Consider the following 57,671-nt stretch of genomic DNA (forward strand, 5'->3'; position numbering starts at 1 on the left):
ATTGTTCTGTCTGGAATTTGTGGCACGGATTTAGCTGTTTTATCCGGGCGCGAAGAGGGGCTGCCTGGGATTATTCGCGGGCATGAGGCTGTGGGCGTCGTATTATATGTGGGTAAACAGGTGTCGGATTTACGGCCAGGTATGCGAGTCGTTATCGATCCGAATGAATATTGCGGCAGCTGTATGCCTTGTCGCGCATCGCAAACGCATTTATGTACCGGCGGGAAAAACCATAGTCTGAATATCGCGGGGGTGAATAAACATGGCGTGTTTGCTGAACGATTCATTACGCGCGCGCAGTTTGTTTACCCTCTACCGGAAGGGATGTGCTGGGAAACGGGCGTCGCCATTGAACCGGTTGCCTGCATTTTAAATAATATTGAACAGGCTGCGATTAAAACCGGAGAAGAGGTATTAATTATCGGCGCGGGCCCCATGAGCCTGGTGGCGCAACTGTTATTACGCAGGATGGGCGTGCATGTTATCGCAACTGAGTTGAACCCTAACCGTGCGCAATTCGGCCAGTCGCTGGGGCTGGATATTGTGTCTCCTGAAGAACTGGCAATGGAGAGGCAATGTCACGCCGGGTTTGATGTGATTATCGATACCGTGGGTAACCAACTGGGCACTGCCACGCAGTATATTCGTAAGGGCGGCAGGATCCTGCTGTTTGGTTTTAATAGCCAGTACATTTACCCACTACCGGTAAAACACTTTCTTGTGAATAGCATCCGCCTGATTGGCGCAGGCGAATATAACCAGCATTTCCCCCGTGCTTTGCAAATAGCCGACACGATCCCGGACCTTGGCAAGCTGGTAACCCACTATTACGCGCTGGAGGATTATTCTCAGGCATTCTCGCGTCTGCTCAACGATCCCGCAGCCGATATTGTGAAAGGTGTTTTTATGCCGAATCCGAAATATCTCTGAACCTTATCATTCTCTGAAAAACAGGAGAGGTTTCATGATTATTACTGTTTTTAGCCAAATATCTATCGACGGAAAAATGACCCTTGGGCAGGGTGGTTCAAGTAAGGGATTATTTGAGCGTTTCAACGATGATGATATGCAGTTTATCCATCATTTTCGTGGCAAAGTGGACGCCATAATGGTGGGTCGAAATACCATTGCGACAGATAATCCTCAGTTAACCAATCGCTATGAAGGGCCCAGCCCGGTGCGGATTATTCCCACGGCTTCGCTGGATATTCCTCTATCTGCCAAAATTTTATCATCCCCGGAAGAAACCATTATTGTCACGACTGAGCAGGCCCGAGGGCATGAAAGGGTGCAACAGATCAAAGACCATGGCAAAGAAGTGCTCTTTTCTGGCATCGATCAGGTGGATTTTAATTTGCTGTTTAATCAGCTGGAACAGCGAGGGATTCATCACATCATGGTGGAGGGCGGCGGCAATTTAAACTGGCAAATGTTTAATCTCGATCTGGTCGATGAAATCATTTTAATGCAGCTGCCCATTATCATTGGCGGCGTAGCGACCACCACGCTTGCCGATGGCGAAGGTTATAACGATATGGCCATGATCAAGTCCTTTAATCTGCATGCTTTTGAAGCCCGACCAAATTACAACCTGCTGCATTTTAAACGTATTACCGTAGGGCAGCCCGAAGCGTTCTATGCCTGAGTCCGGTCCGCCGATGCGAAAGATTCAGGAAAGAGGTGCAGCGTGTTACGTCATGGATAACAGGAATAGGCACATGGAAAAATTTACCCCGGCAGAGTTAACCTGGCTCAACACCGCTGAACAATGCGTTATCAGCGACAATGAGATTATTATTCAGACCTCGCCAGATACCGACTACTGGCGAGGCACCTATTACGGCCTTGAATATGATAACGCTCCGGCTGCGGTGATTTGCCGGGAAGCCCCGTTCTGGACGCTCAAAGCGAAGGTTTCCTTTACGGCGAAGGCGTGGTTCGATCAGTGCGGGTTGTTTATTTACCAGGATGCAGATCACTGGATGAAAAGCGGCATTGAATACCAGAGCAAAGGTTGCCAGCAGCTTTTCTCGGTGGTGACGAATGCCGGCTTCTCCGACTGGTCGATGGCGGATCTGGCGCAGCAGGTACCAACCATGTATTACCGTCTCAGCCGCAGAGGGAGCGACTTTTTGCTGGAAAACTCGGCCGATGGTGAGCAGTTCAATATGATGCGCATGTTTCATCTCTTTCATGCTCAGGGCAGTGTCCAGTTTGGTTTCTTCGCCAGCAGCCCGGGTGATTCCTCATTTGCCGCCCGCTTTTCTGACATTGCATTGCTGGACTGCCAGTGGCCCGCGCACACCGCCGACAGATTTTAACTGAGCAGGGGAGAAACATCGCTAACAATGACAAAAGGCATGACGTCATGCATTATCAGCATCGCTGATTTAATGCAGTTACTTGATCCGCAACGTTTATCTGTAAGGTTGGCATATTTAAAATGAAAAAATATTTTTTACTTATCCTTTTGTTTTTTATTGGAAATTACGCTTTTGCCGCAGCGGATAACATGACCCATAATCAGGACGTTGCACAATGCATAAAAAAATATGCCGATAATGATGATGAATGTCTCGGTGGTCTTAGTGACACGTCAGAAAGCGATTTGACTGCAATTTATCATCTTAAATTAAAAGAAATTTCTGAATTTGATTACACCCGCTGGTGGCGAGGTACGCCGGAGCAAAAAGCGCGCATGCTGACAACGTTTAAACAAAACCAGCAGGATTGGATCCAGTACAGAAATAATTATTGCGAATTGGCTTCCACACAAGCGCAAGGCACGCATGCTTTTACCGAAAATATGCTCAGTTGTGTCCTTAATATGAACACGATAAGGGCACAACAGCTCAGGATGATCACCCCCTGAGCTATTTTATTGAGCCTGTGATCATTCATACATAAGAGAATCGCGTACGGGTGCCCTGATTTGAATGCCTGTTTCGAAAGGTCTGGAGCGGGCAGTATGACTCATGATGTACCTGAGTCAGGGCAGCAGTCTGCCTGCGCCACGGATGCCAGGTAGAGGGGGGGCTTCGGGTTATCGCCGGCTGCTTCCAGAGGGGTAAATGCGCACTGAACGGTGAACATCACGTAATATGCGACATATTGGTGGGGTTATCATGTTACTCCACGGCTGATTAATTCATTGTCGATGTTAAATATTCCACTAACGTTATTTCATAATTAAGTTTTGCTTTTCTTCTTATTGCGGTAATTATTGTGATCGTAATGAAAGTTTATGCATTATGTATCCGTTAAAATGCTTCGAAATTAACTTGTTATTAATAAAGGACGAGGTATATGAAAAATATATTATTGGTTTGCGCCGCCGGTATGTCGACCAGCATGCTGGTGAAAAAAATGTGTGAACATGCCGAAAGTATTAATATTCCGGTCACGATTAACGCAATGGCGATCTCTGAAGCCAAAGAAACGTTAAAGCGGGATGGCGTGGATATGGTATTGCTCGGGCCGCAGGTACGTTATCAGAAGCGTGAAATCGAAGAGGTGGTGCAGGGACGGGTACCTGTGGCGGTGATCGACATGGCGCTGTACGGGCAAATGAATGGAAAAGCGGTGTTAGAGCACGCGCTGGCGTTACTGGCTGAATAAATCATTTTAAAAAATTATTCATATTTATATATGTGGAAAATACTCTCGCACAGAATGTTTGCGCATGCCTGTTAACAAGCGGCATGAAAAGCACAAGGAATTAATATGAGTTTTATGGAATCATTCGAGCGTGGCATGGAAAAAGTCCTTGTCCCGATTGCCATCAAATTAAATTCTCAGATCCATGTATCCGCCATTCGGGATGCTTTTATATTGTCGTTCCCGATTGTAATGGCCAGTTCGCTGATTATTTTAATTAATTTCGCCATCTTGTCCCCGGATGGGTTTATCGCCAGTATTTTGCATTTGGATGCGTTGTTCCCTAATCTCGCGGCTGCGCAACAAATCTTCACGCCGGTGATGAACGGATCGGTGAATATTATGGCGATATTGATCGCCTTCCTCGTGGCGCGAAACATTGCCATCAGCTATCAACAAGATGATTTGCTTTGTGGCTTAACAGCGTTAGGGGCTTTTTTTGTCGTCTATACCCCTTATTCCGTTATCGACGGTCAGGCCTATCTCACCACTAAATACCTGGGGCCGCAGGGGCTTTTTGTCGCGATAATAGTGGCGCTGCTGTCCAGCGAAGTGTTCTGCCGTCTGGCGCGTAACCCCCGGGTCACAATAACCATGCCCGCAGCAGTCCCGCCGGCAGTTTCCCGTTCATTCAAGGTATTACTGCCGATTTTCTTTGTCATGATCCTGTTTTCCGTGATCAACTTTCTGCTGGCAAAGCTCTCGCCGGAAGGGCTTAACGACCTGGTGTATACCCTCATTCAGGCACCGCTCAAAGATATGGGCACCAACATTGTGGCGGTACTGGTGCTGGGGTTGGTGGCAAACTTCCTGTGGGTGCTGGGGATCCACGGGCCGAACACCGTGGCGGCGATCCGCGAGGCGATTTTCACGGAAGCGAACCTGGAAAACTTGTCTTATACCGCTTCGCACGGCACGACCTGGGGGGCGCCGTATCCGATCACCTGGGGCGGCATTAATGATGCGTTCGCCAACTACGGCGGCTCCGGTATGACGCTGGGCTTACTGCTGGCGATTTTTATTGCTTCGCGGCGTAAAGATTACCGGGAAATGGCAAAAATGGCCTTTGTACCTGGTCTGTTCAATATTAACGAACCTGTTATTTTTGGTCTGCCAATTGTACTGAACCCCATTCTGGTGGTGCCGTTTGTGCTGACGCCGTTCGTAAACTCCTTAATCGGTTACTTCTTTATCAGCATGGAGATCATTCCGCCTATCGCCTATGCCGTTCCCTGGACAACGCCCGGGCCGTTAATCGCTTTTCTTGGCACCGGCGGTAACTGGATCGCGCTGTTTGTTGGCCTGCTGTGCCTGGCGGTGTCGACGCTGATCTATCTGCCGTTCGTTATTGCCGCCAATAAGGTCAATCTCTCTGCGGCAACCCGATAATATACCCGCCAGCAATCCCCCTGCCTTTGCCATACCTCTTCCTGGCAATGGCAGGGTAACGGTGAAGACCGCATTCTAATCATCCCTCACACCAAAGTGTGCTGCAGCGAGCAAGGCCAATAGCGTACTGACACTTCCTGTCAGGGAAATAGTTTATCTTCCCTTTAGCGAAATAAAGGGATGGTCAGGATCTGCGTCGGGCAGAAATTTCATTTTAGTTTTTCCGCTCGCTGCCGTTAACCCCTAAGCACAATCAATATATTACCTATAAAACAGGGCCATGGCGCGGTGGTCAGGCCATATTCGTTTAATGTCTTCCGAGACTTTTTATTCCGGAACCGGGGGAAAATGAAGGCAAGTCACGATAGAAAACATGACCCGCTGATTGAGCGGCTCTGTGAAATTTTCGGTGCGCTGTATCAGGGGCGGACTATCGATAAAGCGTGGCTATGCGATAAGTTCGGCATCACGGAGCGCACGGCTTACCGGGATCTGGCGCGACTGGGGCATATTCTCGATCAGGTTGCACCAGGACGTTATAAACTGAGCACCCATCTTCTTCCTTCTTTGCACAATGGCCATCTGGCCGAGTTCGCTGATTTTACTGGCGTGGCGAATCTGTTCCCGCGTCATGACGGTCAGTCTCTTCGCAACAGCATGAAAAACAGCAGCAATATTTCATTTCAGGCTCCCAGCAGCCGGGAAAATCTTTTGCTTGAGGATCTCCTTAATCAGTTGAATCTGGCTATCAGTGCACGTTGCGAAGTGGAATATCATTACCGTGATAAGGCCCGGCGGGCGCAGCCCTACCGGCTAATAAATCAGGCTGGCTTGTGGTATCTCGCCGCGGTAGAAAAAGGACGCCTGAAAGCATTTGAACTGGCGCGCATTGAGGGGCTTGTTCGTACCGCGATGCGCTTTACACCGCAAGAGGATGTGCTGGCCGAACTCGACAGTGGGGTGGGGATTCGCTTTGGTTCACGTGTCGAAACGCGGCTGCGCGTTTCCGCCCACGCGGCGGAATATGTTACCCGGCGGGCCCTGTTTCCCGCACAGCGGATCCTCGAACAGCACGACGATGGCAGTGTCACCCTTTCAACAGCGATCAGCGATCCGCACACGCTGTTCCGCTGGCTGCGCTACTGGCTGCCGGATATCGGCATCCTCTCGCCGCAGTCACTTCGCGAACAGTTTGAACAGGATCTGCACTCGCGTTATACCCACGGAATGAGGGTGATGGCGCAGCGATAACACCGCGCCGGAGAGTGGTAATTTCGGGGGGTGGCATTATCGGCCTCTTACGGCTTGCCGGAATATTGCGCATCGGTGACATGCTCCAGCCAGGTGACCGGGCTGCCATTCAGCGATTCGGCAATGGCAATATGCGTCATTGCGGTCGTGGCGGTTGCGCCATGCCAGTGTTTCACCGCTTCGGGGATCCAGACGATATCCCCCTGGTTCATCTCCTGAATGGCTTCTCCTTCGCACTGGATCCAGCCTTTCCCGTGCGTGATGATCAGCGTCTGGCCCAGCGGATGGGTATGCCATGCAGTGCGCGCGCCGGGCTCAAAGGTAACTGCTGCTCCACTAACGCGGGCGGGTTCATCAGCTTTAAACGGGGCATCAAGACGCACACGCCCCGTGAAATACTCTTGCGGGCCTTGCGCTGACGGCGTTGAGCCATTACGGATAATTTTCATCTTCTTCTCCTGTGTCCGGTCATACCGGTAAAGCGTAGCTGGCGGATCATCTGCCTGGCGGGAAATCGGACCTGGCCGTCATCAGGAATGGCGTTCACTTACTGCAGGACAGTAAGCTCAACCACTTAATCTGCTTGTGGAAGCTGCACCGGAGGTAAACTCGCAGGCGGGTAAAGGTGCTGGTTAAACGTGCCCTGTGTGATGGCATGGTACCGGCAATTGACGCGATGGTGGATCTCTATAATGCCCTTAGTCTGCGTTACGCTATTCTGGCTGGCGCGAGAATATTGCTGCGTATGTTGGTGCGCCGCGCCAGATATACCAAAGGCAGCATTATGTGAGGCGAGCGATGAACTGGCGGCGGGGTTACAACGTATGATGCCGGGCTGCAAGATACAAAAATCGCTACTCGGGTTTGATCTCTGAAAAGGAGAGAAGGATGCATTTCACAGGGTTGAGCGCTTTTCCACTGACGCCGCTGGTCGATGAAAAACTGGATGAAGCTGCCTACGTGCGGTTAATCGAACGGCTTCGCACTGCCGGGGTGGATTCCATCGGTGCGCTTGGATCGACGGGTTGTTATCCCTATTTCAGCCGTAATGAACGTGCCAGCGCGTTGCGACTGGCAACCGAATACTCTGGCGCAGTACCGGTGATTGCCGGCATCGGCGCGTTGCGTACCCGCGACGTGTTATGGCTGGCGGAAGACGCACAGAAAGCGGGTGTTAGCGCGGTGCTGCTGGCGCCGGTTTCTTATCACGCGCTAACGGAAGACGAGGTATTCGATCTGTATGCGGCGGTGACTCGCGAGCTTTCCGTACCGTTGTGCGTGTACGACAACCCCGGCGCCACGCACTTCACCTTTAGCGATGGCTTGCTGGCGCGCATTGCACAATTGCCCAATATTGGCTCCATCAAAATCCCGCCAGTGTCGGCGCTGGAACGCATTGCCAGCCTGCGCCCGCAGATCCCGGAAACGGTCACACTGGGCATCAGCGGAGATGCGATTGCGGTAGACGGACTTAATGCCGGTTGCGGCATCTGGTATTCGGTCATGGGAGGACTGTTCCCCGAAGCGGCACTGACGATCGCTCGCGCCGCGCTTGCCGGGGATACGGCACAGGCGCGCGAGCGCTCTGCCGCGCTGGCTCCGCTGTGGGATCTGTTCCGGCGTTACGGCGGTAGCCTGCGGGTGATTGCCACTGCGGCGGAACTGCTCGGCGCGGTCACTGCGCCTTGCCTGCCCGAGCCGCTGCGCACGCTAACGGGCGACGCCCGACGGCAGGTGGCGGAAGTGATTGAGACGCTGCGGCTGGCGAAGTGAGGGTTGCCGTCATGTGGAGGCCCGTTAGCCGGAATTAAAAGGCCGGATAAGCTTTAGCGCTGTCCGGTCTAAAGTCGGCAATGAGGGAAATCAACATTCATCACTATTACGCTTTTCATCTCACCATATTGGCTCATGATGATTCGGTAACGTTATTAAAGGAATGGTGAGGGATCTCAATGAAGCTTAAGACATTACTCATTATTTCGGTGAGTTGTGCTCCGTTATCTCTCTACGCTCAGACACAACTGACGCAAGGAAATGAAGTGAAAAAATGTTATTCCGTCGGACAGTATGCGGATGTCTCGCCTGCTGAATGTATTGAGCAGGCGGCGAGAGAGAGTAACAAAACGCTCAAGCAGGCGGTTGATGACAAAATGCGTAAGATAAACACCTACGAACCTTACGCTGAGCCTTACTCGATGGAGCAGGGCGGTGAAAGTATCAAGAATGTTTATGGGAAAGCATTCCGTGAATCACAGCAGCTGTGGGAGCAGTCGCGTGATCGCCTCTGTACAGCCATAGCCACTCCCTCGGGCAATGCAACGGACAGTTATAACGCGGGTTATATGCAGTGCATAATCAACATGGACCGTCGGCGTCTGGAAGAACTCAATATGCTGCCTCCTTTTGCGAATCACTGAACTTAAGTGCGCCTTCTTATTACTTAAATATATAAAACGACAGAGGTTAGAGGCTATGTCCCCAGCCGTTTTGCGACAAAACGTGAGATCGCAGGCCCGGTGATCAGCACCAGAATGAAGCGCCCGGTCTGCATGGCCATTACAAACGAAATATCCACATGGCTTGATGAGGCGATAATGGCCACTGTATCCGCTCCACCGGGGCTGGTAGCCAGGTAAGCGGTCAACGGGTCGATACCGGCAAAATGCACCAATAAAAAAGCAAAGCCGCAACATACGGCAACCAGTGTCAGTACCGACAGCAACACACGCGGTAGTGCCCGTGCAGCATAACCGACAATCTCGCGCGTAAAGCGCAGGCCAATGCTCCAGCCAATAATGGCGTAAGAAATCGCCAGTAGCCACGGCGGTAATTCCAGCCGCAGCAGGCCGGTATCTTCCACTATTGTTCCCAGAACCAGCGTTATCAGCATTGGCCCCGACGGCATTTTCACTTTGCGGGCAATCAGGTAGCCTGCGGCGATAATCAGTAACGTCCCGGCAAAGGCCAACCCGCGCAGCGGGCCAAACAGGGTAAAGGCCGCGACGGCGTGATCCGGGTTATCTGTGCCCATCCACATCCCCGTGACCAGCACGGCGACCAGTGCAACGATCATCACCCGCAAATACTGCATAAAAGCGACCAGGCGAACATCCGCACCAAAACTTTCGGCCATAATGGTCATCGCTGCTGCTGCACCTGGCGACGAGCCCCAGATGGCAGTAGAGCCGGGGAAGACCTGTAACCTGGCCATGATCCAGCCGAGGATGGCGCTGGCGAAAATCACCGCCACAATGCAGCTAATAAAAATCGGCCAGTCGGCCGCGATACGGCCAAATACAGACGGCGGGATCGCATGGGCGATCATCGCCCCGACGACCGCCTGCGCTGCGCCAAAGCTTTTTTTACTGATAGTGACCGGATGGTGAGTCATGGCGAGAACAATACCGGAAATCATCGGGCCTAATAGCAGTGCGGCGGGCAGGTGTATCAGTTCCATCAGCGCCACAAGAGGGACTGAAAGGGCAAGCAGTCGTAGCCAGTTGCGCAAAACCGGAGAAAAGATAGCCATTAACCCTTCCTTCTCAGTTCCGCCGCTGCGGTCGTATAAGCACTGTCAGGCATAACGGTTCCCGTAAAAAAGTAATTGTATGATAATAAAAGCTTATTGCTGACTGTATAAGGTATTCGCCCCCGCTGCAATCTATCAGGCCAGATAAGCAAATTATTTCCTCTGGCTAATAAAATAATAAGTACCACTAACCTTATATCCCTGGCCGGCCTGGCTCGCTTCAATTTGTGGTCTTGATTATAGGGAAAAGTATGTGTTTGTTTTTTTATAAATATATCCTTCTCTACAGAGAATAAAGAATTCTTTATTATTTTATAAATCACATTTTATCAGCACCTTAACGTTATTTTGAAAAAATATTTCAAAAGTTCTGATATTGCTATTTTGATGTTTTGTCGAAAACATGAAAAGTCCGAATCTCCTTAAGGTAAACTTGCCTTTTCAAAGGGCTCTATCTAATTTTTTATTAATTATTTCTCCAGCGTCGCGTATCTTTCATTTAGAGATGAGTAATTAACGCATTCTTTTTTGCGTTTTGCTTTTTAATAATATCAATCGCTTGTATTGAACGGCTAAATTGTATGCGCTTTTATTAGCGTGTCTTTTTGTCTTTATTTTTTAAGATCGATATTTTTTTTGATAATTAAAAGTGCCTGTCGAATCTCTCTTTGACACGAGTGATGGGCGGTAGCGTGCCTTTTTTAATTACCGGCTATATCGCTCGCCAGGAGATAGATTCGACGTCCACTTTTACATGAAGGTTGTGCAGTATAGTCCATGCATATAGCTGCATTGTCCATGCCTGCACATATTGTCGCAACGATGTGTTACCCTAGAAGGATATATCCATGGCTACTACAGCTGATGAAATTGCCAGCCTCTATCCCATTCCTACCTACCGTTTTATCGTGACGCTTGGCGATGAACAAATGCCATTTTCCAGCGCATCGGGACTGGATATTAATTACGATACGATCGAGTACCGTGATGGCACAGGAAACTGGTTTAAAATGCCCGGCCAGCGCCAGGCTATTAATATCACTCTTTCTCAGGGAATATTCCCCGGACAGAATGGTCTTTACGACTGGATTAACTCTATTCAATACAATCGGGTGGAAAAGAAAGACATTCTGATCAGTCTGACTAACGACACGGGTACTGAGGTCTTATTGAGCTGGAGCGTGTCAAATGCCTTCCCCACTGCACTCTCCTCGCCTTCGTTCGATGCAACCAGCAATGAAGTCGCTGTCCAGCAACTGACGCTCATGGCAGACAGAGTGACAGTACAGGCAAGTAGCTAAGACAGGAGCTGAGCAATGGCGATTACCACCACCTGGCCCGGCGTCTATTTGGGTGAAGATACGACGGCTAATTTTGTCGTCTCATCTTCCGCAACCGCCGTACCTGCCTTTGCCTTTCGCAAAATAGCCGGGCAACCTCATATTGATAATATTTATATTTTCAATAACTGGGCGGAGTTTGTAAAAAGCCAACAAGGGAATGACAATGAGTATGCTTATGTTATTGCCATTAAATTGTGGTTTATGAACGGTGGAGGTAAATGTTATCTGTTCCAAAAAAGCTATCTGGATTACATGTTAAATCAATACGACGATATTACTCTGGTTGTCGCTGCGGGTACAGGGAGCGATCTGTTTAATCAAATTACTGACTTTTCAAATCGTAGTGGTCATCAGGTCTTTATGCTACTGGATTCCGCGGACGCGAAAATTAGCGCCACAGATACTTCGGCCACCCTTATGGCGGGTTATCCGACATTGGCAAATGCTGCAGTATTTTATCCGTGGGGCATTTCGCAGCGCGGCAGTAATATTCCCCCCAGTGCAATGGCCGCAGCAGCAATAGCACAGTCAGATAGCTTACTCGGCGTCTGGAAAGCCCCAGCTAACCTTATTATTAGTGGCGTCGCGTCACTAAAATATCCCGTCAGTGACGATTTACAGGGACGATTTAACCAAGGGAAGGCAATGAATATGTTTCGCGAATATCCTGGTTCTGGAACTTTATTATGGGGGGCGAGAACGTTGGAAGACAGTGATAACTGGCGTTATATCCCGGTACGCCGCCTGTTTAATATGGTTGAAAAGGATATCCGGCTTTCGCTCAATAAAGTGGCGTTCGAAACGAATAATCACCCAACGTGGCAACGTGTTAAAGCCGCGGTGGATAATTATCTCTATGGCTTGTGGCAACAAGGGGCTTTGGTGGGCAATAACCCAAAAGAAGCCTGGTTTGTTGAGGTGGGTAAAGGTGTCACGATGACGGAGGAAGATATTGACCAGGGCAGGCTTATTATCAACCTTGGTCTGGCCGCCGTTCGTCCCGCTGAATTTATCCTACTGCAATTCTCCCAAGATATTGCTCAATAATTTACAGGAATAAAATTATGTCAATCGAAACCATTGTCCCCGGTGTTTATATTGAAGAAGACGCCACCCCGGCAATATCCGTGAGCCAGGGGGCGACGGCAGTACCGCTATTTATCGGTGCCTTTGCGGCACTGGAAGATAAATACAAAGGTAAAATTGTCAGAATCAGCGGGTGGCTAGATTTTGTACAGATGTTTACTGCGAGCAGTGCAGGTTATTCCGCCTCAGTGACGATTACCTCAACAGAATCGACAGCCCCTGAGGAGCCTGACGATGGGTCATCTGAGGAACCTGATGATGGGTCATCTGAGGAGCCTGATGATGGATCATCAGGAACAGGCTCAACCACCACTGACACTAATGCCACGGCAGCTGCGGTTACATATACCTACACTCCTGGCGTGCCCAGTGTGACTGAAGCGACCGCCACATTAGCGTTGCAGCTCTATTTTCAGAATGGCGGTAACCCTTGCTATGTCTTTGCGCTGGAAGACACTACCGATACCGCGGTATTGGCAAGCATAGCGACGCAGATGGCCGAGTATGACGACATTACGATTCTGGCGGTGCTTGATGGAGAAAGTACTTACCGCGATGAAATTTACCGCGTACTGGCCGGTGCTCTGGATCAGAGCAAAGGATATTTCCTGATCGCTGATGGTGAATCTGCGGCTGCGCCGGATGCGGTAAAAGGGTTTGATCACGCGGCGGTTTACTACCCCGAGTTGTCCGTGAAAGCAGGAAAAATCAGTGATAGCGATGTAAAGATCACCGGTTATCAGGATGCCGTAAGTACTAATGTCGCCACGCTGGCGGATTTGAAGAAAGTCAATCCAGACCTGGCCGCCCAGGTCTCGAGTTCGCTCAGCAAGAATGTGCCTGCGCTGACGGTTCCTGCTTCCGGTGCGATAGCTGGCGTGTATTGTAAAACTGACCGTGAACGCGGCGTGTGGAAAGCACCCGCGAATGTGGTTCTCAGCGGTGTGACCGATGTCAGCGTGCGCGTGTCGGATGATGCACAAGGGCCAATGAATGAAGCTGGCATAAATGTGCTCCGCTACTTTAGCGATCGCGGCGTGGTGGTCTGGGGCGCCAGAACACAGCAAAATGACGATAACTGGCGCTATATCTCCGTGCGTCGGTTATTTGACAGCGCAGAACGCGACGTCAAAAAAGCCATGCGCCCAATGGTGTTTGAACCTAATAATCAGCCGACCTGGACACGCGTCTGGGCCGCCATTGATACCTATCTCTATGGCCTGTGGCAAAAAGGCGGCCTGGCAGGAAACAGCGCGGAAGAAGCCTATTTTGTGCGGATTGGTAAAGGGGTCACCATGACCGAAGAAGACATCAATCAGGGCAAGATGATTGTGCAGATCGGGATGGCAGCCGTGCGGCCTGCGGAATTTATTATTCTGCAGTTTACGCAAAATATGGCGCAGTAAGCTTTTCACTGACGTTCTTTTTCCCGCGCAAAAGGATCTATTCCGATGGCTATGGTGCTTCCAAGGGTATCGGTCGGCGATACCCTTTTAACTGCTGAATCAACTGATGATCCGGTGACAATACCGCTGTTCATTGGCTACACCGCACAGGTGGAGGAGAGCGGTGCCCCGGTGGCGCTCGCTTCGCTTGCCGAAGCAAGCGCGCACTTTGGTGAGACGGGAAGCCTGGCATGGGCACTACGCCATTTTTTCGAGAATGACGGGCGCATTTGCTATGTCTATTCGCTTGGCGATACGGCGCAATGGAGCAGCGATGCCGATAGACTGGATGCTCTGGTCGCGGCATTGCAAACTCCGGAATTAATGGCGGCGATCCTGGACGATACTCACAGCGGGCTCCTGCTGGTACCTGAGTTAAGTGAACTTAATGACCAGACCACGGACACGCTGGATCTCTGGGTTCAGGGGTGGCAAGCCTTACTGGAACTGGCTCAGTATGAACGCCGCTTCGCCTTGCTGGAACTGCCTGAAATGCCGGAAACGGCAAGTGCGCTGGCGCTTAAAACCTTTTCTCCGGAATACTGCCGTAACGCCGCCGCCTGGTGGCCCCGCCTTGAAACCAGCTATGCCGACGAGGTTGATAGCGCCATCAGTTACCGGCGCCTTTCCCCGTTGCCCGCGGTGGCGGCAGCGATTCAGCGCAGTGCAAAAACCTATGGCGTCTGGAAAGCGCCCGCCAATATCGCCTTAATGAAAACCATCCGTCCGACGTATGACAGTGCCTTAGCGCAAAGTCTGTTCACCCAAACGGGAGTGTACGCCAACCCTATTCGCAGCTTTCCGGGCAAAGGCGTCTTTCTGTGGGGCTGCCGGACATTACTCAATGATGAAAGCTCTCCGTGGCGCTATATCCAGACCCGATTGTTGATGAATAGCATCGAAAATCGCCTGAAAAATATCGCCCGTTCATTTGTGTTTGAACCCAATAACGCATTGACGTGGATGAAGCTGAAAGGGCAATTGTGGTCATGGCTGCGGCAACAATGGCTGGCGGGGGCCTTTTATGGCACCCAGGAAGAAGAGGCCTTCAGTATTGCCGTCGGGCTGGATGAAACAATGACGACAGCCGATCTCAGCGCGGGAAGAATGATTGTGAATATTCAACTGGCGCTGTTAGCACCCGCTGAATTTATTGATCTGACCATCACCCTCGATGCCCGCGCCAGCACCACGCAATTCGAGGAGAGCGCATAATGGAAAATCTGCCTGCTGTGTCGCACCGATTCCTGGTGAATTTCCTGTTTAACTATATTCCCAGCCCGCTGGATATCGCATTTCAGCGCGTTTCCGGGCTGGGCCGTGAGCTTTCTGTTACCCAACATCGTGAAGGGGGCGAAAACGCCCAAAATATCTGGCTGGCGGAGAAGGTCGAACACGGTTCGCTGGTACTTGAGCGCGGCGTCATGCGCCTGTCGCCGCTGACGCTGCAATTTGATCGCGTGTTGCGCCGGGAAAGCACAATGATGGCAAACGTCGTCATTATGCTACTGGATCACAACATGCTGTTGCCCGTCACCGTCTGGACCATCAGTAATGCCCTTCCGGTAAGCTGGCGCGTTGGCGATCTGGATGCCGCCAGTAATACCGTGTTGATCAATACGCTAGAGCTTCGCTACCAGGACATGCGCGTGCTGGGGACAAAATTATGACGATTGAAATTAATGAACTCATTATTGAGGTCCAGGTGACGGACAACACGTTATCTGACGGGCAACAGACCGTAAATAGCGCGCAGCGATTAGATGAGGAGTATCTGATTGAAAAACTCAAACAGGAGATTGTGACTTACCTGATTGAACGGGAGTTACTATGAGCATACTTGACCGAAGCCTGGCGAAACTGACCATTTCCGCGTGGAAAGACCGTGAGGGTAAAATTCCCGCCGGGAAAATGCAGGTCATGTATAACCCCGAAACCATCCAGCTTGATTATCAAACGCGCTACAGCACGGAAGAGACGATAAACCAATCCGTGCAGAGCAATCGCTATGTGATTTCTGAACCTTCCGGTCTCGGGCTGAACCTCTTATTTGATGCCGACATGCCCGGTAATAGCACCTCCATTGAAAGTCAGATGGAGATGTTGAAATTTCTCTGCGCGGTAGATGCATCAACCGATACGCCCCATTTTTTACAAATCACCTGGGGAAATATGCGCTGGGAAAATAAGGGCTATTTTGCCGGGCGCGCGAGCGAATTATCGATTCATTACACGTTATTTGATCGTAACGCGACGCCACTGCGCGCGACTGCGCACCTGCAACTGGTGGCAGACTCCAGCATCGTTATTCAGAACGCAGAAAAACAACTGCTTTCCCCTGGCAATACGCTGGTCAACATTACCGACCGGGCGACGCTGGCGCTACTGGCGGCGAGTGCAGCCGCCTCGCTTGCCGCCAGTGTTGATTACCTTTCTCTCGCCTGGCAAAACGATATGGATAACCTGGACGATTTCACGGTAGGCGGCGACTTGCTGGTGCAAAAAGGGGCAGGCGATGAATGAGATCACCCTGAAAATCGGCGGTCAGAACAGCGCACTGGGCATTCGTAAGCTGCGGGTGCTGCAGAAAATTAATGAGATCCCTGTGGCCCGGCTGGAGTTGATATTGCCAACGGATAATAACAACACCAGTGATACGCTGCTCGCAAACGAAATTGCACGGCTTACACCTGGCATCAGCCTGGCGATAGCCCTGGATAATGTGGCGCTGTTTTCAGGTGTATTAACGCAGAAGAAGGTTCAGCTTCAGGGCGCGCAGCGGGTAATAAAAATTGAAGCCCGCCATGCCTTACAAAAGCTGGCCTGGCCGCCACGCAGTGATCTTTATCGTCAGCAGGCAGACCGGGCTATCCTGACCACACTGTTTAATAAAGCCTCGGTGAAAGCCACCGTAAAAGCTGATGCACAACTAAATGCTGTGCATGAACAGATGGTGCAATATCGCATCAGTGACTGGACGTTTATCTGCCGTCGCTTAAAGGCAATGAACTGCTGGCTCTTACCGGATGCCGCCAGCGATGCCGTGACAGTCGGCGCACTGAATATGCCCGCTTCGGCGAAACATACATTTAAGCAGTACGATAAAAACGAAAAATACGCGCTGTATGAGCTGGATATCAACTTCGATAACCGCTTTATTCTCGACAGTCTGGCCCTACAGGGCTGGGATGTGAACGAGCAAGCGCTGAACTCCCCGCAACTGGTGAAAAATGATGCATTTGACCCCTGGCACCCCTCCGCGGCGGCATCTTCTGTAGCGGGTGGGGCGGAACACAACTACAAACTGGCCTTCAGTTATTTTCCGGAAACCGATCTGGGTAAATTATCCCGCTCCTGGGTTAATTATCACCAAATGAGTGAGGCCCAGGGTTTTTTGGTCATGGAAGGTGTGCGCGACATTGCGCCGGGCGACAGCATTGCGCTGGCGGAGTTTGGTGCCGGGCTGGACGGCACGCTGTTAGTTTCCGGAATTGAACAGACGATTGACCCGGAGCGCGGCTGGCGCACAAAACTGCTGATTGGCATGCCTGTCAGCCAGATGGATGCAGATGTTACCGCCACATTGCATATTGGAACCGTCGCGGACTTTAACCCTGATCCGCAAAATATCGAGCGTATTCCGGTGGAGATCCCGGCACTGAATGTTGCAGGCGAATATGTATTTGCGCGCTTAGGTAAACCCTATGCCAGCAAAGCGAGTGGTTTTTGTTTTTACCCGGAACCGGGAGACGAAGTGGTGTTAGGATTTATTGAAGGTGCATACAGTTATCCGGTCATTCTTGGATCGATGCATAACCCGAAAAATAAATCGCCATTCCCACCGGATAAAAAGAATAATCAAAAAGGCGTGGTGGTGCATAAGCAGGATATTACTCAGCAGTTACTTATAGACCTGGATGCGAAAGCATTAACGTTGTCCGCTGATAATGGCAGCAAAGTCATTATAGATGCGAACAACCAGATGCAAATCCATGGCAGCGAAATTGCTGTCGATGTTGATAAACAAGTGCAAATTAATGCCAGCGATGTGACCTGGCAGGCAGATAATAAATTCTCTATTAATGGTAAGGAGCAGGTCGAAATCGTTAGCCCGAGCATTAATATGAAAAATTGACCCACCCGGCTTTCGGAGGAACTATGAGTAGCGATAAATACAGTGAATCGCTGGGGCGCAGTTGGGCTTTTCCGCCGCAATTTAGCGTAGCGGAAGGGGTTAAAATGGCGGAAGGTGTTGATTCGGTATTACAAAGTTTGTTGGTTTTGTTTATGACGGAACCCGGCGAGCGAATAATGCGTGAAACTTACGGCGGCGGGCTTAATGAATTCCTGTTTGAAAACATTACCGATGAGCTATTAGCCAGTATTCGCAACCATATAGAAGATGCTGTACTGCTGAATGAGCAACGTGCGGAAGTAAAAGAGATCCTGATAAAACAACAGACCAACGATGTCAGCCGGTTGTTGGTGCAAATTACGCTGAAATTGCTCGGTAGCGATATTAGCGAAACGCTGTCAGGCACGCTGGCGGTCAACGAAGGTTATGTCTTGAGGTTGCTATGAGTAATTTTGTGATTGTCGACAATGATACGCTGCAATTTGGCGTCACCTTTGGCATGTATACGGTCACGCCAACCGAGCCCTGCATGATAAAAGCCTCGGGGATTGCGCAAATAATGAATAAAAAAGTGTGCGTATCCGGTGATGAAAAAAAGGTATCGATCAAAGCAACCTATATGAATGCGACGTATCCCACGCCTGGCATGGGGAGCATCACCATTTCCAGCCTGGCACCGGATCAGCTGGCGAATTTTGCCACTTCGACGATGCCGTTGATTGTCACCGGGAGTCAGTTTTCTGCGCTTTTTACTCCGCAGTCGCCGGCCAGCAATCCTCAGGGGCCTGAAGCCGGGCCATCACCACAACCGGGTAATGGGAAATTCATCAACTCTCAAACGTTTGTGACAACGGGATAACGCAACGCTTATATCACACGCTACACGCCATTTTATTCTCCTGTTTTTTTATCAACTGCAGAGCGGATAATGCCATGTCTGACTTAGATGAACTCAAAGCGAAACTGGCCGACGTTGTTGTGGAAAATAACTTTTCGCTGGAAGAGAGAACGCCTGCGCAACTGCTTGATTTTTTGCAGCGATATACGGAAGTCATTCCCTTCGCCAGCGATAACAATTCTCTTTGGGTCGATTTTTGGTTTAACGGTATTACACCAAAGGAACTCAGTGATATTTATCAGGGCATTACGCCCGCGGATAAAACCTTGCCGGTTCAGCATACTTTTTTGTTGTTATTATTAGGGTTGCTGGAAACGCCCTCGCTTCTGTTAAATACCGTGCCTGACCGTCATCGCGCCCTTTATTATCAGGATCTATTAGGCTTTGCGCATGGCGCGATAACACCCGATACGGTGGCGGTGAGTTTTAATCTTAAAAGCAATAGTAAAGCGTATTTGTTGCCCGCCGGTACGTTATTAGATGCGGGGCAGGATGCCGCCGGGAACACCATTACCTACCTGACGGACAGCGACATACTGCTTAACCACCAGCAACTCATTAAATTGTGCTGGACGAAACAAGATGCCAGCGGAAATTGGTTGCTGATGACCGCGCTCGATACCGACAACAATATCGAGCTTCCGGATGGCGGTATTCGCCTGTTCAGCGATACCCAAAACGTTGAGGGGTTGCAGCGTGAGCTGGTGCTGGATTCGACGCTGGCAAGCCTCAGTGGCGACATCAGTGTGACAGTATCTTCGGCCATTGACGCGGTGCGCAGCGCCAGCGAAGCAACCCCCACGATCTCACTGCTGGGGCAGGAACAGACTCCACTCGTTTTCCGCGCCACTCGTGCCAGTGACAGTGAGGTGCTTTATCGCTTGCCCTCCAGCCTGCAGATAAAAGACTGGCATCAGGATGCCTCCGCCAGGGAGGGTTCCTCCCTGGTTCTGCAATACCCAGCAGGAAAACTCACGGCATTACCCGCCTCGTATCAGATTGCTATCAGCCAGGTACAGGAATTGGGTTATCTTCCGCAAAGTGGGCGGGGTTATCTCGACAGCTTTAGCTACCCCTTTGGTAGCCAGCCGGTAGTGGGCGATGGTTTTGAACTCACCCTGCCGCCCGCGTTTGTTGAAAGTGGCGGCACGCTGACAATTTCTCCCCAGTGGCAGAATCTGCCCACGGAAAATTTCTCGCTCTGGTATTTCCGTTACACCAACCCGCCGACGGACAACAGTGTGTTCCGGGCAAGCATTTATCTGGTGCTGCCTTATGGCGAGCGCTCTTTGCTTGCAGAGCAGGCGCTGTTTTATGGTGATGGCGCCCCGCAAATGCAACCGCTGATCGTAACACTCCCGGAAGATCTGGACGCATCGGCAGGGGGGTATAGCATCCGGGTTGAGTTAAGCGGCTCCGATTTTCATCATCAGGAATGGGCCGCCGACCCCACGGGAAAAAATGCGCCATGGACACCGCAAGTGAGCCGTATTGACACCCAGTTCGCCCGAACCATTTCACTTGAGCAGATTGTTGATCGCGCCTCATTGCTGCGCGCTGGTGAGATCTCCGGCCCAACCATTTATGTTGGTCTGAGCGGAGTGGTTGCCGGAGATAGCGTCTCAATCTATTGGGCTATGCAGTCGCTTTCGGCTCTGACGTTGAGCTGGTATTGCTACACCAGTGAGGGAGTCTGGCAGGCGCTGGACGCCACATTAAACGACGCGACACAGGGGTTGCTATTCAGTGGGCTGTGGCAGGCGATCCTGCCTGATGACGTGACAACAGGCGGTGACGGGTTATCTGAAGAATATCATTGGCTTAAAGCCGTCGTTACCAGTGGCATTGGTGATGCTGTTCCAAAAGTACGCAGCCTGTTTACCAATGCGGTGACCGCTACACTGAACCTGAGCGGTGATATCGATAGCAGTCATTTCGCGCAACCTCTCCCGGCAGGCACCATTAGCCAGTTGTCGACGCCGGTTGTACAAATCAGTGCCGTCAGCCAGTTGCTGCCATCAGAAGGGGGCAAGGCACGGGAAACCACTTCACAACTTTTTGAACGCGCGGCGCTGCGCATCGCTACTCGCCACCGGGCCATTACCTGGCAGGATATGCGCCATATGCTGCTGGAGCAGTACCCGCAGATTTATGACATCCATTTTCTGGACGTGAGCAAACTGCTGACTATTCCTGCGCTGACGGTGCAGGAGTTGGTCATTATTCCTGGCAGCAGTGCCAGTGATAATGACGACACGCTGCGCCCGGCATTCAGCCAGGGGCGGCTGGATGAAATGGCCAAATGGCTGGAGTCGTTTACCTGCCCATGGGCGAACCCCAAACTCATTAACCCGGTTTATGTCGACATTGCTGCCCGTTACCAGGTGACGTTCCTGGATGGGGTAAACCCTACCTATGGTTACCAGCAATTATCCGCGTGGTTGCAGCAACGCTATATGCCCTGGGGTACTGACCTGCAACAAGCTGTAGTCCCGGGTAACCAGATTGATTACTACCAGCTCCTGGCCACCATTCAACAGCACCCGCTGGTGCAAAACGTCCTGCTGCTGGAACTGGTCGATTCAGAGGGAAACACCCATGAGGAAACCATCGTGGCAAAGGAAAACCAGGTTTTAATTTTAACTCCACAAACAACGTCCTGAGACTAAAGGGAGCCGCTTATGTCTAAAGAAAATGCCCTGTTCCCGGTCGTCAAAACGGACATCGATTTCGCAACGTTGTGGGCGCAGGCGACCGGAAGCCTGAGCGCATTATGTGGTGATATCTGGACAGATACCACGGAACACGATCCCGGCGTGACCTTATTACAAGCCGCGACCTGGAATGATTCTGATCTCGGGTATCGTCTGTCATTATCCCTTAACGATCTGCTTACTGACGCCGGAAAAACCACCCTTTTCCCGCCCGAGTTTGGGCCACAGGGCGTGTTGTGTTGCAACACGGTGACCGCCGAAGATTACCGCCGCGCGATACTCGATATCCACAGTAGTGACATTGGCATAAGCGGTGTTGACCAGGGGTTTATTTTTGACGATTGCGCACTGGTGAAAGAACCCGAAGACAGCAGCAATACCTTTCGCTGGTGGTATGACAAAGTTAACCGTAACTACACTTTTACCAAGCCGACCGACTCGGTTGATAACGAGTGGCAGGAATTAACGCTGCGCGGTAACAATTGGCTCTATCTGGTGCCTTCACGGTATACGCAGAACCTTTCCAGCGAAGATAATGCGATGGTTCAAACCTACCTGGCTGATTTTCTTGCCAGCCACCGCAATCTGGGCGAGTTTTTCGCGCGGGTTATCTGGCTTCAGCCGGTGGACTTTAACCTCAATCTGGAAATTAGTCTGAGCAGTGATGTCGAAAATATGGCGGCGGTGGTGGCCAGTATCTTTGAGACTACCAGCGCGCAACTCATCGGTTCTGTTGCGCGTTTCACTACGGCGCAGATGCACGAAAAAGGCTACACAGATGAGGAAATTTTTGAGGGACCCTTTCTTAAACATGGCTGGCAGATTGTTGAACCGACACCACTCTCGGTAAACGGAATGACCATCAGTCTGGGGGCGCTGGCTAACCGGCTGTTAGCCATTGCGGGGGTGGAAAGTGTGAATGCTGTCTCGCTGGCTTCTCCTCCACAGCAGATACACAGCGTCGCGTCGGATAAATGGTCATGGCAAATTGATGCGGGGTACTACCCCAGACTCTGGGGAGCTGACCCGTTTACCTTGCTGGCCAGCACTGACAGCCCACTGACGTTAGTGATCAAGGGAGGGATATATGAAAAACCGGATGCGGCAGCAATCAGCCAATATCTCAGCCACCCGGCATTGATCAATACCCCGCCTGTGGTGCTTCCTGCTGGCACACTGCGTGATTTCAATACCTATGTGCCTGTAGGCAACCGGCTACCAAGTTGTTACCAGCTTCAAACACCGCTAGAACAAGTGGAACAAAACATCCGTGAGTTACACCAGTTCCTGCTGCCGGTCGACCAGCTGCTGGCCAATATGTGCGCTGAAATTGCGTTAATACCGCAGCTGCTGGCATTTGAGGATCGCGCAGATGTGATTCGCGGCACCCGCTGGCCTTATGACGACGGCACGGTAAATGATGATGTGCACAGTGCCTATGCGTACGCTCTGAAGCAACTTTTTCAGCGAGATGCGGCCATTTTTCAGGACGACAAGGTGACGCCTCATCCCTTGAACTTTTCACGCGAACTGGCGTTTTTGCAGTATCTGCTGGGCTATTTTGGCGCATCGCGCGCGGCGCGCCCGCTCACCCTCGATTTGGCCGATTTTTTGCTGACTCAACGAGCTTATCTGGCTCAGCAACCGCAGCTGGGTTATGACCGGATCAATATCCAGATTAATAAAGTCTCTGCGCTGCAAAAACGTATTACCGCCATCATCGGGCTGAACAGCGAGTGTTTTAAAGACAACCCCGACCTCAGTAATTTGCCGTTTTACCTGATTGAGCATCGTCAATTGTTGCCGCTGGTGCCTGCAACGGGATATGCCGCCGACCAGACGCCGCAAAACGTCACCATCAGCGGCACACAGGTGAGCATTACCCAGTCGGGCATTGCGGGGAAAATCGAAGTCGGTCAGTTAGTCGATATCATCGCGATTGAAGGTGACAGCCGCCTGGTGGTGGGCCAACAGATGGTGACCAGTGTCAGTGGTGATACCTTTACTGTTAATGCCACAAATAGCCAGCAACTGACCAACGATCTGAGCCGTTTACAAACAGCCTGGTCGGGAGGGAATCTGCGCTGGCAGAGCAGTAATCTCTGGCTGCAGGATATGGACTTCCGGCTGAATTATGCGAATGCCGCGCTCCAGCCTGCAAGCAGCACACAAAAATTACTCAGCAGCAACGATCAAAGCCCGTTCCCGGCCATGGTTTCCGTAGGGGATAAAATTGTCATTCGGGGAGCATCGTTATCCACATCTGCGGCAAGCGAAGTGGCGAGTGTAAGCATTGAAGCTGCCGATGCCGATGCCGATGACTGGCTGATCAATGCCACCATTCTTGAGGTAAATCCTCTTGCGGGCACCCTGTTGGTGGAAAAAGCCGCCGACAGTCAATACGACTTCCCGGCGGAGGCCGATGCCTGGCGTTACGTATGGAATTTTAGCGAGTCTGCCTATGCAACCACCGACCGCTTTTCATTTGTGATCAGTCTGGTGCTAAACCGCGCGATTATCGCCAGCCAGAATATCGTGCCGGATAAGCTGATCAGCTGGCTATTACAGGTGGTGATGGAGCAGTTTCCGGCGCACGTATCGCTGATCAATCACTGGCTCAGCGACTCCGCGTTTAAAAACTTTGCCCAGACCTATGCCCGCTGGCAGAACAACGGTAACCCGCTGGGGGACGATGCCTGGAGCATTCTGCAAATGTTGACACTGGGTCACCTGCCGGTGACTGAACTGGGGATTGGCTTAATGCGTGTCGCTACCGATGCACAGCAAACCGCTGTTATCGGGGCCGATGGTAGCCAATGGAACACCAGCATTATTGTGCAGGAACAGTTGTTCTATGTTCCGCAAGAATTGCCCACCGCTTAATCACTGAGTTCTGGAGATAATTATGGCCGATACCAAACAATTACAATCGCCCGATACCCTGAAAGCACGTTTTAAGGCGGGCAGTATTCCACTGCAGAGTGATTTTGCCGATCTGATTGATTTGGCAAATGCGGGCGCTGTCGCTGCTGGCCAGGCTGCCGGTCAAATCAATAGTGCCGGTGTTGGGATGAGATATGGGACTACCGGGAAACTGGAACTGAATATTACAAGTTCGTTTAACTTCAACAGTGACAACGATCTGGGTTCCTGTATGCCACTGTCGATTGATTCTTCGAATAATAAACCGGTCGTCGATCTGGCGTATGGACTGACGGGAGCGTCGGATGGTTTAAGCGTCAAAGCCTCCACGGGTATTGTTGTTAATAGTTATGGCGTGAGTGTCGACGCAGGCATTATTGCTAATGCACAAGCAGGTGCTAAAGCGGTGGGGCAGTTTACTGGCCAGGATGGTAAACCCGGTGTGGGAATGCGCATTACCGCGGCGGGCAAACTGGAGCCGGATATCGATGCTTCTAACTTTTCTCAGGCTACCGATAATCAAGGGGTTTCCCCCATAAAAGTGGATACCTCAACCAATAAACTGGTGGTGGATTACGGCAATGGGTTGATACAAAGCACGTCCGGGCTTGGCGTTAAAGCCTATACAGGCGTTGTCGTTGATACGAATGGCGTGAGCGTTAATGCGAGCATTATTGCTAATGCGCAAGCGGGCGCCAAAGCAGTGGGGCAGTTTACCGGTCAGGATGGTAAACCCGGTCTGGGCATGCGAATCACCTCGGCAGGCAAGCTGGAACCGGATTTGGATCCGTTTGATTTCTCTTCCGTGAGCGATGGTCAGGGCGTTTCCCCAATCAGAATCGATACGTCAACCAATAAAATGGTTGTAGATATTAATCAGGGGTTATCGGCAAGTATAAACGGACTCAGCGTGAAACCTTCCACCGGCATCGTCGTGAATGCGAATGGCGTCAGCGTCAGCCCGGATACAATGGCGTATGTGGAAGCGGCCGCGAGAGGTGTCGGCAAGTTTAACGGCCAGGACGGTAAGCCTGGCGTAGGTATGCGGTACAGTTCTAATGGAAAGCTGGAACTTAATATTGATCATACGAGCTTTAACTATTCCACGGAAACAGATGGCTCGGTATTTATTGCGATAGACAAGGGTACCAATAAACCGGTACTGGATTTAGGCCCTGGCCTGACGAGCGGAACCAGTGATGTTGAAGTGCGTGTTAAAGCCTCGACCGGAATCAAAGTCGACACAAATGGTGTGAGCGTCGATATGGCCTATGTGGTGCCGCGCGGCGTTATTGTGATGTTTAGCGGCAGTGCCGCGCCATCCGGCTGGGCATTCTGTAATGGCCAAAACGGTACCCCGGATTTACGCGACAGGTTTGTTAAAGGCTCGCAAGATTTTAAAACAGGGACGGGGGGTACGAAACAAAATACCTATACGCCAACGGGGACAATCACGATAAATGCACATACCTTAACTGTTGCTGAAATGCCCTCTCATAGTCATTCTCTTGTGAAGATGAACGGTGCCCAAAAAGCTGGATACCATTATCCGGAAGCATATAATACCAGCCTGGGCGTTAATATTACTGCCGGGATACCTGGTGATTTTATATCCGCTACAGGCGGCAGTCAGGCGCACTCTCATACCGGTACATTTAATGGCGCTATTTATTATCAGAATAACGAGCCACAATACTTTGCGCTGGCTTTTATTATGAAATTATAAAATTCCATTTGTCGCTGAAGATATTCTGGATACTCTCTATGACTAAATCTGATGTGTGTATTACTACACTGCGGGTTACGTTATTTATTGATCCCGTGTTAAACCAGCAAAGAAAAACCGGATATCACAGTATTAATAAAGAACAGTTACGCTCCGTTTTGCAAACGGCAAAAAATAACGTTGCGATAAACAGCAATATTATGGTTGATAAAGTGGTGTTGAATTTAGGAACCATTCCGCTTCAGCACTGTTCACTCTATTTTTATCAACGTTTGCATACAGCACTGGTGCAACTGTTTAGGCAGTTAGCCAGCCATGCGCGTAGCGCGTCGTTATCAATGGGTGAAAAGGGGATCGCAACGGCTCCGGCACGACAAGGGTCTCTTGTGACTCAGGCTATCGCCTGCCTGCAAAGCGGTGGAGCAAAAACGGACTTCTGGCGGTCAGAACCTGAGGCAGTCATATTGCGGGCGCAGGATCCCTCCCGGCGTGAAGCGCTCGTTGGTGCGCGTAATGGCCGGCACGCCAGGCGTCGGGCAACGTCTGCCCACACGACGGCGCGCTTCCCGGGCGGCGGGCAGGGAAATGCCTCTGCTACAGCGTCAACGCGCCTGACGCCGTTACGGCTGGCGCACCAGGCACTGAGCTATTTGCTCACTATCCCGGAAGGTCGCCACTGGTTAAGCCAGCACAGCATGACGCATGAACAACGCGATGCCTGGGCGGCGGCAATAGTGCAGCAGGAGCTCCCGACCGTAGCGTTCCTGCGCCTGGTGGCGCTGCTTGAACCTTTGCCGGTTGCGCAGGCACGGGCCATTGCCGGACGTTGGGTGATACCGTTATGGCGTTATGCCGGGGTGGCAAAAACCGTACAGCAGCAGGCCGGAAAAGCGGCACAGCAACAGATTGAAGATTACCTGACTTCGCTGTTGCCGGAAGCCGTTACTCCAGCGCGGAGTCAAAGGGAGGTTCTGCCCGTCAGGCCCGGTGGAGGCTTGCCAGCGTACGAGCAGGAGCGGCAGAACAGAAAATTATTCACCACCCGGCAGAGCGCGGATGCATTTCCAGGCCTGCAGGCGTCTGGCCCAGAAGCATTTCCTGTTATCCGGACGCAGCAAGGTGCCGAATCTCACATTTCGCCGCAGACGCAGCAGAGCAAAGCTGCATTCCCGGCCTGGAAGACGCCGCAGCGTAGCGGCGTCGTCACTCGCCAACAGAGGCAACCGAACAAAGACGCCGCCATACCCCGGAGGCCACGCGCCCGTCGCGCTAATGAAGAAACCCCTGAAGCGGGGCTTTCTGTCAGCAATGCTGGCGTGGTATTGCTCTGGCCGCTGCTGCCGCAGTGGTTTACTGCGCTGGGGCTGATGGCGGAAAAACAGTTTATCAGCGACGACGCGCGCTGGCAGGCGGTGGTCGCGCTGGACTGGCTAATCTGGGAAGTGGAGCAACCTGAGGCACCGCGTTGCGTGGTTAATCAGTTTCTTTGTGGTATTGCGCTGAATGAACCGCCGCCGATACTGGCCCCGTTTAACGCGGAACAACAGCAGCTCACTGCTGCGTGGGCCGCCAGCGTTTTATCGCAGATCGCCACCTTTGAAAAAATGGGGCTGACCGATGTACGCCAGCTCTTTTTGCAACGCCCAGGCGAACTGTTTGCCGATCTCTCTCCTGCGGTGCTGCATATTGCGCCGGAGCCGTTTGATATTCTGCTGGCAAAATGGCCCTGGCCGCTGAACCTGGCATTTTTCCCCTGGTTCGATGCACCCTTGCTGATCGAATGGGCGACGACAGGCCCGGAGGGTTTACTGCGATGACGGTGTTTGCCTTCCTGCCGCTGTCTCTTTGTTTTCAGAGCGGCATTTCCCTCTGCTGGCGCGGCGTGCGCAAGCGATGGGTGCTAAAATTCGTTATGCCTCACTCCTTGCCTGCCGGTGAGCGGCAGAAGAAGAGGGCTATCATGTACAACTTCATTACCCTGAATGTGCGATAAGCGTGAGCTGGTGAAGACGAACAGCGTATTGAGATTTTATTCGCCGGGAAAAGCACATCAGCGTTTTTTATTTCTATTTTCAATACTGAGCAACAGAGCGATTATCAAGTTAAGGGCTTGTTCACACATATGAAATAATATTTTCCGGAGGTCAGGCATGTATATTATCTCTCAGGATAACTATTTTATTAGTGGAATGGATAGACTACTCAAAAACATTAATCCGTATGCTACTCATACTCTTGTTGTCTTTGATCGTGGAGATGGGAAGATAGTATTTTTCAGTATGCATTCATTGCGGCATATACTTGCTGAGAAAAAAGATTTTCACACATTTATCTGTTCGAAGTTTATTAAGCTGGATAAATGCATTCCGATGAGCTTTATGGAAAATGAGGTGCGCAAAATATTAACCTTCCTTAAAGGGAAGGATCAAGGGGATCGCATTCGTGAAGTACACCTGAGCGTGGTGGAATACAATGTCATGACAATGGTGCTAGATGGCAGGCCAAACAGCTACATTATTGAAGCGCTGAATCTCGACAGAAAAATTGTCAGTAATTATAAGAACGCACTTCTGCGTAAGTTAGGTTTAAAAAGCATGGCGGAGCTGGTTCTTATTTATAAGAACTGGAATGCCTGTTTTTACTGCACCGATGGTCATGTTACATCCGATATTAAGTTGATTCCACATGCGGAGACAAATGAATTAAAAATGATCAGGCAGATAGCACTGGAGCAGGATGATGATTTTTATTTGTCGGTGGTTTGAAAATGATCTGCAGGCTATTATCAGCGCTGTTGTCGATAATTCTGGTGATTGTTTTTTTAGTGTCTGTAGAAGGGAGCGAAAGCTCCCTTTTTGCACAATCAATACATCATCTCAGAAATCATAAGCATTAATAATCTTCATTAACGCTGCGTCATTCTTGTACTTCGCCCGTAACGTTTTTAACTGTTTGACGGCTTTGCCGCAGGTTGCTTCCAGGCTGGCATCCAGCTCTTTCTGGCGTTGTTCGTCCAGATCAGAATCTTGCTCACCGGCAAAGTGTTCACACTCGTCGGCGAGGTCGCGAAAAGTCTGCACGTCTTTCGGCAAGGGGTCTGCGGCGTAGCTGGTGGTGTTAAAAAGCAAAGCTGTGGTGAAAATGAAAAAAGCGCGCTTCATGTGTGGTTGTCTGTCAGTTTTTAAAAACCTGTAAGGTAGACTTACAGGTTCGGTTTGTACAGACAGACTTTATGTTATGTGCGCTTATGCCACAGGCGCCGACAGTAAATACTGCTCGGCTTCGCCGGACCAGAGGCCCTGGTGGCGTTGCAGGATCTGCTGAAGCTGTGGATCGTTGAACCCGGCCAGGGCGGTCAGCGGCAACGTTTTACCGGTATAAAGCAGCTTTTTCCCGCCGCCGACGTCTGGCAACCTGAGGGTCGTTTCCGCTGCGGCATCCAGCCCCAGAATATGCGTAACCACTTTGGCTGGCTGGACTCGCTTCTCTTCAATCAGTTTCACCGCTGCGCGCATGTCATCGGTGTTGCCGCCGGAGGTACCGACATAGTGCGTAAAAGCGTAATGCACGTCGTAAAAGTTAACCGCTGCGCTGAACTGCTTATTCTGCGGGCCGGCAAAAAAGTTCATGCAGCCATCGGGTGCAAGCAGTGAAGACGCCATTGTCACCAGTTGCTCATTAGCCACAAAAACGAAGATATCGTCAAAGCCATGCCCTTCGCTCAGCGCCATTAATGCTTGCTGGCTGGCATCCTGCGTGTGGAGATAGTGGGTCTGCGTTTGCGCCTCTGAAGGGTAATGTTGGCGGGCATAACGCAGTTTCTCTTCGTTGATATCGGTGACTACCAGCAATGACGGGTTCACCGGACCATGCAGCGCGTAATCAATGGCCAGCAGCCCCATTGGTCCGGTGCCGCCAAGAATCAAAGTGCGCCCCTGCGGGCGGATGCCCATCTCGTGCCGGTAAGTTCCCGTCTGCAAATGGTAGTTGGCATTAAATGCGCCAATGACGCAGGAAAGCGGCTCAACCAGCGACCCTTCAAAGTAAGTCTCCCCTTCATAACTCAACAGGCAGTCCTGCTCCATCACCTCTCTCGGGATCAGCACATGGGTCGCGCCGCCGCCTACCCAGGGGAAAGAGTAACCGGGGCAATCCGGGCGATCCGGCAGTTGCAGGTTCGCCTGGATAACATAGCGCTGACCGGGCTTAAACTTGTGCTGCCACTTTTTACCGACGGCGAGGATATCGCCGCAAAATTCATGACCGATGATGATCGGGTTCGTCGCCACATCATCAGGCACCTTCTTATGATCTTCCCCCTGATTGGCTTCTTTCCAGGAAGAGAGGCACAGACTGTCTGTGACAACCGTTGCCAGAATTTCATCGTCCTGCATCGCCGGAAGTTCAAACGTTTCCAGGCGTAAATCGCGTTTTCCATAAAGCCGTAAAGCGGTGGTTTGCATGCTCAATACCTCACACGTTGACAGGTGCCCCGCCCGTACTAGCGGGGCGAGAGATCAGGACAGGAAGCCCAGTTCGTTGCCGATAATGCCCAGGCCGAAAAGGGCGAAAATCAGCCAGACCGGGTTCACTTTCTTATTCAGCAGATGCACCATCAGCAACGTCAGCCCCAACGCCAGCAAGCCGGGGCAAAGCTGATCAAGAATGTCCTGCACCGTCATGGTCACTGTGCTGCCATCGGCGGCGGGCGTTTGAGAAACCACCAGCGGCACGCTGATATGCGTCCATTTCGTTACCAGTACCCCCATCACAAACAGGCCGAGTATCGATGCGCCTTCCGTCAGTTTTTGCAGCAGGTTGCCGCCCATGTCGCTGACGATACGCACCCCTTTGCGAAAACCGTAATGCAGGCCGTACCATTTCAGCGCCAGGCGTATTGCGTTGAAAATAAAGAAGAACAACAGCGGGCCAAGAAGATTGCCCGACAGGGCCAAAGACGCGCCCAGCGCGGCAGTGATCGGTCGCAGCGTGCCCCAAACCAGCGGATCACCAACGCCCGCCAGCGGCCCCATTAGCCCCACTTTGATGCCGTTGATAGCGCCATCGTCGATTTCTGCCCCGTTCGCGCGCGCTTCTTCCATGGCGGCTGTCACGCCAATGACCGGGCCGCAGACGGCCGGCGTGGTGTTGAAGAACACCAGATGACGCTTCAGTGCCGCGACCTGATCCTCTTTTAAGGGGTACAACCGTTTGATGGCGGGGATCATGTCGTAACAAAAGCCCAGCCCGTGTATGCGTTCAAAGTTGAACGAGGCCTGTTGTAGGTTGGAGCGAACAAACATGCTAAACAGGTCAGATTTGGTTAGTTTTTTCTCTGCCATGATGGGCTCCTTTAGTCGTCAAGCTGGTCAAGAGAGGTGGACGTGCGGGCAGCGGGAAGCGGCGTTCTGGCTTCGCGCCACTGCGGATTAAGCTGAATGTAGAGCAGTGCGATAATCACGCCCACGCCGCCGAAGGCCAGCAAACTGAAGTCGAGGTAACCGCCGGCAATAAAGCCGAGGAAGAAGAAAGGCATCAGGTATTTCACGCCCATCATGCGCAGTACCATGGCGTAACCGACCACCACGATAAAACCGCCCGCGATTTGCAGACCGTGGGTGACGAACGCCGGGATAGCGTTCAGCATATTGCTGACCATGTCGGCACTGACAAACAACGAAACGATCAATGCCGGAATCGCAACACGCAGCGCCTGAACGCCTAAAGCTGAAACGTGAAGCAGGTCAATGGTACGAAAGCGCGCTTCTTCCGCGGCTTTATCGGCGGCGTGCTGGAACACCACGGTGATAGTGCGCGCAAATACCGTCAGCACCTGGCCTGCGGCGGCCACGGGCAGCGCGATGGCGATGCCGGTAGCAATGCTTTGCTGCCCGACAATGACCAGAATGGCGGAAATAATACTGGCGAGTGCTGAATCCGGAGACTGCGCGGCACCAACGTTCATCCAGCCGAGGGCGATCAGTTCCAGCGTACCGCCGAGAATAATCCCGGTTTTGAGATCACCAAGAATGAAGCCGATAACCGTACAGGCAATCAGCGGGCGGTGGGTCTGAAATTCATCCAGCACGCTGCCAATACCTGCAATACAGGAAAAGAGAAAGATAGCTATGATTTGTAGGGTACTTATTTCCATAATGGGTATCCTTTGGGTGTCATTATCCCTGCCCGTAAGGGCATAAATAACGGGTGTTTTTATTTATTCCGCTAACGACAACTCTTCAATTTTCTCGAGAATATTGATGGACGGATCGGACGCAACGACACGTAAATCCAGATGCACACCGAGATCATCCAGTTCACGAAAGGCGTTAATATCTGATGCGTCTAATGAGACGGCTTTGGTTAATTGTTTTTTACCCGGTTGCCAGGCCATGCCGCCAATATTCAGGGTTTCTATCTGAACGCCTTGTTTAACCATCGCCAGTGCATCCTGCGGCCGGGTAAATAAATAGAAGACTGTCTCGTCTTTATATTGCGGGTTATGGTAGACCGCGACCGCCTTTTCGATATTAACAACATTGACTTTCATGCCCGGCGGGGCAGCCTGGCGTAATAACGTGCGGCGAACCTCATCGTTATAAACATCGTCATTGCAGATAATAATCCGCTGTGCATTTGCCACCTTTGACCACACCGTGGTGACCTGCCCGTGAATCAAACGATCATCAATACGTGCCAGCGTAATATTCATCACAAATCCTCCTCGGTTGTTTGCGGGGGCTGCCAGACAACACAGGCCTGCCGGGCAATGGTTATCAGGTGTTTACAGAGTTCATCCACGTTCATGCTGTGCTGGTTGTCGACCAGTTCCAGCGCCATCGGTAGCGAAAGTCCGCTGATAACGCGAATTTCGGGGTTGCGCATGGCAAGGGTTGCAGCAGCGTTCCACGGGCTACCAAACTGGAGATCCACCGCAATTAGCCACGTATCATCCGGGCGGGTGTTGATGCACGACACCATTTTTTCGGCAATATCGTGGGCGTTTTCGCCGGGGACAAATTCCAGCGCATCGACGCTCACTTCACCGTAGACCATCTTCACGGAATCCCGCATGGCGCAGGCCAGCGAGCCGTGGGCACAAAAAAGAGCATTGACCAAGGTGACTCCTTAACCGCGTGTTTTGCCGCCGGCAATGTTTGTGGTCACGCCGGTAAGGTAGCTGGCGCGTTCTGACAGCAGGTAACAGATAAAATCGGCCACTTCGCACAGTTTCCCTGAGCGACCCAGCGGAATCGCGTTTTTGCTGTACCCTTCGCGCAACTGCTCAACGGTAATATTGCGGGTCCAGGCCAGTGCCTCTTCATACTCCGGTGTGCGCAGCCCGGTTTTTTCCAGGATCCCAGGTGCGACGCCCACCACCCGGATGCCATGTTTACCCAGCTCTTTGGCCCAGGATCGTGTAAAGCTATTCATCGCGGCTTTGGTGGCGGCATAACAACTCTGGCCTTCTGATCCTTCCAGCCCGCTTTCGGAAGAGACATTCACAATTACGCCGCCGCGCTGTTTCACCATCTGGCGCGCTACCGCTTGCGACATTAAAAACACCCCTTTTTGATTGATGTTGACCATTTTTTCAAATGCGGCTTCATTTAATTCATATTTGCCATCCGGGGCTTTTTCATCGACCAGTAGGCGCGGGAAGTTAATTCCTGCGTTATTGACCAGACCGTCAATATGCCCGAAGTGGTGAATCACGCCATTAATAGCCAGGTTCACACCCCCCGCGCTGGAAATATCCGTCTGCCAGAAGCGATAATTGGGATGGTTATTATATCTCCCGTCTCCAGGGTGAATATCCACCATTTGTATCTTTGCGCCTTGCGCTAATAATTCGTCGACAATGGCGAGCCCGATTCCGGATGCGCCGCCCGTAACAACAATGATTTTGCCCTGCAGATTTAACCAGTTGTGCATATATTTCTCCTGATGTTGGCCAAAAGTAGCCCCCATAAAATGAATTATGTAAAAGCGTAATAGCGATAATTACTTCAGTAAGAGATCGGCTGTTTCTCGGTTAGTCACTAAACAGTTAATATGTTCCCCCCTTAATGCGCCTAAAATTCCGTTGTATTTCTCCTCACCCATGGCAATGCCAATAGAGTAACGCGCCTTCTTCAGTTGATGCGTTTCTATAGAGAGCGTTTTTTCACTCATCCTCGTTTCTACCGTTGCGCCTTGAATGTCGTAAAAGCGCGAGCAAATGTCGCCAGCCACCTGGCGGGTACACAGATCGTCGCTCTCTTCACTGGCGTAAAAGGCATGCCAGTTCGCGCCGTTACGGATAGCCGGGGAACCGATGCCCACGATCGCAATATCGAGATTGTCCCAGTAAGCGGAGATGGTTCTAAAGTGCTGGGACTGCATAATACCGTTACGGATCAGGGCGTTGTCCAGCAGTGCCGGAAAGTCGGCGAGGTGCGATTCCCCTTTCAATCTTGCGGCAGCGCTGTAGGTCAGGGTATTGACGTGATAGCGGCTTTCCAGCTTGCCGGAAGGGCCACCCACGACAGGTACGCAGATAAGCTGGCGTGACTGGCTGGCATGGGGTAACCGTTCTACCAGCGCACGGACGGCCTGCCCCCAGGAAAAGCCGATGATATCCCCGGGTTCCAGTAAACGTTCCAGTAACTGCGCGCCGCAGATGCCCATCAGATCAAGTTGTACCTCCTCCTGTTCGTTGTCGCATGCGATCACCACAGCCTCTTTCAGACCATATTTCTCTTTAAGTTGTTGCTCACGCCACAGGTTTTCGTTGTAGTCGTAATTAATGGCAATGGTGACGATACCCTGCTGGCGGCCACGTTTTAGCAGGCGGCTGATGGTGGTCCGGTAAATGCTCAGCTCTCGGGCAATTTGCGCCTGTGTCATTTCCTGCTCGTAATAAAGCTGCGCGATTTTTACGATCAGGCGAATATCATCACTGTTTTGATTTAGCATCCTTCGCCTCTTGCACATATGTGCCAACAACGAAATCGGTTTGGTTATTCGATATAACCTTGTCGGCAGCCTGCGGCAAAACGATTTACTTCCCTTTTCAGCGGCAAAAACCCCGTTTTGTATTGCACATTTGTTTTCAGGCTTCGCGAACGCGGGCACATCTGTGCAGGGAAAAATAACCCACTGATTATTTAGCGTTTTATCCGGCAATATCACTGTGTGAAGCCGCGGGCACTTTTGTGTTGAAAGCCGTGGCAGATCACATTTATTGCCGCTGCCAGCGCCTGCACGTTTTCATCCCCTGACAGCAAGTGAGTAGAGGTTTTAATGCCCGGTACCGGCATGCTCTCGCTGAAGCACAGAGGCAGTATGCCACTCCGCACAGGGCATTACATTAGCGCGACAATTAATAAGCTATTGATTTTATTGGTAATATTTGGATGCATTTAATCGAGTTTAACATTAGGGTACCGCCAGGTCTCACCAAAACCGGGACAGGCAGCTGTTCGGTAAAACCGAACAACGGTATTTTTTTTTGTTATGCAACTGGTGGCTAGGATTTATCTTAATTTATTGGCCGGGGCAAAAAATATTAAATGCGTTATGGTCAAGTGTGTTCAGGTTACAGTTTAATATGTTCAACTACGCTAAAAGGAGACACCAGCAAGGGATTTTCCATCTGGTTATTTATCTATGTTAAACCGAATAACAGTTATGCTTCCTGTTGATGGGCTTCTTTTCTGGAAGCTCTCTGGTCACGAAGCGATATCACAGCCCTTTATGTTAAATTTGGTATTACTTGGAACAGATGCACGCATTGATCGCAGTGCATTGCTGGGGCAGCCTGTAACTATTAGTATTCCAACCAAAAATGCACAAAATCCACGATATTTCAATGGAAAAGTTACTGCCGTTGCGGTGAGCGCTGTTGAGTTGTCAGGAAGTCGCTATGCATCCTACTCACTTACGGTTGAATCGGATTTATGGCCAATGCAGCGCGATCGTAATATGCGCATATTTCAGGATCAAACTGTACCGCAAATTATTCAAACCATTCTTGCTGAATATAAGATTAATTTCGAGGATGTTCTTATTGGAAGCTATCGTCTATGGGATTATTGTGTTCAGTATCAAGAAAGCAGCTTTGATTTCATATGCCGCCTGATGGAACTTGAAGGGATAGCATATTACTTCCGGCATGAACAGGATAAGCATACGCTCGTTTTGGTTGATTCAGTGGAACAATACGGTACCGCAGAAGGTTATGAAATAATACCTTATCAACATACTCCTTCAGGAGGAAGTACAACGACCGAGGGAATTGCTCAATGGGCTATGGAAAATTTTGTAACACCGGGTCTTTATAGCTTAGACGATTATGACTTCCGCAAGCCTAATGCATGGCTTCATCAGGCAAGGCAGAATCCCTCGTCACCGAAACCTGGCGAAATTGATGTATATGACTGGCCGGGACGTTTTGTTGAGCATGGACATGGCGAAAGTTATGCACGAATCCGCCAGCAGAGATGGCAGGTAGAACATCACCATATTAACGGAACTGGGACAGCGATTGGTATTGCGCCAGGTAAAACATTCTTATTGAGTAATGCTCCGTTTTTTAGTGATAACGGTGAATATCTTACTACTGAAGCACATTATCAGTTTGAGGAAAACCGTTATGCAAGTGGCTCTGATAATGCCACTGTCCACCGCATCGATTTTACAGTCATACCTTCAACCGTCGTCTTTAGACCCCCTCAAATAACAGCATGGCCAAGAACCTATGGCCCCCAAACAGCGAAGGTTGTTGGGCCCCAAGGAGAAAGCATATGGACCGATAGATATGGGCGAATAAAGGTTAAATTTCATTGGGATCGATATGGAAAAGGTGATGATACATCTTCATGCTGGGTTCGTGTATCCAGCGCCTGGGCCGGGCAAGGGTTCGGCGGTGTGCAGATTCCTCGCGTTCATGATGAAGTTGTCATTGACTTTATTAACGGTGACCCTGATCGGCCTATAGTGACAGGACGCGTTTACAATGAAGCCAGTATGCCGCCATGGGAACTGCCAAACGATGCTACACGAATGGGGTTTATGACTCGAAGCAAGGACGGTAACAAAGACAATGCGAGTTATCTCTTCTTCGAAGATCGAGCGGGCAGTGAAACGGTAGATTTGCATTCAGAACGTGACATGAATGTCTCGGTGGAGAATGACAAAACTGTAAATATTGATGGTCACCGCTCAACTAAAATAGGAAAAACTCAGAATGATGAAGTAACCGGTGATGCTTCTTTTTATTTTAAGGCGAAACGTACCACGACTGTAGACAGTGAAGAAACGGCAACCTTTAACTTAGGAAAGACAACAACCATTTCTAAAGGCCGTCAGCTAAAAATCACTGACGGTGGTGATGTATCCGATATAAAGGGAAATGTTACTACACTAATTGATGGATCGGTTGATACGAAGATAAAAACGGGTTGGCAATATCTCACGCTTGAAGATGGTAGTATGTGGGTCAAGATATCAACAGGCGGACGTAATGTAGAAATACAAGATGGTGATGAGCTATTAATTCATGGCGGTGGTCGAAAAAATACTATAAGAGGTGGTGTAAGTACTACCATTACTGGTGACTGGGTACAAAAAATTACTAAAGGCGATATTACGATATCTACCCCAGATACTATTACAATAAAAGGTGATAAAAAGGTCGATATACAAGCCCCTGACTGGTTTGAATTTAAAGCATTTTCTCTAGCCCTCAAACTTAATGAGACATCCTTCGGCTTAACTGAAATTGCTTCAAGAGGGTTTAAGTATGAGACCAATCCTATCCAGATAAAACTTAGAGGAAGCGGTGGGGCGCGCTTTGAGATCCTCGGTAATAAAATTGAAAGAAACATTGTGTCAGTGAAAAATGCCGTACTAAGTATAATCACATGAGGATTGAAATGGAGAAGTATACGGGATTGATAGCAATTATTGGCCCTCTGGCCATAATAAGTTTCTTCGTCTTCTATATGCTGCAAGGTTATTTTTTATACTTGAAAATTAAAAAAGACCCTGTGTATGTCAAAGCGCAGATCGTGAGTTACTTCCCAAGGACACCAAATGAGTTGGGTAAGGTTGATATTGTAATGACGTATAGTTTTAAGGCTAATAATAAAACCTACACAAAGGATAAACAAACCCTTAATATCAATACTGTAGATTTGAATAAATACGGTGTCGGTAAAGAAGTGCCAGTGGTCTATTATAGAGGGAATCCTGATTATAGCAAGATTGATGTTTATGATAAGAGCTTGCATAATTAATTATTATTCAGTTTCAAAAGACCGGCATAAGCCGGTCTAAGATTAGCCATTATGCATCGGGTTCATCGCACTTTGACAACCAGGCCGCTTTGCTTTTCCCATTCAGCGCGAGATTGCTCTGTATGCTTTGATTATTCCGGTGCTTTTTATAATTCAGCCATACTCTTTCAGTTACGGATCAGATGCATGTTTGATCCTGAGGTTTTGCTCGTTTAATTTATATTCCCGTAAGTACCATTTATATAAGTCAAAATATGTATAAAAAATCTATACACATCACTATACATATTTTTCATGGATTCAGGGAGAACCTATCGGACTGTTACGGATGAATGACTTGATAAATCTATTGAAAATTAAGTGTTTTTTAGACTTTTTCGGATGGGTGCGGAGCAACTTTGGCGGAAGATCACAGGAGTCGAACCTGCCCGGGACCGCTGGCGGCCCCAACTGGATTTGAAGTCCAGCCACCTCACCGGAGATGACGATCTTCCGCGCCTGCATTGCTACATGGAGGCGGGGCGCATTATAGCTACTTTCATGCATTTACCACATACCCCCACCATAAATTTTCTCGTTGTGCGGGTGCTACAAACCCCTGTTTAAGATAAATCCTCATATTTTCCGATGGTTAGATTTTTTGCATCGTGAAAGGAACCACGATCACAGAAAAGAAGAATCGTAATCTGATAACCAGAAAACGCAATTTCCGCCTGGAAAATGATCGTTTACAACGTCTGAAGCCGCACTCCGCTTACTTTTCAGGCGTTAAGGAAACAAAAATGGACAGTCAGATTATTTCTGTAAAAGAAAAGATTGGCTACGGAATGGGTGATGCCGCCAGCCATATCGTTTTTGATAACGTAATGCTGTACATGATGTTTTTCTATACCGATATCTTCGGCATTCCTGCCGGTTTTGTTGGCACCATGTTCTTACTGGCGCGTGCGTTAGATGCCATATCCGACCCATGCATGGGGCTGATTGCCGACCGCACGCGGAGCCGCTGGGGTAAGTTCCGCCCGTGGATTATCTTTGGCGCACTGCCGTTTGGCGTGGTCTGCGTACTTGCATACAGCACGCCGGATCTCAGCATGAGCGGTAAAATGCTCTATGCCGCTGTAACTTATACGTTACTCACTCTGCTTTACACCGTGGTGAATATTCCTTACTGCGCCCTTGGCGGGGTTATCACCAACGATCCGCAACAGCGTATCTCGCTGCAATCCTGGCGCTTTGTGCTGGCGACTGCAGGCGGCATGCTCTCTACCGTGCTGATGATGCCGCTGGTGAAACTGATTGGCGGCGAAGACAAAGTCGTCGGCTTCCAGGGCGGCATTGCAGTGCTCTCCGTTGTCGCCTTTATGATGCTGGCGTTCTGCTTCTTTACGACCAAAGAGCGTATTCAGGCTCCACCGAGCACCACCGCCATGCGTGAAGACCTGCGCGATATCTGGCAGAACGATCAATGGCGCATCGTCGGCTTGCTCACCATCCTGAATATCCTGGCGGTGTGCGTGCGCGGCGGGGCAATGATGTATTACGTCACCTGGATTATGGGCGATGCCGCCATCTTTACCGCTTTCCTTACGACTTACTGCGTTGGCAACTTGATCGGCAGCGCCCTTGCCAAACCGCTGACCGACTGGAAGTGCAAAGTCACCATTTTTTGGTGGACCAACGCCGCGCTTACCGTGCTCAGTGTGGCCATGTTCTTTGTACCGATCGAAGCCAGCATCACGATGTTTATCTTCATCTTCGTGATTGGGGTGCTACATCAGTTGGTCACGCCAATCCAGTGGGTGATGATGTCCGATACCGTTGATTACGGTGAATGGCGCAACGGTAAACGTCTCACCGGCATCAGTTTTGCGGGCACCTTGTTTGTGCTGAAACTCGGCCTTGCGCTGGGTGGTGCGTTGATTGGCTGGGCACTGGCGGGGGGTGGCTATAACGCCGCTGCACAAACCCAGAACAGCACCACCATTAGCATCATCATTGCGCTTTTCACGCTGGTTCCGGCGGTCTGCTACCTGCTCAGTGCCTTTATTGCCAAACGCTATTACACCCTCCGAACGCCATTCCTGACATCGATAATGGCGCAACTGGCGCGGGGTGAGCACCGCACGCAGTACGGGTCTGGCAACGTCTCAACACGGGAAGAATTACTGTAAGGAGTCATACATGAAAATCAGTGACGGTAACTGGTTGATACAGCCGGGGCTGACTTTAATCCAGCCCATTCAGGTGTTCGAGGTTGAACAACAGGGCAATGAGATGGTGGTATATGCCGCACCACGCGATGTGCGCGAGCGCACCTGGCAACTGGACACGCCTCTGTTTACATTGCGATTCTTCTCGCCGCAGGAAGGCGTTATTGGTGTGCGCCTTGAGCATTTTCAGGGCGCGATGGATAACGGCCCGCACTTCCCATTGAACCGTTCGCAGAACGTGAAGGTTGAGATACGTAATACCGAGGAGTTTGCCGAACTGCAAAGCGGCGTATTGAGCGTGCGCGTGGGCAAAGGCGAAAACTGGGCGCTTGATTTTCTGCGTAACGGCGTGCGGATTACCGGTAGCCAATTAAAGAACAATGGCTATGTGCAGGATAACCACAGCGGCCGTAATTACGTGTTCGAAAGGCTGGATTTGGGCGTTGGCGAAACGGTTTATGGCCTTGGTGAGCGGTTTACCGCGCTGGTACGTAACGGCCAGATGGTGGAAACCTGGAATCGCGATGGCGGCACGAGCACTGAGCAATCTTACAAGAATATTCCATTCTATCTCACCAACCGGGGCTACGGTGTGCTGGTCAATCACCCGCAAGCGGTGGAGTTTGAAATCGGCTCCGAGAAGGTGTCCAAAGTGCAGTTCAGCGTTGAGGGCGAGTACCTGGAGTACTTTGTGATTGATGGCCCGACGCCCCAGGCTGTGTTGAACCGCTATACGCAATTTACCGGCCGTCCGGCGCTGCCTCCCGCCTGGTCTTTTGGCCTGTGGCTGACCACCTCGTTTACCACCGATTACGACGAAGCGACGGTGAACCGTTTTATCGATGGTATGGCAGAACGCCAGTTGCCGCTGCACGTGTTTCATTTCGACTGCTTCTGGATGAAGGCCTTTCAGTGGTGCGATTTTGAGTGGGACCCGGTGACGTTCCCCGATCCGCAAGGAATGATCGCGCGGCTGAAAGCACGCGGTCTGAAAGTCTGCGTCTGGATAAACCCCTATATCGGTCAGAAATCTCCGGTATTTCAGCAAGTAAAAGAGAAAGGCTACCTGTTAAAACGCGCTGATGGTTCGCTGTGGCAATGGGATAAGTGGCAGCCGGGGCTGGCGATTTACGACTTCACCAACCCGGAAGCCTGCCAGTGGTACGCCGATAAACTCAAAGGCCTGATGGCGATGGGGGTCGACTGTTTCAAGACCGACTTTGGCGAGCGCATACCGACCGATGTGGTATGGCATAACGGCGCGTGTCCGCAGAAGATGCACAACCACTATGCCTACATCTATAACGAACTGGTGTGGAAAGTGATGAAAGAAATAGTCGGCGAGCAGGATGCGGTGTTGTTTGCCCGTTCGGCCTCCGTTGGCGCGCAACAGTTCCCGGTGCACTGGGGCGGCGACTGCTACGCTAATTACGAATCGATGGCGGAAAGCCTGCGCGGTGGGCTCTCGATTGGTCTGTCTGGTTTTGGTTTCTGGAGTCACGATATCGGCGGGTTCGAAAATACCGCGCCTGCTCATGTTTATAAACGCTGGTGCGCGTTCGGTTTGCTTTCCAGCCATAGCCGGCTGCATGGCAGCAAATCTTACCGCGTGCCGTGGGCTTACGACGAAGAGTCCTGTGATGTGGTGCGTCACTTCACGCAACTGAAATGCCGCCTGATGCCGTACCTTTACCGCCAGGCCGTTGTGGCGCACGAGCGCGGCACACCGATGATGCGCGCCATGATGCTTTCCTTCCCGGACGATCCTGCCTGTGATTACCTCGACCGCCAGTACATGCTGGGCGATGCGCTGCTGGTGGCGCCAGTGTTTAGCGAGGCGGGTGACGTGCAGTTTTATCTGCCGGAAGGGCGCTGGACGCATCTGTGGCATAACGATGTACTGAAGGGTAGCCGTTGGCATAAACAGTGCCATGACGTGCTGAGTCTGCCGGTCTATGTGCGCGACAACACACTCCTGGCGATGGGCAATAACGATCAGCGCCCGGATTACGCCTGGCACGAAGGCACTGCCTTCCAGTTATTTGCGCTGGATGAAGGGCGTGAAGCGCTGTGCGAAGTTACAGACGCTAACGGTGTGGTGATTTTTTGGCTGCGGGCGAGACGTGAAAACGGCGTGATTCGCGTTCAAGCTGAAGGTGAAAGCCGTAACTGGACGCTGTGTCTGCGCAATATTACACAGATAACCGGAGTGCAAGGGGCTACGCAGTCTGGAAGCGAACTGGGAGTGGTGATCATGCCGCAGGAAAGTAAGATTCAGATTACGCTGTGACCCTCCCCGCCCTGTTCTCCTCCCTGTGAGGCGAGAGGGCAGGGCGGGCGTGGGTTTCATCGCTCTTCTTTCAGGGGGAAGGTTGAGGCGAAGATGATTGCGTAGGATCTGCCGGAGGAGGTGCAACTAAGCTACCGGAGACGACACCTGCGTGCATACTATGTTTTATTTGCTGTTTTTGCGCGTTAATGACCTGCAGCTCACCGTTTACCGTTGGTTTCAGCGGCGTGTTTGCGCTGACATTGCCGCTGGCTGTCAGTTGCAGATTGCCATCACCGTTAATCGGCAGTGCTGGCCAGCCCCACTCTTGCAGAATATTGACCGGTACACCGCGGCCATTCAGACTGATGCGAACAGTGCGTTCCGGTGTTTGCGATGCGACGGCGGTGGCTTCCAGCAAACCCTGGCCGGTAAAGGCGCTCAGTTCGGTAATATTGACTGAACTGCTGTTGGCGTTAAGGGCCAACGACGGGCGGCGTACATCGACGCGATTAAACGTCCCGGCGGCGGCGTTCAGCTTCATGGTGCCACCCCAGACGCCCCACTGGCGATCGCGAGCCAGTTGCAGGTTATCACCGTAGCCATCCAGCGCGGTCAGTTGCCAGGGGAACGCGGGATCAATATCAATCACCAGGTTACGGCTGGCGCTGAATTTCTTTAGCATCACACTGTTGAGCCATGTCGGTAGTTCATCCATCCACAACTGTTTCCAGTTTTCCGGCAACGTATATTCCAGCCCGGCGAAGACGGCATCGTCCAGCACCAGGGCATGGCCCGCACGGTACCAGTTGCCGGAAGTGCGCACCATGCCATTTTCCCAGCGAGAGGTGAACTGCTGTAACGCAATCTCTTGCGGGGAAAACGTGGCATTGAGGATCGGATCGAACAGATGCAGCGAGCCGTAAATGAATTCGGACGCATTCATCGACAGCCTGCCATCTTCACTTTTCCAGTCGCCGCCTGCCAGCGTGAGGTTGCGCAAATTGAGGTCAAGATCGGTGACAGCCCATCCTGGTCCCTGCAGGCGCGCATCGGTAACATCGACGCGGCCAATCTGCAATGACGGCAATGTCAGCAGAGGGCGAAAGAAATCGAGCAGGGATTTGTCACTCTGCAGGCGGATATCGTTCAGACGCAGGTTATTCACCACCCAACTGCCGTCGGCATTGCGTTGCGCGTCGCCCGTCAACGAACCGCGGGCCATATCCGCGCCGATGGTGGTTAGCGTAACCACATCTTTATTAATACTGCCCTGAATTAATACATTACTGGCGGGAACACCGTTTAACGTCAGCGAACCGGCACTCATCTGGATCTGCGCTTTACTGCCGAGCACATTGCCAGCGACCGGCTGCCAGGGCGCGACGCCGCCTGTCACCCGTTGCGCACTGAGATCCCAGCCCGTGGCCGGGCTGTTAAAGGCCATATTACTGAGCTGCAGGCGATCAGCCTGGAAAGGTAGCGGCGCGGCGGCGGCAGAAAGGTTCAGGGTGCCGTCCTGGAGCAGGATGGCATCGGCATGCAGTGGATCAGTGAGCTGGCGGCTGCTGAGGCCGATGTCGACACGTTTCGCAACCAGTGTCGCCGGCTGACCTTTACGACCAAAATTAACACTTTTAAGCAGCACGTGAGAGGGGGAAGAGAAGCGGTGGTCCATCGCTTCAAAGGTCAGGTGATAGTCGCTGTTTTCATTGACCCATTGACTGACCTGCGTCGCGCCCCAGCGGGTTTGTAGCAAAAAATAAGCGGCCACAATCGCCACCAGCAGGAGGGTAACGACGACAAGGAGCAGCTTTCCAATAAATTTCATGATCTTCCATCCCCCAAGTGTCAGTCAGGCAGTTTTGCATGATTTATGCGCAATGCTCAAGGGCGGAATGATGAATGGAGGTAACGGCGGCAACGGGGAGATCCCCCGTTGCCGTGGAGAAATCAGTTTTTCTCTGCAGGAAAAATCAGATTCAGCACAATCGCGGTGATGCCACCTGCGGCAATACCGGAGGAGAGCAGGTTTTTCAGCCAGTCCGGCGCGAACTGCAGGATCTGTGGCTGTTGAGAGACGCCAAGGCCAACGGCCAGCGACAGCGCAATAATCATGATCGCGCGGCGGTTTAGCGGCTCTCGGGAGACAATACGTACGCCAGAGGCGGCAATCGTGCCGAACATCACCAGTGTCGCACCACCCAGTACCGGCTCAGGCAACTGCTGAACAAAAGCGCTGACCGCCGGGAACAGGCCAAGCACTATCAGCATCAGCGCCACGAAAAAACCGATATAGCGGCTGGCGACGCCAGTCAACTGGATCACCCCGTTGTTCTGACCAAAGCAGGAATTCGGGAAGGTGTTAAACACTGCTGAAACAAATGAGTTGAGGCCGTTTGCCAGTACGCCGCCTTTCAGACGCTTCATATAGAGCGGGCCGGCAACGGGTTGCTCAGAGACATCCGACGTGGCCGTGATGTCACCAATGGTTTCCAGCGAGGTGATCATAAACACCAGCATCAGAGGCAGCAGCAGGCTCCAGTCAATGCTCAGGCCGTAATAGAGCGGCGTCGGCACCATAAATTTATCCGCCGGGGCGGTATAGTCTGGCAGCATTCCCATCATCATTGCCAGTACATAACCCGCCGCCATAGCGATCACCAGCGATGCAATGCGCAGGTAAGGGTTACGCTGGCGGTTAAGCAGAATAATGATCGCCAGCACTACGCCTGCCAGCAGCAGATTTTTCGGCGCGCCGAAGGTGTGGTTGCCCATCGCGGCAAAGCCACCGCCCACTGAGGTCAGGCCGACCTGAATCAGCGACAAACCAATAATCATCACCACTACGCCGGAAACCAGCGGCGTAATAATACGGCGCGCCAGCGGCAGAATGCGGGAAATGATCATCTCAGTGCAACTGGCCAGCATCAGGGTACCAAACAGCGCTGCCATCATGGTTGGCACATCCGCGCCGCCGGTTTTCAGCGCGGTACCGCCCATAATCAGCGGTGCTACAAAGTTAAAACTGGTGCCCTGAATCGACAGCAGACCGGAGCCAACCGGCCCCCAGGCTTTGATCTGAATGATGGATGCGACGCCGGAGGCGAACAGCGACATGCTGATAATGTGCTGAGTGTCCTGAGCCGGTAACCCCAGCGCCTGGCAGATAAGCAGTGCGGGCGTGATAACGCCGACAAACATCGCCAGCAGGTGCTGCAAGGCGGCAAACAGGGTCTGCGGCAGCGGCGGGCGGTCTTCCAGACGGTAGATCAGTTCGCTGGGTTGAGTCTGCGCAACCGGTTGCGCACTTTCGGACTCGATGGTGTTAACGGACATCTCAAGCAATCCCCTGATGGAAAAGCGGTGATTTTATCGGACTGTTTGGTAAAAGCAAACGGTTGCTATGTTAAAAACATACTTTTCTAAAAGGGGTGGTTTTTACGGGATTCGGTTCTAAAAATCAGGCGTTCGAGTAACGTTCTGTTTCCGGCATCCAGCGGTCGATCAGGGCTTCAGCCAGCTGAGGATAGCGCTCATGAATGTGTCGTGCGGTGCGCTGGACTTCCGGGATCATGGCCTGGTCACGCAGCAGATCGGCGACTTTGAATTCCGCATTGCCGGTCTGCCGGGTGCCGAGCAGTTCACCGGGGCCGCGAATCTCCAGATCTTTTTGCGCAATGACAAAACCATCATTGCTGTCGCGCAGGACCTGTAGGCGCTTCTGTGCGGTTTTCGATAAGGGAGATTTATACAGCAGCACACAATGTGAGGCCACGGCACCGCGACCGACGCGTCCACGCAGCTGGTGGAGTTGCGCAAGACCGAGACGTTCCGGGTTCTCTATAATCATCAGGCTGGAGTTCGGTACATCTACGCCCACTTCAATTACCGTTGTGGCGACCAGTAAATGTAACTCGCCCTGCTTGAACGCCTGCATCACTGACTGTTTTTCTGCTGGCTTCATGCGCCCATGAACCAGCCCGACGTTCAGTTCAGGCAGAGCCAGTTTCAGTTCTTCCCAGGTGGCTTCCGCAGCCTGCGCTTCCAGCAGATCTGACTCTTCAATCAGTGTACAGACCCAGTACGCCTGGCGACCTTCGTCGGTGCAGGCATTGCGCACACGATCGATGATGTCGTTACGGCGGGTATCCGGAATGGCGACAGTAGTGACCGGTGTGCGTCCCGGTGGCAATTCGTCAATGACTGAGGTGTCCAGGTCAGCATAAGCGGTCATTGCCAGCGTGCGTGGAATGGGCGTGGCGGTCATGATCAACTGATGCGGGTGAAAGCCCTGCTGTTGACCCTTCTCCCACAGCGCCAGACGCTGATGCACACCAAAACGGTGTTGTTCATCGATGATCACCAGCGCAAGGCCGTTAAACTGCACTTGTTCCTGGAAAATGGCATGTGTACCGACGATCATCTGTACCTGGCCGCTGGCAATCGCCTCCTGCTGCGCCAGCCTGGCTTTGCCTTTCTGTTTGCCCGCCAGCCAGCCCACTTCTACGCCGAGTGGCGCAAACCAGGTGCGAAAATTATTGGCGTGCTGCTCTGCGAGCAGTTCGGTCGGCGCCATCATCGCAACTTGTTTGCCATTTGCGATGGCTCGTAAAGCCGCGAGGGCGGCAACCAGCGTTTTACCCGAGCCAACGTCGCCCTGCACGAGGCGCATCATGGGCATATCCAGCGCCATATCACGCTCAATCTCCGCCACAACGCGTTCCTGTGCGCCGGTCGGTTTAAACGGCAGGGAGGCGAGCAAGCGCTGCTTAAGTTCATCTTTAGCCGCGAGCGGTTGCGCATGATAACGCTGTGCTCCGGCGCGCAATGCCAGCATGCTGAGGTTATGCGCCAGTAGCTCTTCAAGAATTAAACGCTTTTGCGCCGGATGTTGACCGCTCTCCAGATCGCTGAGCTGCATGGTTGGCGGTGGGCGATGAAGTGTGCGCAGGGCGTCTGGCAGGCTCATCATGCCTTGTGCCAGCTCCGGCGGCAGTAGCTCGCTGATAGCGCAGGTCGCCAGCAAATCCAGCGCCTGTTCAGTCAGTTTACGTAGCGTCGCCTGCTTCACGCCTTCGGTCGTCGGGTAAACCGGCGTCAGCGTTTCCTGTAAATCCGGCATACTGAGATCGCCCTGAATACGGTACTCAGGGTGGATCATCTCTGCGCCATACTTTCCGCGTTTTGCCTCACCGTAGGCCAGTACGCGGCGACCCGTCGCAAGGCTATTTTTCATTGCCGCGTTGAAGTTAAAAAAGCGCATGGTGAGAATGCCGGAGCCGTCGCTGATCTGGCAGGTCATCATTCGGCGACCGCCGAAGGTAATGTTACAGTTCAGCACTTCGCCTTCCACCGTGGCATAAACGCCCGGCAGCAGGTCGGCAATGGGGTAAAGGTGCGTGCGATCTTCGTAGCGCAGTGGCAGGTGAAGCAGGAGATCCTGAACGGTATGCAGGCCGATTTTTGCCAGCTTATTGCTCTGCGCCGCGCCGACGCCGGTCAGCGTATTGAGCGGGATAGCGTCGAGCAGGCGGCCTTTCATACGGTTAGCCTGCCGCCTGCATGGTGGCCCACCATGTCGGATCGGCTTCGATTTCACCCTCAGCATTCACATGAGGGTAAGCCAGACCTTTGCGTTTCGCGACTCTCGCCAGTACAGGATAGCCGCCTTCGAACAGCAAGCGTTGTTGCTCTGCGTCTGGCAGCATGCTGTTTTCACGCTGGTACATGCCCGCGTTTTGCCGCTGGCGCTGCGCTTCATAGAGGATCAATGCGGAAGCAACGGAGACGTTTAGTGACTGCACCATGCCGATCATCGGAATGATAATGTCCTGATCCGCCAGATCCAACGCTTGCTGAGTGATCCCCGTTTTTTCCTGGCCCATCAGGATGCAGGTTGGACGGGTATAATCGATCTCGCGAAAATCGACGGCTTTGGCAGACAGATTGGTTGCAAGGATCTGCATACCCTGAGATTTCAGCACGTTTACGGCGTCGCCAATGGTGCGGTGGGTTTTGACTTCCACCCAACTGTTGCTGCCTGCGGCTGATGACGCCATGGTTCGCATGCGATTACCTGGCCAGACGGCATGAACTTCATGCACGCCGACAGCGTCCGCGGTACGGATAATCGCAGAGACGTTATGAGGTTTGTGCACCTGCTCCATACAGACGGTCAGGTCAGGCTGACGCCTGGCGAGCATCTCGCGGATACGCGCATAACGCTGAGAATTCATAAATCAGTTTCGGTTACGGGTGACTTTAATCACGTCTGGCATCACACGAATTTTACGCATGATATTCGCCAGGTGAACGCGGTCGCGCGCCGTGAGACGGATGAAAGCGCTGTACACGCGGCCATCTTTCTCTTCCGTATTCAGGCTTTGAATATTGGAAGAGGCGGTATTGATGGCGGCAGTCAGGTTTGCCAGCGCTCCCTGGTGGTTGAACATATCCACCTTGATCTCGGTAATAAATTCCTGCGCGGTCTCTTTATCCCACTCCACGGCCATAAACTTCTCGGCTTCTTTCTGATAGCCACGAATGTTACGGCAGGATTCATGGTGGATAACCAACCCTTTACCTGGGCTTACATGAGCGACAATCGGATCACCTGGGATCGGTCGGCAGCATTTGGCGAAGGTGATAAGCACGCCGTCTGCGCCTTTAATCGGCAAATGACCGCTGCTGCCGTTGCTGGCCGGCGCTTGCGCAGCAGACACCGCTTCGCCTTGTTGCAGGTTTTTGGCGACGACGACGCTCATGGCGTTGCCCAAGCCGATTTCCGCTAACAGATCGTCCAGCGCGGCCAGTTTCATACGGTCCAGTTCGCGCTGAATATGTTCCTGCGGGATCTCCGCCAGTTTACGGCTACCGCCCAGCGCATGGTTCAGCAGACGACGGCCAAGACTGACCGAGTCATCTCGCTTGAGATTTTTCAGCATCTGGCGGATCTTGGCGCGGGCTTTCGAGCTGACCACAAAGTTCAGCCAGGCGGCATTCGGGCGGGCGCCCGGTGCAGTGATAATTTCTACTGTCTGGCCACTGGAGAGTGACTGCGACAGGGGGTAAGGCTGGCGGTCGACGCGCGCGCCAACACAGGCATGGCCGATATCGGTGTGCACCGCGTAGGCGAAATCCACCGGCGTCGCGCCCGCAGGCAGTTCAACAATACGGCCTTCCGGGGTGAAAACATAAATCTCATCGGGGAAGAGATCAGATTTAACGCTCTCGATAAATTCGAATGAACTTCCGGCGCTCTGCTGCAATTCCAGCAAACTTTGCATCCAGCGCTGCGCACGGATTTGCGCCGTGGTACTGCTTTCACCGTGCTCTTTATACGCCCAGTGTGCGGCAACCCCCATCTCTGCCATTTGATCCATATCTTCAGTACGGATCTGCACCTCAACCGGCACGCCGTGCGGGCCAATCATTGAGGTGTGCAGGGACTGATAGCCGTTAGCCTTGGGAATGGCGATGTAGTCTTTAACGCGACCTGGACGCGGCTTATACAAGCTGTGCATCTGGCCGAGGACGCGGTAGCAGGTATCCAGATCGTGGACAATGACGCGGAAGGCGTAGATATCCATGATGGAGTGAAATCGCTGCTCTTTCAGCACCATCTTGCAGTAGATGGAGTAAAGGTGTTTCTCACGCCCGCTTACCCGGCAAGGAATGCCCGCTTCCTGTAAACGTCCTTCGATTTCTGAGAGGATTTTCTGAATCATCTCTTTGCGGTTGCCGCGTGCGGCTTTAACCACTTCTTTAATCACGCGGAAACGGTTCGGGTACAACGCTTCAAAGCCAAGCTCTTCCAGCTCGGTTTTGATGTGATGAATACCTAAACGGTGCGCCAGCGGACTGTAGATTTCGAGAGTTTCGCGGGCAATACGACGACGTTTGTCCGGGCGAAGTGAGCCCAGCGTGCGCATATTGTGGGTGCGGTCGGCAAGTTTAATCAGAATGACGCGGATGTCTTGCACCATCGCCATGATCATCTTGCGGAAGTTTTCAGCCTGCGCTTCTTTCTTATCCTGAAACTTGAGCTTATCAAGCTTGGATACCCCTTCCACCAGTTCGGCAACGCTTTTGCCAAACAGCTGCTCCATGTCCTGGTATGTGGCCGGGGTATCTTCAATCACGTCATGCAGAAGCGCGGCCATCAGCGTTTCGTGGTCGAGTTTCATCTCGGCCAGAATGCAAGCCACTGCAACAGGGTGCGTGATGTAGGGTTCACCGCTTGAACGTGTCTGGCCCTCGTGAGCGTCACGTGCAACGAGATACGCCTGCCTGAGACGCTTGATCTGGTCTTCAGGCAGATAGTTTTGAATCAGCTGATTCAGGCTTTCAAACAGATACAAGGGTGACCTGCAGGATTAATTAACGACGACCTTCAGCAATGGCGGTGACGGCCTGCAGTTCTGCGGCTTCCTGCTCTTGCTGCTCCTGGCGCTCACGTACGTCGAGGATCTGGTTGTTGATCAGACCTTCTTCGATTTCACGCAGCGCGATAACGGTGGTTTTATCGTTTTCTTCCGGTACCAGCGGATCTTTACCGCCAACCTGCATCTGACGAGCGCGACGCGCGGCGACCAGTACCAGGTCAAAACGGTTACCAATTTTCTCTACAGCGTCCTGAACAGTTACGCGTGCCATACTTAAAATGCTCCACAGGTGAAGAAATGACTGGGCATCATACTGAAACCAGGTTCAGTCTGCCAATAGTTTGCTGATTAAAGCGTCATGTCGCTGCTTTTGACGGCCCATGCGCAGACGTTCAGCCCGAATAATGGTTTTCAAATCGCCGAGGGCGGTATCGAAATCATCATTCACAATAAGGTAATCATATTCCGCGTAATGGCTCATTTCCGCAACTGCCAGCGCCATACGTTTCGCTATTACCTCTTCGCTGTCCTGGCCGCGCCCGCGCAGGCGACGATCCAGTTCCACTTTAGACGGCGGCAGGATAAAGATACTGCGTGCTTGCGGCATACGTGTGCGAATTTGTTGCGCGCCCTGCCAGTCGATATCAAGAAATACGTCCACGCCGGTAGACAATACCTGTTCGATGGTGGCGCGCGAGGTACCGTAATAATTACCAAATACCTCTGCATGCTCAAGAAACGCGTCTTCGCCGATCATGGATTTAAACTCATCATGATTAACAAAGAAATAGTGTTCACCGTGCACTTCACCAGGACGCGGCGCGCGCGTGGTGTGCGAAACAGAAACCTGTGTGTCGTATAACGGTTGGGTTTTCAGCAAAGCCTGGATGAGGCTTGATTTACCCGCGCCGCTGGGGGCGGAAACAATATATAGCGTGCCTTGAGCCATGAGAGTCTTTTGTATGTGAATTGCGAAAGGAAACTTACATACGTGCCTATTATACACATCAAGGCTATGCGACGTAGCTTTTGTCACACTTTTTCCCCCTGAGGATGGCATTTCGCGTACTGCTTTCCTGATATGTCTGCAAATTTTCATTGCGGCGATGAATTGCCGGAAGTGACCTCGCAATCGCCCCTTTTACCCCTCGAAAAGCTCCCTCAGGCAACGCTATAACGGCTGCGCTAACACAAGGAGAAAGCAATGTGGAGAAGAGCCGTAATAACAGTGTGTCTGTTGCTATGGAGCGCATTTAGCCTGGCGACGTGCCCTGTCTGGTCACCATCACGGGCGCAGGAAGAGGTAAGCCGACTGCAAAAGCAGATTACGCAATGGAATGAGGCGTATTGGTCACAGGGTGCAAGTCGCGTTAGCGACCAGGTTTACGATCAACTCAGCGCAAAGCTGGCGCAGTGGCAACGCTGTTTTGATCTACAGCCAGCCAGTGCGCAGCCCACGCTGCCTCGCGGCAATGTGAAACATCCTGTGGCGCATACCGGGGTGCGGAAACTGGCCGATAAGCAGGCATTGCAGCAGTGGATGACGGGGAAGCAGGATCTTTGGGCGCAGCCAAAGGTGGACGGCGTCGCGGTAACACTTATCTATCGTCAGGGCAGGCTTTTTAAAGCAATCAGCCGCGGAGATGGTCTGGCGGGTGAGGACTGGACGGCAAAAGTGAACGCCATCCCTGCGATTCCCAGCCAGGTGAGCGGTGCACTGGCAGACAGTGTTTTACAGGGCGAGCTGTTTCTACGCCGCGTGGGGCATGTGCAGAAAGAGGCCGGTGGGCTGAATGCCCGCGCGAAGGTGGCGGGAGCGATGATGAGCCATAAAGACTCTTCTTTACTTCATGAGCTGGGCTTTTTTGTCTGGGCCTGGCCGGATGGCCCTGCATCACTCACGCACAAAGCGGCGTTGCTGACAAAAGCCGGGTTTGAGCTGACGCAGCGTTATAGCGTGGCAGTAGCCAGTGTGCAGGATGTTGAGCGTTTACGCACAGCCTGGTTTACTGCGCCGTTGCCATTTGTCACCGACGGTGTGGTCGTACGAGCAGGGACGGAACCGAACGGAAAAGAGTGGCTGCCTGGCGGCGGGGAGTGGGTAGCGGCCTGGAAATATGATGCGGTTGAGAAGGTTGCGGTGGTCAATGGGGTTGAGTTTGCTGTGGGCCGCACGGGGAAAATCTCCGTCGTCGCACTGCTGGAACCCGTGCAGCTTGATGATAAACGTGTGCAGCGGGTGAATGTCGGTTCCATAAGTCGATGGCAGTTGCTGGATCTTGCACCAGGGGATCAGATTTCCGTCAGCCTTGCCGGACAAGGCATTCCACGTATTAATCATGTCGTGTGGCGCAGTGTGGTGCGGGAAAAACCCATGCCGCCAGAAGCCCGCTTTACCCCGCTGAGCTGCTTTTATGCTTCTCCTGCCTGCCAGGAGCAGTTTATCGCCCGGTTGGTGTGGCTGAGTTCCGCAAGAGGGCTGGGGATTGAAGGGCTGGGAGAGAGTGGATGGCGTGCATTGCATCAGGCTCACCGCTTTGAACACCTTTTTTCCTGGCTGGCGCTAACGAAGGAACAACTGCAGTCGACACCCGGTATCTCACCTGCACGCGGACTACAACTGTGGCATCGTTTTTCGTTAGTGCGGGATCGCCCGTTTATCCGCTGGCTACAGGCATTGGGCGCGCCGTTGCCGCAGTCAGCACTTAAAGCGGCCAGCGATACACACTGGCGTCAAGTGCAGGAGCGGGATGAAGTCGCCTGGCAGCGATTACCGGCTGTTGGCGTTGAAAAGGCCCGGCAAATTATCACCTTTACGCATGCGCCAGCGATCGAACAGCTGGCGACATGGCTTGGAGCGCAAGGGATTGCAGCGTTTCAGTGAGTACTGTGTTGGTAGTGAAATACCGGCAAACCGAGTTTCCAGCGGATGGCCAGCAGTCGAGCCGTGAAACCAAACAACAGCGTGGCAATTACAACGGCATCATGGCTGGAGACAAAATGGCCAAGGCTGATATAGAGCACGGCGGCGGCGAAGGCGATCCCTGCATAGAGCTCTTTTTGGAAAACCAGCGGAATACGTTTACAAAACATATCGCGCAGCACACCGCCAAACACACCGGTCACCACGGCGGCGATAGTTGCAATTACCGGGCCTTCGCCCATATCCAGGGCAACCTGGGCACCAATAATGGAAAATACCACCAGACCGAGTGCATCCAGAACCAAAAACAGGCGGCGCAGGTGCGGCATGACGGGTGCGAACAGGGTGGTAAGCACCGCCGCAACGGCAACGATAATGACGTATTCCGGGTGCTGCACCCAACCAAGCGGGTAATGGCCAAGCAGGATATCCCGTACCGAGCCGCCGCCAAGCGCTGTAGCGGTGGCAATAATAATCACCCCGAACGTGTCCATCCGCCGACGGCCCGCCGCCAGTGCGCCGGTCATTGCTTCGGCCGTGATGCCAATAAGATAAAGAACATGTAACAGCATATCGCCCCCGTGATCAGAGGCCGCAGGGTAGCGATTCGGGTGTGACAGCGCGATTGAGAATTTCTAAGGAAAAACGTTTCGGATAAGATTTTCTAATGGATGTTGAAGGGGATTATGTCTATCTGCTTGACCAAAATGGATTAAGTTCCCTTTTTCAGTCTCAGTTTTTTATGGCCGGATTTGGAAGGTTAATAAAGCTTAAGCGATAATAAATAGAGCGCTTATGGGTCTTTTATCAGTATTAGTCAGCGTTGGATCTGATGATGAATCATCAGCCTCTTACATCCCGATAATGGGGAGTGGAATGACGAGTGAGATTGGCTGTACGTTGTTCGGCACTTAAGTCTCACAATGCGAACGATGGGTATCTATTTTGCGCTCAAACTGCGACCTGAATGCGTTAGACAGTTACCTAAAACATCCCGCCCAGCGCAAAAAATGCTCAACACGGAGCAGGAATAGCGCTGAGCATACACATGTAGTTTGCGAATAAGCCCATCTGATTGCCAGGTATCACTCCTGCTGGTGGTTATGGCCATTCTGCCCCACAGCAAATGAGCAGCGTATAAATTGCGGGATTTTTACCATATCGATGTGTTTTGTCGTAATAGCTCATAATAAAAAAGCCCGCAATGTCGCGGGCTTTCTTGAGTGTTGATGTGCGTTGCTAACAGTTATTCAATGTTCTGGATCTGCTCGCGCATTTGCTCGATCAGCACTTTCAGTTCAATCGCAGAATTGGTCACTTCTGCGTTGATAGACTTGGATGCCAGCGTGTTCGACTCACGGTTGAACTCTTGCATCATAAAGTCGAGGCGGCGGCCGACGGCTTCTTTTTTCTTGAGGATGTTGTAGGTCTCTTTCACATGAGCCTCGAGACGGTCCAACTCTTCAGCCACGTCAATACGCTGCGCCATCAGCACCAGCTCCTGCTCGAGGCGGTTGTTCTCAAGCTGCACCTGCGCTTCTTCCAGCTTGGCCACCAGACGATCGCGCTGCCATTGCAGGATTTCCGGCATATGGGCCCGGACTTTGGTAACTTCATTGCTTACGCCTTCCAGACGCTGTTCAATCAGGCTTTTCAGCGCCTGACCTTCGGTTTCGCGGGCGATGATAAAGTCATCCAGCGCACCATCCAGTGCCGCGAGGAGCTGTGTGGCAATCGCATCCAGATCCTGCTCCTGAGCCGCCATTACGCCAGGCCAGCGCAGAATATCGACCGGGTTGATTTCCCCTTCGTCACTCTGCATTTTTACCCAGTTCGCTGCGTTCACCAGCTGTTTCGCCAGTTTTTCATTCAGGATCAGCTCGCCCTGGGCGCTGGCATCCGGTTCAAAGCGCAGATTGCATTCGACTTTACCGCGGGTCAGGCGGGTACGGAGACGTTCCCGGACGACCGGTTCGAGGCTACGGAATTGCTCCGGCAGGCGGAAGTAGGTTTCCAGATAACGCTGGTTAACCGAGCGCAGTTCCCAGGAGGCAGAGCCCCATTCACCCTTGATTTCACGCCGGGCGTAGGCGGTCATACTGCGGATCATAGACGTTCCCGTTTTTAAAGAGAGATGCGGGGATTATAGCTTTCGTGGCCTTATCAGGATAGGAATAACCACGGTAAGCCAGTATAATGCGCAGCCACATTCGAAAAGCCGGAGAAATCATCATGCGTCCAGCAGGCCGTAGCGCCACTCAGGTGCGCCCAGTCACCCTGACCCGTAATTACACAAAACACGCTGAAGGCTCCGTGCTGGTTGAATTTGGTGATACCAAAGTGCTGTGCACCGCCTCCATTGAAGAGGGCGTGCCGCGTTTTCTGAAAGGCCAGGGCCAGGGCTGGATCACCGCCGAATATGGTATGTTGCCGCGTTCCACGCATACCCGAAACGCCCGCGAAGCGGCGAAAGGGAAGCAGGGTGGTCGCACTATGGAAATCCAGCGTCTGATTGCGCGCGCTCTGCGCGCTGCGGTTGATCTGAACGCGCTGGGTGAATTCACCATCACCCTCGACTGCGATGTTATTCAGGCTGATGGCGGTACCCGTACCGCGTCTATTACTGGTGCTTGTGTGGCACTGGCCGATGCACTGAATAAACTGGTTGCTGCCGGTAAGCTGAAAACCAACCCGATGAAAGGTATGGTGGCGGCGGTCTCTGTAGGCATCGTGAATGGCGAGGCGGTTTGCGATCTTGAGTATGTTGAAGACTCTGCCGCCGAAACCGATATGAACGTGGTGATGACAGAAGATGGCCGTATGATTGAAGTGCAGGGTACGGCGGAAGGCGAGCCGTTCTCCCATGAAGAGCTACTTACCCTGCTGGCGCTGGCCAGAGGGGGGATCGAATCGATTATTGCGACGCAGAAAGCGGCGCTGGCGAACTAGTTACTAAGGGCGACGATGTCGCCCTTTTTTTTGTCTGTAAAAAGTGAGATGAGGAGCGGATCCATGAAAGCGTATCAGCGTCAGTTTATTGAATTTGCGCTTAACAAACAGGTATTGAAGTTTGGCGAATTTACGCTGAAATCCGGGCGTAAAAGCCCCTATTTCTTCAACGCCGGGCTGTTTAATACCGGGCGTGATCTGGCGCTGTTAGGGCGTTTTTATGCCGAGGCGCTGGTGGATTCCGGCATTGATTTTGACCTGCTGTTTGGCCCGGCTTACAAGGGCATTCCTATTGCGACGACCACGGCGGTCGCGCTGGCGGAACATCACGAGCGTGATGTGCCTTACTGTTTTAACCGTAAAGAAGCCAAAGATCATGGTGAAGGCGGTAACCTGGTCGGGAGCGCGTTGCAGGGCCGCGTGATGCTGGTGGATGATGTGATCACCGCCGGAACTGCCATTCGCGAGTCGATGGAGATTATTCAGGCTAACGGCGCGACGCTGGCCGGTGTGTTGATTTCTCTGGATCGCCAGGAACGGGGCCGTGCCGATAT

Annotated in this window: 52 protein-coding genes and 1 tRNA gene (2 of these 53 only partly in view); 33 read left to right on the plus strand and 20 right to left on the minus strand. The window is 52.0% G+C overall.

Annotation, left to right across the window (positions count from 1 at the left end):
- The 7 genes from ACUY4S_RS00290 to ACUY4S_RS00320 form a co-directional block, all read left to right on the plus strand.
- A protein-coding gene (locus tag ACUY4S_RS00290) for a zinc-dependent alcohol dehydrogenase (RefSeq protein ID WP_312692764.1) crosses the window boundary here: on the plus strand, positions 1 to 930 show its 3' portion. The gene continues 93 nt to the left of window position 1, outside the view; only the last 930 of its 1,023 coding nucleotides appear in the window; its start codon lies off the left edge, out of view; the stop codon is at positions 928 to 930.
- 34 nt (positions 931 to 964) lie between these two features.
- Positions 965 to 1,645, plus strand: a complete 681-nt coding sequence (locus tag ACUY4S_RS00295) for a RibD family protein (protein WP_458023501.1) — start codon at positions 965 to 967, stop codon at positions 1,643 to 1,645.
- 73 nt (positions 1,646 to 1,718) lie between these two features.
- Positions 1,719 to 2,321, plus strand: a complete 603-nt coding sequence (locus ACUY4S_RS00300) for a DUF1349 domain-containing protein (RefSeq protein WP_312692768.1) — start codon at positions 1,719 to 1,721, stop codon at positions 2,319 to 2,321.
- A gap of 122 nt (positions 2,322 to 2,443) precedes the next feature.
- Complete coding sequence (locus tag ACUY4S_RS00305) at positions 2,444 to 2,872, plus strand: lysozyme inhibitor LprI family protein (RefSeq protein WP_458023500.1); 429 nt, start codon at positions 2,444 to 2,446, stop codon at positions 2,870 to 2,872.
- 434 nt (positions 2,873 to 3,306) lie between these two features.
- Positions 3,307 to 3,618 (plus strand): PTS sugar transporter subunit IIB, encoded by a 312-nt coding sequence (locus tag ACUY4S_RS00310; RefSeq protein WP_312692772.1) that lies wholly within the window; start codon positions 3,307 to 3,309, stop codon positions 3,616 to 3,618.
- A 105-nt stretch (positions 3,619 to 3,723) separates the two neighbouring features.
- Positions 3,724 to 5,046 (plus strand): PTS sugar transporter subunit IIC, encoded by a 1,323-nt coding sequence (locus tag ACUY4S_RS00315; protein ID WP_312692775.1) that lies wholly within the window; start codon positions 3,724 to 3,726, stop codon positions 5,044 to 5,046.
- A 348-nt stretch (positions 5,047 to 5,394) separates the two neighbouring features.
- Positions 5,395 to 6,297 carry a helix-turn-helix transcriptional regulator gene (locus ACUY4S_RS00320; protein ID WP_458023499.1) on the plus strand — a complete coding sequence of 301 codons (903 nt, stop codon included), beginning with the start codon at positions 5,395 to 5,397 and terminating at the stop codon, positions 6,295 to 6,297.
- Positions 6,298 to 6,344: 47 nt separating this feature from the next.
- On the opposite strand, the gene ACUY4S_RS00325 is transcribed toward ACUY4S_RS00320, so the two are convergent.
- Positions 6,345 to 6,746 carry a (R)-mandelonitrile lyase gene (locus ACUY4S_RS00325; RefSeq protein ID WP_458023498.1) on the minus strand — a complete coding sequence of 134 codons (402 nt, stop codon included), beginning with the start codon at positions 6,744 to 6,746 and terminating at the stop codon, positions 6,345 to 6,347.
- Positions 6,747 to 6,922: 176 nt separating this feature from the next.
- Between ACUY4S_RS00325 and ACUY4S_RS00330 the strand changes: the two genes are divergently transcribed.
- The 3 genes from ACUY4S_RS00330 (at position 6,923) to ACUY4S_RS00340 (ending at position 8,714) form a co-directional block, all read left to right on the plus strand.
- Positions 6,923 to 7,087, plus strand: a complete 165-nt coding sequence (locus ACUY4S_RS00330; protein WP_458023510.1) for a hypothetical protein — start codon at positions 6,923 to 6,925, stop codon at positions 7,085 to 7,087.
- A 98-nt stretch (positions 7,088 to 7,185) separates the two neighbouring features.
- Positions 7,186 to 8,070 carry a dihydrodipicolinate synthase family protein gene (locus ACUY4S_RS00335; protein WP_458023497.1) on the plus strand — a complete coding sequence of 295 codons (885 nt, stop codon included), beginning with the start codon at positions 7,186 to 7,188 and terminating at the stop codon, positions 8,068 to 8,070.
- 179 nt (positions 8,071 to 8,249) lie between these two features.
- Positions 8,250 to 8,714, plus strand: coding sequence for a lysozyme inhibitor LprI family protein (locus tag ACUY4S_RS00340; RefSeq protein ID WP_134319141.1), 465 nt, complete (start codon positions 8,250 to 8,252; stop codon positions 8,712 to 8,714).
- 53 nt (positions 8,715 to 8,767) lie between these two features.
- Here the strand turns inward: ACUY4S_RS00340 and ACUY4S_RS00345 are convergent, their stop codons facing one another.
- Positions 8,768 to 9,826, minus strand: a complete 1,059-nt coding sequence (locus ACUY4S_RS00345; protein ID WP_458023496.1) for an AbrB family transcriptional regulator — start codon at positions 9,824 to 9,826, stop codon at positions 8,768 to 8,770.
- Positions 9,827 to 10,674: 848 nt separating this feature from the next.
- On the opposite strand from ACUY4S_RS00345, the gene ACUY4S_RS00350 reads away from it, so the two are divergent.
- The 16 genes from ACUY4S_RS00350 to ACUY4S_RS00425 all read left to right on the plus strand — a co-directional run bounded on the left by ACUY4S_RS00350 (position 10,675) and on the right by ACUY4S_RS00425 (position 28,860).
- A complete protein-coding gene (locus ACUY4S_RS00350) occupies positions 10,675 to 11,127 on the plus strand; it encodes a phage tail protein (protein WP_458023495.1) in 453 nt (150 codons plus the stop codon).
- Positions 11,128 to 11,142: 15 nt separating this feature from the next.
- Positions 11,143 to 12,216, plus strand: coding sequence for a phage tail sheath family protein (locus ACUY4S_RS00355; RefSeq protein ID WP_458023494.1), 1,074 nt, complete (start codon positions 11,143 to 11,145; stop codon positions 12,214 to 12,216).
- 17 nt (positions 12,217 to 12,233) lie between these two features.
- Positions 12,234 to 13,661, plus strand: a complete 1,428-nt coding sequence (locus ACUY4S_RS00360) for a phage tail sheath family protein (RefSeq protein ID WP_458023493.1) — start codon at positions 12,234 to 12,236, stop codon at positions 13,659 to 13,661.
- 45 nt (positions 13,662 to 13,706) lie between these two features.
- Positions 13,707 to 14,915: a phage tail sheath C-terminal domain-containing protein gene (locus tag ACUY4S_RS00365; protein ID WP_458023492.1), complete on the plus strand. Its 1,209-nt coding sequence runs from the start codon at positions 13,707 to 13,709 to the stop codon at positions 14,913 to 14,915.
- A complete protein-coding gene (locus ACUY4S_RS00370; RefSeq protein ID WP_458023491.1) occupies positions 14,915 to 15,370 on the plus strand; it encodes a phage tail protein in 456 nt (151 codons plus the stop codon). Before ACUY4S_RS00365 ends, ACUY4S_RS00370 begins: the two co-directional genes overlap by 1 nt.
- Positions 15,367 to 15,534 (plus strand): DUF5908 family protein, encoded by a 168-nt coding sequence (locus ACUY4S_RS00375; RefSeq protein WP_458023490.1) that lies wholly within the window; start codon positions 15,367 to 15,369, stop codon positions 15,532 to 15,534. Before ACUY4S_RS00370 ends, ACUY4S_RS00375 begins: the two co-directional genes overlap by 4 nt.
- The gene (locus tag ACUY4S_RS00380) at positions 15,531 to 16,223 is read left to right on the plus strand and encodes a CIS tube protein (RefSeq protein WP_458023489.1); all 693 of its coding nucleotides are present in this window, start codon (positions 15,531 to 15,533) and stop codon (positions 16,221 to 16,223) included. Before ACUY4S_RS00375 ends, ACUY4S_RS00380 begins: the two co-directional genes overlap by 4 nt.
- Positions 16,216 to 17,835 (plus strand): phage baseplate assembly protein V, encoded by a 1,620-nt coding sequence (locus tag ACUY4S_RS00385; RefSeq protein WP_458023488.1) that lies wholly within the window; start codon positions 16,216 to 16,218, stop codon positions 17,833 to 17,835. Before ACUY4S_RS00380 ends, ACUY4S_RS00385 begins: the two co-directional genes overlap by 8 nt.
- A 23-nt stretch (positions 17,836 to 17,858) precedes the next feature.
- On the plus strand, positions 17,859 to 18,281 hold the full coding sequence (locus tag ACUY4S_RS00390; RefSeq protein ID WP_458023487.1) for a GPW/gp25 family protein: 423 nt from the start codon (positions 17,859 to 17,861) through the stop codon (positions 18,279 to 18,281).
- Positions 18,278 to 18,694 (plus strand): contractile injection system spike tip protein, encoded by a 417-nt coding sequence (locus ACUY4S_RS00395; RefSeq protein ID WP_458023486.1) that lies wholly within the window; start codon positions 18,278 to 18,280, stop codon positions 18,692 to 18,694. The genes ACUY4S_RS00390 and ACUY4S_RS00395 overlap by 4 nt, the downstream gene beginning before the upstream one ends.
- Positions 18,695 to 18,768: 74 nt before the next feature.
- Positions 18,769 to 21,396 carry a baseplate J/gp47 family protein gene (locus ACUY4S_RS00400; protein ID WP_458023485.1) on the plus strand — a complete coding sequence of 876 codons (2,628 nt, stop codon included), beginning with the start codon at positions 18,769 to 18,771 and terminating at the stop codon, positions 21,394 to 21,396.
- 18 nt (positions 21,397 to 21,414) lie between these two features.
- On the plus strand, positions 21,415 to 24,330 hold the full coding sequence (locus ACUY4S_RS00405) for a baseplate wedge protein (RefSeq protein ID WP_458023484.1): 2,916 nt from the start codon (positions 21,415 to 21,417) through the stop codon (positions 24,328 to 24,330).
- 22 nt (positions 24,331 to 24,352) lie between these two features.
- Entirely contained in the window at positions 24,353 to 26,095 is a 1,743-nt protein-coding gene (locus tag ACUY4S_RS00410; RefSeq protein ID WP_458023483.1) for a tail fiber protein, read from the plus strand.
- Positions 26,096 to 26,133: 38 nt separating this feature from the next.
- Positions 26,134 to 27,912: a contractile injection system tape measure protein gene (locus ACUY4S_RS00415; protein ID WP_458024235.1), complete on the plus strand. Its 1,779-nt coding sequence runs from the start codon at positions 26,134 to 26,136 to the stop codon at positions 27,910 to 27,912.
- On the plus strand, positions 27,909 to 28,088 hold the full coding sequence (locus ACUY4S_RS00420; protein WP_458023599.1) for a hypothetical protein: 180 nt from the start codon (positions 27,909 to 27,911) through the stop codon (positions 28,086 to 28,088). The genes ACUY4S_RS00415 and ACUY4S_RS00420 overlap by 4 nt, the downstream gene beginning before the upstream one ends.
- A gap of 157 nt (positions 28,089 to 28,245) precedes the next feature.
- Entirely contained in the window at positions 28,246 to 28,860 is a 615-nt protein-coding gene (locus tag ACUY4S_RS00425) for a LuxR C-terminal-related transcriptional regulator (protein WP_458023600.1), read from the plus strand.
- A gap of 111 nt (positions 28,861 to 28,971) precedes the next feature.
- On the opposite strand, the gene ACUY4S_RS00430 is transcribed toward ACUY4S_RS00425, so the two are convergent.
- The 8 genes from ACUY4S_RS00430 to ACUY4S_RS00465 form a co-directional block, all read right to left on the minus strand.
- On the minus strand, positions 28,972 to 29,256 hold the full coding sequence (locus ACUY4S_RS00430) for a hypothetical protein (protein WP_312692787.1): 285 nt from the start codon (positions 29,254 to 29,256) through the stop codon (positions 28,972 to 28,974).
- Between the two features lie 84 nt (positions 29,257 to 29,340).
- Positions 29,341 to 30,558 (minus strand): L-sorbose 1-phosphate reductase, encoded by a 1,218-nt coding sequence (gene sorE, locus ACUY4S_RS00435; RefSeq protein WP_458023601.1) that lies wholly within the window; start codon positions 30,556 to 30,558, stop codon positions 29,341 to 29,343.
- 54 nt (positions 30,559 to 30,612) lie between these two features.
- Entirely contained in the window at positions 30,613 to 31,437 is an 825-nt protein-coding gene (locus tag ACUY4S_RS00440) for a PTS system mannose/fructose/sorbose family transporter subunit IID (RefSeq protein ID WP_312692791.1), read from the minus strand.
- Positions 31,438 to 31,448: 11 nt separating this feature from the next.
- The gene (locus tag ACUY4S_RS00445) at positions 31,449 to 32,249 is read right to left on the minus strand and encodes a PTS mannose/fructose/sorbose transporter subunit IIC (protein ID WP_312692793.1); all 801 of its coding nucleotides are present in this window, start codon (positions 32,247 to 32,249) and stop codon (positions 31,449 to 31,451) included.
- A 63-nt stretch (positions 32,250 to 32,312) separates the two neighbouring features.
- Positions 32,313 to 32,807, minus strand: coding sequence for a PTS sugar transporter subunit IIB (locus ACUY4S_RS00450; protein ID WP_458023604.1), 495 nt, complete (start codon positions 32,805 to 32,807; stop codon positions 32,313 to 32,315).
- The gene (locus tag ACUY4S_RS00455; protein WP_458023602.1) at positions 32,807 to 33,214 is read right to left on the minus strand and encodes a mannose/fructose/sorbose PTS transporter subunit IIA; all 408 of its coding nucleotides are present in this window, start codon (positions 33,212 to 33,214) and stop codon (positions 32,807 to 32,809) included. Before ACUY4S_RS00455 ends, ACUY4S_RS00450 begins: the two co-directional genes overlap by 1 nt.
- A 9-nt stretch (positions 33,215 to 33,223) precedes the next feature.
- Positions 33,224 to 34,030 (minus strand): SDR family oxidoreductase, encoded by an 807-nt coding sequence (locus tag ACUY4S_RS00460; RefSeq protein WP_312692797.1) that lies wholly within the window; start codon positions 34,028 to 34,030, stop codon positions 33,224 to 33,226.
- 69 nt (positions 34,031 to 34,099) lie between these two features.
- Positions 34,100 to 35,053, minus strand: a complete 954-nt coding sequence (locus tag ACUY4S_RS00465) for a sugar-binding transcriptional regulator (RefSeq protein WP_458024236.1) — start codon at positions 35,051 to 35,053, stop codon at positions 34,100 to 34,102.
- Between the two features lie 693 nt (positions 35,054 to 35,746).
- Here ACUY4S_RS00465 and ACUY4S_RS00470 point away from each other — a divergent pair.
- A complete protein-coding gene (locus tag ACUY4S_RS00470; protein ID WP_458022999.1) occupies positions 35,747 to 38,005 on the plus strand; it encodes a type VI secretion system Vgr family protein in 2,259 nt (752 codons plus the stop codon).
- 8 nt (positions 38,006 to 38,013) lie between these two features.
- Positions 38,014 to 38,376, plus strand: coding sequence for a hypothetical protein (locus tag ACUY4S_RS00475; RefSeq protein WP_312692801.1), 363 nt, complete (start codon positions 38,014 to 38,016; stop codon positions 38,374 to 38,376).
- A 399-nt stretch (positions 38,377 to 38,775) separates the two neighbouring features.
- On the opposite strand, the gene ACUY4S_RS00480 is transcribed toward ACUY4S_RS00475, so the two are convergent.
- Positions 38,776 to 38,870, minus strand: a tRNA-Sec gene (locus ACUY4S_RS00480).
- Between the two features lie 288 nt (positions 38,871 to 39,158).
- On the opposite strand from ACUY4S_RS00480, the gene ACUY4S_RS00485 reads away from it, so the two are divergent.
- Together ACUY4S_RS00485 and yicI are read left to right on the plus strand one after the other, a co-directional pair.
- On the plus strand, positions 39,159 to 40,550 hold the full coding sequence (locus ACUY4S_RS00485; RefSeq protein WP_458022998.1) for a glycoside-pentoside-hexuronide family transporter: 1,392 nt from the start codon (positions 39,159 to 39,161) through the stop codon (positions 40,548 to 40,550).
- A gap of 10 nt (positions 40,551 to 40,560) precedes the next feature.
- On the plus strand, positions 40,561 to 42,879 hold the full coding sequence (gene yicI / locus ACUY4S_RS00490) for an alpha-xylosidase (RefSeq protein WP_458022997.1): 2,319 nt from the start codon (positions 40,561 to 40,563) through the stop codon (positions 42,877 to 42,879).
- A gap of 70 nt (positions 42,880 to 42,949) precedes the next feature.
- Here yicI and ACUY4S_RS00495 read toward each other — a convergent pair whose 3' ends face one another.
- The 7 genes from ACUY4S_RS00495 to gmk form a co-directional block, all read right to left on the minus strand.
- Positions 42,950 to 44,689, minus strand: a complete 1,740-nt coding sequence (locus tag ACUY4S_RS00495; RefSeq protein ID WP_458022996.1) for an AsmA family protein — start codon at positions 44,687 to 44,689, stop codon at positions 42,950 to 42,952.
- Positions 44,690 to 44,811: 122 nt separating this feature from the next.
- Positions 44,812 to 46,197 (minus strand): uracil-xanthine permease family protein, encoded by a 1,386-nt coding sequence (locus tag ACUY4S_RS00500; RefSeq protein ID WP_312690188.1) that lies wholly within the window; start codon positions 46,195 to 46,197, stop codon positions 44,812 to 44,814.
- 124 nt (positions 46,198 to 46,321) lie between these two features.
- Positions 46,322 to 48,403 carry an ATP-dependent DNA helicase RecG gene (recG, locus tag ACUY4S_RS00505; protein ID WP_458022995.1) on the minus strand — a complete coding sequence of 694 codons (2,082 nt, stop codon included), beginning with the start codon at positions 48,401 to 48,403 and terminating at the stop codon, positions 46,322 to 46,324.
- Positions 48,404 to 48,407: 4 nt separating this feature from the next.
- Positions 48,408 to 49,097, minus strand: coding sequence for a tRNA (guanosine(18)-2'-O)-methyltransferase TrmH (trmH, locus tag ACUY4S_RS00510; RefSeq protein ID WP_312690184.1), 690 nt, complete (start codon positions 49,095 to 49,097; stop codon positions 48,408 to 48,410).
- 3 nt (positions 49,098 to 49,100) lie between these two features.
- On the minus strand, positions 49,101 to 51,221 hold the full coding sequence (gene spoT / locus ACUY4S_RS00515) for a bifunctional GTP diphosphokinase/guanosine-3',5'-bis pyrophosphate 3'-pyrophosphohydrolase (RefSeq protein ID WP_312690182.1): 2,121 nt from the start codon (positions 51,219 to 51,221) through the stop codon (positions 49,101 to 49,103).
- A gap of 19 nt (positions 51,222 to 51,240) precedes the next feature.
- Entirely contained in the window at positions 51,241 to 51,516 is a 276-nt protein-coding gene (rpoZ, locus tag ACUY4S_RS00520; RefSeq protein WP_000135058.1) for a DNA-directed RNA polymerase subunit omega, read from the minus strand.
- Between the two features lie 54 nt (positions 51,517 to 51,570).
- Entirely contained in the window at positions 51,571 to 52,194 is a 624-nt protein-coding gene (gene gmk, locus ACUY4S_RS00525; protein ID WP_312690180.1) for a guanylate kinase, read from the minus strand.
- 255 nt (positions 52,195 to 52,449) lie between these two features.
- Between gmk and ligB the strand changes: the two genes are divergently transcribed.
- A complete protein-coding gene (ligB, locus tag ACUY4S_RS00530; RefSeq protein WP_458022994.1) occupies positions 52,450 to 54,129 on the plus strand; it encodes an NAD-dependent DNA ligase LigB in 1,680 nt (559 codons plus the stop codon).
- Here ligB and ACUY4S_RS00535 read toward each other — a convergent pair.
- A complete protein-coding gene (locus tag ACUY4S_RS00535) occupies positions 54,123 to 54,740 on the minus strand; it encodes a trimeric intracellular cation channel family protein (RefSeq protein ID WP_312690176.1) in 618 nt (205 codons plus the stop codon). The genes ligB and ACUY4S_RS00535 overlap by 7 nt on opposite strands.
- 674 nt (positions 54,741 to 55,414) lie before the next feature.
- Entirely contained in the window at positions 55,415 to 56,278 is an 864-nt protein-coding gene (locus ACUY4S_RS00540; protein ID WP_312690174.1) for a YicC/YloC family endoribonuclease, read from the minus strand.
- A 122-nt stretch (positions 56,279 to 56,400) separates the two neighbouring features.
- On the opposite strand from ACUY4S_RS00540, the gene rph reads away from it, so the two are divergent.
- Together rph and pyrE are read left to right on the plus strand one after the other, a co-directional pair.
- Positions 56,401 to 57,117 (plus strand): ribonuclease PH, encoded by a 717-nt coding sequence (gene rph, locus ACUY4S_RS00545; protein WP_312690172.1) that lies wholly within the window; start codon positions 56,401 to 56,403, stop codon positions 57,115 to 57,117.
- A gap of 63 nt (positions 57,118 to 57,180) precedes the next feature.
- Positions 57,181 to 57,671: the 5' portion of an orotate phosphoribosyltransferase gene (pyrE, locus tag ACUY4S_RS00550; protein ID WP_312690170.1), read on the plus strand. It continues 151 nt past the right edge of the window; 491 of the gene's 642 nt are visible here — the first part of the coding sequence; it begins with the start codon at positions 57,181 to 57,183; the stop codon falls past the right edge of the window.

This window comes from Kosakonia beeri, from assembly GCF_054165705.1.

Bases quoted from the DNA above. Each gene is read 5' to 3' on its own strand.
- ACUY4S_RS00440 (WP_312692791.1), bottom strand. From the start codon at position 31,437: ATGGCAGAGAAAAAACTAACCAAATCTGACCTGTTTAGCATGTTTGTT.
- ACUY4S_RS00380 (WP_458023489.1), top strand. From the start codon at position 15,531: ATGAGCATACTTGACCGAAGCCTGGCGAAACTGACCATTTCCGCGTGG.
- ACUY4S_RS00420 (WP_458023599.1), top strand. From the start codon at position 27,909: ATGACGGTGTTTGCCTTCCTGCCGCTGTCTCTTTGTTTTCAGAGCGGC.
- ACUY4S_RS00305 (WP_458023500.1), top strand. From the start codon at position 2,444: ATGAAAAAATATTTTTTACTTATCCTTTTGTTTTTTATTGGAAATTAC.
- ACUY4S_RS00540 (WP_312690174.1), bottom strand. From the start codon at position 56,278: ATGATCCGCAGTATGACCGCCTACGCCCGGCGTGAAATCAAGGGTGAA.
- ACUY4S_RS00430 (WP_312692787.1), bottom strand. From the start codon at position 29,256: ATGAAGCGCGCTTTTTTCATTTTCACCACAGCTTTGCTTTTTAACACC.
- ACUY4S_RS00320 (WP_458023499.1), top strand. From the start codon at position 5,395: ATGAAGGCAAGTCACGATAGAAAACATGACCCGCTGATTGAGCGGCTC.
- ligB (WP_458022994.1), top strand. From the start codon at position 52,450: ATGTGGAGAAGAGCCGTAATAACAGTGTGTCTGTTGCTATGGAGCGCA.
- ACUY4S_RS00345 (WP_458023496.1), bottom strand. From the start codon at position 9,826: ATGGCTATCTTTTCTCCGGTTTTGCGCAACTGGCTACGACTGCTTGCC.
- rpoZ (WP_000135058.1), bottom strand. From the start codon at position 51,516: ATGGCACGCGTAACTGTTCAGGACGCTGTAGAGAAAATTGGTAACCGT.
- ACUY4S_RS00390 (WP_458023487.1), top strand. From the start codon at position 17,859: ATGAGTAGCGATAAATACAGTGAATCGCTGGGGCGCAGTTGGGCTTTT.
- ACUY4S_RS00500 (WP_312690188.1), bottom strand. From the start codon at position 46,197: ATGTCCGTTAACACCATCGAGTCCGAAAGTGCGCAACCGGTTGCGCAG.
- ACUY4S_RS00355 (WP_458023494.1), top strand. From the start codon at position 11,143: ATGGCGATTACCACCACCTGGCCCGGCGTCTATTTGGGTGAAGATACG.
- ACUY4S_RS00365 (WP_458023492.1), top strand. From the start codon at position 13,707: ATGGCTATGGTGCTTCCAAGGGTATCGGTCGGCGATACCCTTTTAACT.
- ACUY4S_RS00340 (WP_134319141.1), top strand. From the start codon at position 8,250: ATGAAGCTTAAGACATTACTCATTATTTCGGTGAGTTGTGCTCCGTTA.
- ACUY4S_RS00315 (WP_312692775.1), top strand. From the start codon at position 3,724: ATGAGTTTTATGGAATCATTCGAGCGTGGCATGGAAAAAGTCCTTGTC.
- ACUY4S_RS00350 (WP_458023495.1), top strand. From the start codon at position 10,675: ATGGCTACTACAGCTGATGAAATTGCCAGCCTCTATCCCATTCCTACC.
- recG (WP_458022995.1), bottom strand. From the start codon at position 48,403: ATGAAAGGCCGCCTGCTCGACGCTATCCCGCTCAATACGCTGACCGGC.
- trmH (WP_312690184.1), bottom strand. From the start codon at position 49,097: ATGAATTCTCAGCGTTATGCGCGTATCCGCGAGATGCTCGCCAGGCGT.
- ACUY4S_RS00450 (WP_458023604.1), bottom strand. From the start codon at position 32,807: ATGAATATTACGCTGGCACGTATTGATGATCGTTTGATTCACGGGCAG.
- ACUY4S_RS00410 (WP_458023483.1), top strand. From the start codon at position 24,353: ATGGCCGATACCAAACAATTACAATCGCCCGATACCCTGAAAGCACGT.
- ACUY4S_RS00300 (WP_312692768.1), top strand. From the start codon at position 1,719: ATGGAAAAATTTACCCCGGCAGAGTTAACCTGGCTCAACACCGCTGAA.
- ACUY4S_RS00465 (WP_458024236.1), bottom strand. From the start codon at position 35,053: ATGCTAAATCAAAACAGTGATGATATTCGCCTGATCGTAAAAATCGCG.
- ACUY4S_RS00375 (WP_458023490.1), top strand. From the start codon at position 15,367: ATGACGATTGAAATTAATGAACTCATTATTGAGGTCCAGGTGACGGAC.
- sorE (WP_458023601.1), bottom strand. From the start codon at position 30,558: ATGCAAACCACCGCTTTACGGCTTTATGGAAAACGCGATTTACGCCTG.
- yicI (WP_458022997.1), top strand. From the start codon at position 40,561: ATGAAAATCAGTGACGGTAACTGGTTGATACAGCCGGGGCTGACTTTA.
- ACUY4S_RS00405 (WP_458023484.1), top strand. From the start codon at position 21,415: ATGTCTAAAGAAAATGCCCTGTTCCCGGTCGTCAAAACGGACATCGAT.
- rph (WP_312690172.1), top strand. From the start codon at position 56,401: ATGCGTCCAGCAGGCCGTAGCGCCACTCAGGTGCGCCCAGTCACCCTG.
- ACUY4S_RS00310 (WP_312692772.1), top strand. From the start codon at position 3,307: ATGAAAAATATATTATTGGTTTGCGCCGCCGGTATGTCGACCAGCATG.
- ACUY4S_RS00495 (WP_458022996.1), bottom strand. From the start codon at position 44,689: ATGAAATTTATTGGAAAGCTGCTCCTTGTCGTCGTTACCCTCCTGCTG.
- ACUY4S_RS00335 (WP_458023497.1), top strand. From the start codon at position 7,186: ATGCATTTCACAGGGTTGAGCGCTTTTCCACTGACGCCGCTGGTCGAT.
- ACUY4S_RS00325 (WP_458023498.1), bottom strand. From the start codon at position 6,746: ATGAAAATTATCCGTAATGGCTCAACGCCGTCAGCGCAAGGCCCGCAA.
- ACUY4S_RS00395 (WP_458023486.1), top strand. From the start codon at position 18,278: ATGAGTAATTTTGTGATTGTCGACAATGATACGCTGCAATTTGGCGTC.
- ACUY4S_RS00535 (WP_312690176.1), bottom strand. From the start codon at position 54,740: ATGCTGTTACATGTTCTTTATCTTATTGGCATCACGGCCGAAGCAATG.
- ACUY4S_RS00415 (WP_458024235.1), top strand. From the start codon at position 26,134: ATGACTAAATCTGATGTGTGTATTACTACACTGCGGGTTACGTTATTT.
- ACUY4S_RS00425 (WP_458023600.1), top strand. From the start codon at position 28,246: ATGTATATTATCTCTCAGGATAACTATTTTATTAGTGGAATGGATAGA.
- ACUY4S_RS00385 (WP_458023488.1), top strand. From the start codon at position 16,216: ATGAATGAGATCACCCTGAAAATCGGCGGTCAGAACAGCGCACTGGGC.
- ACUY4S_RS00295 (WP_458023501.1), top strand. From the start codon at position 965: ATGATTATTACTGTTTTTAGCCAAATATCTATCGACGGAAAAATGACC.
- ACUY4S_RS00445 (WP_312692793.1), bottom strand. From the start codon at position 32,249: ATGGAAATAAGTACCCTACAAATCATAGCTATCTTTCTCTTTTCCTGT.
- ACUY4S_RS00370 (WP_458023491.1), top strand. From the start codon at position 14,915: ATGGAAAATCTGCCTGCTGTGTCGCACCGATTCCTGGTGAATTTCCTG.
- ACUY4S_RS00485 (WP_458022998.1), top strand. From the start codon at position 39,159: ATGGACAGTCAGATTATTTCTGTAAAAGAAAAGATTGGCTACGGAATG.
- ACUY4S_RS00360 (WP_458023493.1), top strand. From the start codon at position 12,234: ATGTCAATCGAAACCATTGTCCCCGGTGTTTATATTGAAGAAGACGCC.
- gmk (WP_312690180.1), bottom strand. From the start codon at position 52,194: ATGGCTCAAGGCACGCTATATATTGTTTCCGCCCCCAGCGGCGCGGGT.
- ACUY4S_RS00400 (WP_458023485.1), top strand. From the start codon at position 18,769: ATGTCTGACTTAGATGAACTCAAAGCGAAACTGGCCGACGTTGTTGTG.
- ACUY4S_RS00475 (WP_312692801.1), top strand. From the start codon at position 38,014: ATGGAGAAGTATACGGGATTGATAGCAATTATTGGCCCTCTGGCCATA.
- ACUY4S_RS00470 (WP_458022999.1), top strand. From the start codon at position 35,747: ATGTTAAACCGAATAACAGTTATGCTTCCTGTTGATGGGCTTCTTTTC.
- ACUY4S_RS00460 (WP_312692797.1), bottom strand. From the start codon at position 34,030: ATGCACAACTGGTTAAATCTGCAGGGCAAAATCATTGTTGTTACGGGC.